54 protein-coding genes (2 of these 54 only partly in view) are annotated in these 57,671 nt (G+C 60.4%); 33 read left to right on the forward strand and 21 right to left on the reverse strand.

Features of this window, described 5'->3' with window-relative positions; translation table 11 throughout:
* Nucleotides 1-375 carry the 3' portion of a lytic murein transglycosylase gene (locus FHX03_RS29185; protein WP_183781740.1) on the forward strand. It extends 879 nt beyond the left edge of the window, so only the last 375 of its 1,254 coding nucleotides appear in the window; the start codon falls outside the window, past its left edge; its stop codon occupies nt 373-375.
* 4 nt (nt 376-379) lie between these two features.
* On the opposite strand, the gene FHX03_RS29190 is transcribed toward FHX03_RS29185, so the two are convergent.
* Nucleotides 380-835 (reverse strand): GNAT family N-acetyltransferase, encoded by a 456-nt coding sequence (locus FHX03_RS29190; RefSeq protein WP_097628402.1) that lies wholly within the window; start codon nt 833-835, stop codon nt 380-382.
* Between the two features lie 8 nt (nt 836-843).
* The gene (locus FHX03_RS29195; RefSeq protein ID WP_183856626.1) at nt 844-2,475 is read right to left on the reverse strand and encodes an MFS transporter; all 1,632 of its coding nucleotides are present in this window, start codon (nt 2,473-2,475) and stop codon (nt 844-846) included.
* Between the two features lie 243 nt (nt 2,476-2,718).
* On the opposite strand from FHX03_RS29195, the gene rimP reads away from it, so the two are divergent.
* The 10 genes from rimP to FHX03_RS29245 all read left to right on the forward strand — a co-directional run bounded on the left by rimP (nt 2,719) and on the right by FHX03_RS29245 (nt 15,053).
* Complete coding sequence (gene rimP / locus FHX03_RS29200; protein WP_097628404.1) at nt 2,719-3,324, forward strand: ribosome maturation factor RimP; 606 nt, start codon at nt 2,719-2,721, stop codon at nt 3,322-3,324.
* 59 nt (nt 3,325-3,383) lie between these two features.
* Nucleotides 3,384-4,985: a transcription termination factor NusA gene (gene nusA, locus FHX03_RS29205; RefSeq protein WP_097628405.1), complete on the forward strand. Its 1,602-nt coding sequence runs from the start codon at nt 3,384-3,386 to the stop codon at nt 4,983-4,985.
* The gene (locus tag FHX03_RS29210) at nt 4,982-5,677 is read left to right on the forward strand and encodes an RNA-binding protein (RefSeq protein ID WP_179867163.1); all 696 of its coding nucleotides are present in this window, start codon (nt 4,982-4,984) and stop codon (nt 5,675-5,677) included. Before nusA ends, FHX03_RS29210 begins: the two co-directional genes overlap by 4 nt.
* Nucleotides 5,678-5,779: 102 nt before the next feature.
* The gene (gene infB / locus FHX03_RS29215) at nt 5,780-8,524 is read left to right on the forward strand and encodes a translation initiation factor IF-2 (protein ID WP_183856627.1); all 2,745 of its coding nucleotides are present in this window, start codon (nt 5,780-5,782) and stop codon (nt 8,522-8,524) included.
* A 161-nt stretch (nt 8,525-8,685) separates the two neighbouring features.
* Nucleotides 8,686-9,090, forward strand: a complete 405-nt coding sequence (gene rbfA, locus FHX03_RS29220) for a 30S ribosome-binding factor RbfA (RefSeq protein WP_183856629.1) — start codon at nt 8,686-8,688, stop codon at nt 9,088-9,090.
* A gap of 13 nt (nt 9,091-9,103) precedes the next feature.
* Nucleotides 9,104-10,036 carry a tRNA pseudouridine(55) synthase TruB gene (gene truB, locus FHX03_RS29225; protein ID WP_183856631.1) on the forward strand — a complete coding sequence of 311 codons (933 nt, stop codon included), beginning with the start codon at nt 9,104-9,106 and terminating at the stop codon, nt 10,034-10,036.
* A 100-nt stretch (nt 10,037-10,136) separates the two neighbouring features.
* Nucleotides 10,137-10,988 carry an alpha/beta fold hydrolase gene (locus tag FHX03_RS29230; RefSeq protein WP_183856633.1) on the forward strand — a complete coding sequence of 284 codons (852 nt, stop codon included), beginning with the start codon at nt 10,137-10,139 and terminating at the stop codon, nt 10,986-10,988.
* Between the two features lie 153 nt (nt 10,989-11,141).
* A complete protein-coding gene (gene rpsO / locus FHX03_RS29235; protein ID WP_025417456.1) occupies nt 11,142-11,411 on the forward strand; it encodes a 30S ribosomal protein S15 in 270 nt (89 codons plus the stop codon).
* Between the two features lie 356 nt (nt 11,412-11,767).
* A complete protein-coding gene (gene pnp / locus FHX03_RS29240) occupies nt 11,768-13,906 on the forward strand; it encodes a polyribonucleotide nucleotidyltransferase (RefSeq protein ID WP_097628409.1) in 2,139 nt (712 codons plus the stop codon).
* Between the two features lie 130 nt (nt 13,907-14,036).
* On the forward strand, nt 14,037-15,053 hold the full coding sequence (locus FHX03_RS29245) for a class I SAM-dependent methyltransferase (RefSeq protein WP_183856635.1): 1,017 nt from the start codon (nt 14,037-14,039) through the stop codon (nt 15,051-15,053).
* A 95-nt stretch (nt 15,054-15,148) separates the two neighbouring features.
* On the opposite strand, the gene fabI is transcribed toward FHX03_RS29245, so the two are convergent.
* The 3 genes from fabI to fabA are packed head-to-tail and all read right to left on the reverse strand — an operon-like array spanning nt 15,149 to nt 17,751.
* Complete coding sequence (gene fabI / locus FHX03_RS29250) at nt 15,149-15,955, reverse strand: enoyl-ACP reductase FabI (RefSeq protein WP_097628411.1); 807 nt, start codon at nt 15,953-15,955, stop codon at nt 15,149-15,151.
* A gap of 4 nt (nt 15,956-15,959) precedes the next feature.
* Nucleotides 15,960-17,192, reverse strand: a complete 1,233-nt coding sequence (fabB, locus tag FHX03_RS29255) for a beta-ketoacyl-ACP synthase I (RefSeq protein ID WP_183856637.1) — start codon at nt 17,190-17,192, stop codon at nt 15,960-15,962.
* Nucleotides 17,193-17,235: 43 nt separating this feature from the next.
* Nucleotides 17,236-17,751: a 3-hydroxyacyl-[acyl-carrier-protein] dehydratase FabA gene (fabA, locus tag FHX03_RS29260; protein ID WP_003589358.1), complete on the reverse strand. Its 516-nt coding sequence runs from the start codon at nt 17,749-17,751 to the stop codon at nt 17,236-17,238.
* 300 nt (nt 17,752-18,051) lie between these two features.
* Between fabA and irrA the strand changes: the two genes are divergently transcribed.
* Nucleotides 18,052-18,471, forward strand: coding sequence for an iron response transcriptional regulator IrrA (irrA, locus tag FHX03_RS29265; RefSeq protein WP_003555773.1), 420 nt, complete (start codon nt 18,052-18,054; stop codon nt 18,469-18,471).
* 8 nt (nt 18,472-18,479) lie between these two features.
* Here the strand turns inward: irrA and FHX03_RS29270 are convergent, their stop codons facing one another.
* On the reverse strand, nt 18,480-19,115 hold the full coding sequence (locus FHX03_RS29270) for a trimeric intracellular cation channel family protein (protein WP_183856639.1): 636 nt from the start codon (nt 19,113-19,115) through the stop codon (nt 18,480-18,482).
* Nucleotides 19,116-19,290: 175 nt separating this feature from the next.
* On the opposite strand from FHX03_RS29270, the gene FHX03_RS29275 reads away from it, so the two are divergent.
* Nucleotides 19,291-19,764 (forward strand): hypothetical protein, encoded by a 474-nt coding sequence (locus FHX03_RS29275; RefSeq protein ID WP_097628482.1) that lies wholly within the window; start codon nt 19,291-19,293, stop codon nt 19,762-19,764.
* 1 nt (nt 19,765) lies between these two features.
* Here the strand turns inward: FHX03_RS29275 and FHX03_RS29280 are convergent, their stop codons facing one another.
* Entirely contained in the window at nt 19,766-20,554 is a 789-nt protein-coding gene (locus FHX03_RS29280; protein WP_183856641.1) for a YdcF family protein, read from the reverse strand.
* Nucleotides 20,555-20,621: 67 nt separating this feature from the next.
* Nucleotides 20,622-21,344, reverse strand: coding sequence for a YoaK family protein (locus FHX03_RS29285; protein WP_183856642.1), 723 nt, complete (start codon nt 21,342-21,344; stop codon nt 20,622-20,624).
* Between the two features lie 225 nt (nt 21,345-21,569).
* Between FHX03_RS29285 and FHX03_RS29290 the strand changes: the two genes are divergently transcribed.
* Nucleotides 21,570-22,781 carry an alpha/beta hydrolase gene (locus FHX03_RS29290; protein ID WP_183781752.1) on the forward strand — a complete coding sequence of 404 codons (1,212 nt, stop codon included), beginning with the start codon at nt 21,570-21,572 and terminating at the stop codon, nt 22,779-22,781.
* Nucleotides 22,782-22,792: 11 nt separating this feature from the next.
* Entirely contained in the window at nt 22,793-24,733 is a 1,941-nt protein-coding gene (locus FHX03_RS29295) for a mechanosensitive ion channel family protein (protein ID WP_183856644.1), read from the forward strand.
* A gap of 25 nt (nt 24,734-24,758) precedes the next feature.
* Here the strand turns inward: FHX03_RS29295 and FHX03_RS29300 are convergent, their stop codons facing one another.
* The gene (locus tag FHX03_RS29300) at nt 24,759-25,118 is read right to left on the reverse strand and encodes a hypothetical protein (RefSeq protein ID WP_097628417.1); all 360 of its coding nucleotides are present in this window, start codon (nt 25,116-25,118) and stop codon (nt 24,759-24,761) included.
* A 64-nt stretch (nt 25,119-25,182) separates the two neighbouring features.
* Nucleotides 25,183-25,827 (reverse strand): helix-turn-helix domain-containing protein, encoded by a 645-nt coding sequence (locus tag FHX03_RS29305; protein ID WP_183856646.1) that lies wholly within the window; start codon nt 25,825-25,827, stop codon nt 25,183-25,185.
* A 157-nt stretch (nt 25,828-25,984) separates the two neighbouring features.
* Here FHX03_RS29305 and FHX03_RS29310 point away from each other — a divergent pair, with 157 nt between their 5' ends.
* A complete protein-coding gene (locus tag FHX03_RS29310) occupies nt 25,985-26,968 on the forward strand; it encodes a hypothetical protein (RefSeq protein WP_183856698.1) in 984 nt (327 codons plus the stop codon).
* A 167-nt stretch (nt 26,969-27,135) separates the two neighbouring features.
* On the opposite strand, the gene FHX03_RS29315 is transcribed toward FHX03_RS29310, so the two are convergent.
* The 3 genes from FHX03_RS29315 to FHX03_RS29325 form a co-directional block, all read right to left on the reverse strand.
* Complete coding sequence (locus FHX03_RS29315; RefSeq protein WP_179867164.1) at nt 27,136-28,914, reverse strand: hypothetical protein; 1,779 nt, start codon at nt 28,912-28,914, stop codon at nt 27,136-27,138.
* A gap of 92 nt (nt 28,915-29,006) precedes the next feature.
* A complete protein-coding gene (locus FHX03_RS29320; protein WP_183856648.1) occupies nt 29,007-29,675 on the reverse strand; it encodes a response regulator transcription factor in 669 nt (222 codons plus the stop codon).
* Complete coding sequence (locus FHX03_RS29325) at nt 29,641-30,891, reverse strand: sensor histidine kinase (RefSeq protein WP_183781767.1); 1,251 nt, start codon at nt 30,889-30,891, stop codon at nt 29,641-29,643. The genes FHX03_RS29320 and FHX03_RS29325 overlap by 35 nt, the downstream gene beginning before the upstream one ends.
* A 333-nt stretch (nt 30,892-31,224) precedes the next feature.
* Here FHX03_RS29325 and FHX03_RS29330 point away from each other — a divergent pair, with 333 nt between their 5' ends.
* The 4 genes from FHX03_RS29330 (at nt 31,225) to arcC (ending at nt 34,789) form a co-directional block, all read left to right on the forward strand.
* Nucleotides 31,225-31,431, forward strand: coding sequence for a hypothetical protein (locus FHX03_RS29330; protein ID WP_097628423.1), 207 nt, complete (start codon nt 31,225-31,227; stop codon nt 31,429-31,431).
* 147 nt (nt 31,432-31,578) lie between these two features.
* Nucleotides 31,579-32,808 (forward strand): arginine deiminase, encoded by a 1,230-nt coding sequence (gene arcA / locus FHX03_RS29335; RefSeq protein WP_183781770.1) that lies wholly within the window; start codon nt 31,579-31,581, stop codon nt 32,806-32,808.
* 38 nt (nt 32,809-32,846) lie between these two features.
* Nucleotides 32,847-33,851 (forward strand): ornithine carbamoyltransferase, encoded by a 1,005-nt coding sequence (locus FHX03_RS29340; protein WP_097628425.1) that lies wholly within the window; start codon nt 32,847-32,849, stop codon nt 33,849-33,851.
* 2 nt (nt 33,852-33,853) lie between these two features.
* Nucleotides 33,854-34,789 (forward strand): carbamate kinase, encoded by a 936-nt coding sequence (gene arcC, locus FHX03_RS29345; RefSeq protein ID WP_097628426.1) that lies wholly within the window; start codon nt 33,854-33,856, stop codon nt 34,787-34,789.
* Between the two features lie 14 nt (nt 34,790-34,803).
* On the opposite strand, the gene FHX03_RS29350 is transcribed toward arcC, so the two are convergent.
* The gene (locus FHX03_RS29350; RefSeq protein ID WP_183781773.1) at nt 34,804-36,159 is read right to left on the reverse strand and encodes an amino acid permease; all 1,356 of its coding nucleotides are present in this window, start codon (nt 36,157-36,159) and stop codon (nt 34,804-34,806) included.
* A gap of 261 nt (nt 36,160-36,420) precedes the next feature.
* On the opposite strand from FHX03_RS29350, the gene FHX03_RS29355 reads away from it, so the two are divergent.
* The 9 genes from FHX03_RS29355 (at nt 36,421) to FHX03_RS29395 (ending at nt 46,960) form a co-directional block, all read left to right on the forward strand.
* Entirely contained in the window at nt 36,421-36,780 is a 360-nt protein-coding gene (locus FHX03_RS29355) for a hypothetical protein (RefSeq protein ID WP_239619949.1), read from the forward strand.
* Between the two features lie 195 nt (nt 36,781-36,975).
* A complete protein-coding gene (locus FHX03_RS29360; RefSeq protein WP_183856700.1) occupies nt 36,976-37,902 on the forward strand; it encodes a cation diffusion facilitator family transporter in 927 nt (308 codons plus the stop codon).
* Between the two features lie 157 nt (nt 37,903-38,059).
* Nucleotides 38,060-40,321 carry an Orn/Lys/Arg decarboxylase N-terminal domain-containing protein gene (locus tag FHX03_RS29365; protein WP_097628428.1) on the forward strand — a complete coding sequence of 754 codons (2,262 nt, stop codon included), beginning with the start codon at nt 38,060-38,062 and terminating at the stop codon, nt 40,319-40,321.
* Entirely contained in the window at nt 40,318-42,705 is a 2,388-nt protein-coding gene (gene speC / locus FHX03_RS29370; RefSeq protein WP_183856650.1) for an ornithine decarboxylase, read from the forward strand. The genes FHX03_RS29365 and speC overlap by 4 nt, the downstream gene beginning before the upstream one ends.
* Nucleotides 42,702-44,060, forward strand: a complete 1,359-nt coding sequence (gene potE / locus FHX03_RS29375; protein WP_097628430.1) for a putrescine-ornithine antiporter — start codon at nt 42,702-42,704, stop codon at nt 44,058-44,060. The genes speC and potE overlap by 4 nt, the downstream gene beginning before the upstream one ends.
* 16 nt (nt 44,061-44,076) lie before the next feature.
* On the forward strand, nt 44,077-45,000 hold the full coding sequence (locus FHX03_RS29380; protein WP_097628431.1) for an amino acid ABC transporter substrate-binding protein: 924 nt from the start codon (nt 44,077-44,079) through the stop codon (nt 44,998-45,000).
* Between the two features lie 23 nt (nt 45,001-45,023).
* Nucleotides 45,024-46,118 carry a calcium/proton exchanger gene (gene cax, locus FHX03_RS29385; protein ID WP_183781781.1) on the forward strand — a complete coding sequence of 365 codons (1,095 nt, stop codon included), beginning with the start codon at nt 45,024-45,026 and terminating at the stop codon, nt 46,116-46,118.
* Nucleotides 46,115-46,477, forward strand: a complete 363-nt coding sequence (locus FHX03_RS29390) for a potassium channel family protein (RefSeq protein WP_183781784.1) — start codon at nt 46,115-46,117, stop codon at nt 46,475-46,477. Before cax ends, FHX03_RS29390 begins: the two co-directional genes overlap by 4 nt.
* A 246-nt stretch (nt 46,478-46,723) precedes the next feature.
* Entirely contained in the window at nt 46,724-46,960 is a 237-nt protein-coding gene (locus FHX03_RS29395) for a hypothetical protein (RefSeq protein WP_183856652.1), read from the forward strand.
* Between the two features lie 62 nt (nt 46,961-47,022).
* Here FHX03_RS29395 and FHX03_RS29400 read toward each other — a convergent pair whose 3' ends face one another.
* From FHX03_RS29400 to FHX03_RS29415, 4 genes are all read right to left on the reverse strand, one after another.
* Entirely contained in the window at nt 47,023-48,180 is a 1,158-nt protein-coding gene (locus FHX03_RS29400) for an AI-2E family transporter (RefSeq protein WP_183781790.1), read from the reverse strand.
* A 17-nt stretch (nt 48,181-48,197) separates the two neighbouring features.
* Complete coding sequence (gene ppk2, locus FHX03_RS29405; protein ID WP_097628436.1) at nt 48,198-49,043, reverse strand: polyphosphate kinase 2; 846 nt, start codon at nt 49,041-49,043, stop codon at nt 48,198-48,200.
* An 87-nt stretch (nt 49,044-49,130) separates the two neighbouring features.
* The gene (locus FHX03_RS29410) at nt 49,131-50,822 is read right to left on the reverse strand and encodes a SulP family inorganic anion transporter (protein ID WP_210298768.1); all 1,692 of its coding nucleotides are present in this window, start codon (nt 50,820-50,822) and stop codon (nt 49,131-49,133) included.
* Between the two features lie 134 nt (nt 50,823-50,956).
* A complete protein-coding gene (locus tag FHX03_RS29415) occupies nt 50,957-51,226 on the reverse strand; it encodes a DUF3302 domain-containing protein (protein WP_312865349.1) in 270 nt (89 codons plus the stop codon).
* A gap of 320 nt (nt 51,227-51,546) precedes the next feature.
* On the opposite strand from FHX03_RS29415, the gene FHX03_RS29420 reads away from it, so the two are divergent.
* Genes FHX03_RS29420 through FHX03_RS29430 form a run of 3 tightly spaced genes read left to right on the forward strand, consistent with a single transcriptional unit; the run spans nt 51,547 to nt 54,266 of the window.
* Nucleotides 51,547-51,858, forward strand: coding sequence for a hypothetical protein (locus FHX03_RS29420; RefSeq protein WP_097628438.1), 312 nt, complete (start codon nt 51,547-51,549; stop codon nt 51,856-51,858).
* Between the two features lie 41 nt (nt 51,859-51,899).
* Entirely contained in the window at nt 51,900-53,294 is a 1,395-nt protein-coding gene (locus tag FHX03_RS29425; protein ID WP_183856656.1) for a DUF3300 domain-containing protein, read from the forward strand.
* A 33-nt stretch (nt 53,295-53,327) separates the two neighbouring features.
* Complete coding sequence (locus FHX03_RS29430) at nt 53,328-54,266, forward strand: DUF2950 family protein (protein ID WP_183856658.1); 939 nt, start codon at nt 53,328-53,330, stop codon at nt 54,264-54,266.
* Between the two features lie 40 nt (nt 54,267-54,306).
* Here the strand turns inward: FHX03_RS29430 and FHX03_RS29435 are convergent, their stop codons facing one another.
* A complete protein-coding gene (locus FHX03_RS29435; protein ID WP_183856660.1) occupies nt 54,307-54,795 on the reverse strand; it encodes a CYTH domain-containing protein in 489 nt (162 codons plus the stop codon).
* Nucleotides 54,796-54,822: 27 nt separating this feature from the next.
* Complete coding sequence (locus FHX03_RS29440; protein WP_097628441.1) at nt 54,823-55,290, reverse strand: hypothetical protein; 468 nt, start codon at nt 55,288-55,290, stop codon at nt 54,823-54,825.
* A 262-nt stretch (nt 55,291-55,552) separates the two neighbouring features.
* Here FHX03_RS29440 and FHX03_RS29445 point away from each other — a divergent pair, with 262 nt between their 5' ends.
* A complete protein-coding gene (locus FHX03_RS29445) occupies nt 55,553-57,313 on the forward strand; it encodes a hypothetical protein (RefSeq protein ID WP_097628442.1) in 1,761 nt (586 codons plus the stop codon).
* A 128-nt stretch (nt 57,314-57,441) separates the two neighbouring features.
* On the opposite strand, the gene FHX03_RS29450 is transcribed toward FHX03_RS29445, so the two are convergent.
* Nucleotides 57,442-57,671 carry the 3' portion of a GIY-YIG nuclease family protein gene (locus FHX03_RS29450; RefSeq protein WP_183856661.1) on the reverse strand. The gene runs 64 nt beyond the window's last position, so the window shows 230 of its 294 coding nt (coding positions 65-294); its start codon lies off the right edge, out of view — the gene reads right to left on this strand; its stop codon occupies nt 57,442-57,444.

The raw sequence follows: 57,671 nt of genomic DNA on the forward strand, positions 1-57,671 counted from the left end.
AGCGAGATGAAGGCCGAGGGCATGATGCTGGTTCCGGCGGGCCGCGATGGGCCTGAGTTCATCGTCACCCCGAATTTCTACATCATCAAGGAATATAACAATTCCGATCTCTACGCGCTCTATATCGGCAATCTCGCCGACCGGATCGGCTCTAATGCCGGTGCCTTTGAGGGTCGATGGGGCGATGTTGGCAAGATGCTGCGCTCCGATGTCGCCGCCATGCAGAAGGCGCTGGAGCGGCAGGGCTACGATGTCGGGGGCTCCGACGGTCTGCCTGGTTACAAGACCCGGCGTTCGATCGGCCAGTGGCAGGCGAAGAACGGCATGGCACCGACCTGCTTTCCCGAGGCGACGATGAAGAGCAAGCTGAAGTAGTTGTTCAGAGACTGCGCTTCAGCCCTTCGTGGCTCGCCACGAAACCGAGCCTCTCGTAGAAGCGGATCGAATCCGCTCGCGTCTTGTCCGACGTCAGCTGAACCAAGCTGCAGCCGCGCGCGGCGCATTGGCCGACCGCCCATTCGACGAACGCGGAGCCGAGGCCCGAGCCGCGAACATCCCTTGCGACACGCACGCTTTCGATCTGGCCGCGCCACATGCCCGTCCTCGACAGGCCGGGAATGAAGCTCAGCTGCAGGCAGCCGACGACCCGATCGGAAGGATCGATGGCGACGGCCAAGAGCTGATTGGCATCCGACTCGATCGCCGCGAAGGCCGAGAGGTAGCGCGCATCGACGGGATCAGAGGTGATTTCTCTGGCGCTGCCGAGATCGTCGTCGGCCAGAAGCCGGACGATGGCGACGAGATCGGACTGGCGGGCGAGCCTGAATTGATACATGGCTGTCCTCAATGATGCAGGTCGATCGGCGCCTTGTGGAAGACGTCGGTATCCGGTGGAATGGCCTGGCGTTCGATCATGCGGTGGACATGCAACGGACCTTCGCCGCGATGAAGCGCACGAAGCCTGTCGGTGTTTTCGGCATCGGCCTGCGTGCGCCGCTGGTTGTGTCTTATATATTCGACCCAGGTCGGCGTATGGTAGGTTTCCGTCCAGAGCCCGGGATTTTCGAGATCGCGCATCAGCGCCCAGTTGCGGGCGCCGTCGCGGATGCGGATACGGCGGCGCTCGCCCATCAGCTGCATGAATTCGGCAAGGTCGTCATCTCCGATCTCGTAATCGACCTGGATGACGATCGGGCCGCTGCGCGGGGTGATGTCGAGACTGAGAGCCGGCTCGGTGAAGCGATTCAACGGATCGAGATTGAGCGAGGCGAAGGCCGGCATGGAAAAACGCAGGCCGATGACGATGCCGAGCAGCATGACGACCGATGACATCAGCAGCGCATCGGCGACGCCATAGCGATCGGCGGCAACACCCCAGAGCCAGCTGCCGCCGGCGATGCCGCCGAAGGTGACGGTCTGGTAGAGCGACAGGGCGCGACCCACCACCCAGCGCGGCGTCGACAGCTGGACGATGGTGTTGAAGAGCGACAGGGCGGAGACCCAGCAGGCGCCGGAGACGAGCAGCCCGGCCGAGGTGAGCACCGCGCTTGGGCTGAAGGCGGCAATGACGGCGCTCAGCGCGAAGCCTGTAAAGGCCAGGCGGATGATCATCTCGCTCGACAGCATCTGGCGCAGCCGCGCATTCAGCACCGCGCCGCCGATCGCGCCGATGCCGAAGGCGCCGAGCATGAAACCATAGGTCAGCGGGCCGCCGCCGACGAGATCGAGTGCCACGACCGGCAGCAGCGCCAGGATCGAGCTGGCGCCGATGCCGAAGAGCAGGCCCCGGAGGAGAACCTTTTCGAGATTGGGCGACATCGAGACATAACGCAGGCCGGCGAAGATGGCGCTGCCGAGCGCCTCGCGCGGCAGGGTCGAGGCCGGCGTGCTCGGGCGCCAGCGCAGCAGGGCATAGATCAAAGCGAGGTAGCTCACGGTGTTCACCGCGAAGGCCGCCGCCGCGCCGGCTGCTGCGACGATAACGCCGCCGATGGCCGGGCCGACGCTGCGGGTAATGTTGAAACCCATGCTGTTCAGCGTGACGGCGCCCGGCAGATCGGCGCGCGGCACCATGTCTCCGACCGAGGCCTGCCAGGATGGGTTGTTGAGCGCGGTGCCGCAGCCGATCAGGAAGGTGAAGAACAGCAGCAGCCAGGGGGTGATCCAGCCGAGAAGCGCCGTGGCCGTCAACAGGGCCGAGACCGTCAGCATTATGCACTGCGCCGTCAGCATCACCCGGCGGCGATCGTAGTTGTCGGCGAGCGCGCCCGAGATCAGCGAAAACAGCATGATCGGCAGCGCCGTCGAGGTCTGCACCAGCGCGACCATGTCCTCGGAGGCGGTGATCGTCGTCATCATCCAGGCGGCACCGACCGCCTGGATCAGTCCGCCGAAATTCGAGGACAGGCTGGCGAACCAGATGGTGCGGTAGGTATCGTGCCGCAAAGGCGCCAATGTCGACGAAGTGTAGGCCACGATTTCTCCGCTTTTGTTGTTGCGCCCCACGGCAATATATGCGCAAGACCGGCGCTGGCCATAGGTCTCGTCACCCCACCGTAAGCGAATTGGCCGAATCGGTCGCAGACCTTGCAATTTCGGAAAAACCCGACTATATGGCTCTCAAATTCTTGATCGCTTGATGAAGAGTGGGCCGCAAGGACCCGCTCTTTTTTATTAGCGCGATCCCTAAACAGCATGAAATTGCGAGGAGCGCATCGCTTGTCGGACATGACAAACGCAGACAACGAACTTGAGCCGCGGCTGATTACCGAAACCGGGCTTGACCAGCGTCTTGCCGATATCATCGAACCCGTCCTCGTCGGCCTGGGCTTTCGGCTGATCCGCGTCCGCATGATGAACCAGAACGGCGCGACGATGCAGGTCATGGCCGAGCGCAACGACGGGACGATGACGGTCCAGGACTGCGAAGAAATCTCGATGGCGATTTCTCCAGTCCTCGATGTGGAAGATCCGATCGATAAAGAGTATCATCTCGAAGTGTCTTCGCCCGGCATCGACCGTCCGATGGTTCGGAAATCCGATTTCGTCCGCTGGCAGGGCCACCTTGTGAAATGCGAGACGTCGATCCTGATCGACAATCGCAAGCGCTTCCGCGGCAAGATCGTCGAAGCAGGCGTAGATGGTTTCACGCTCGAGCGTGACCAGGTCGCTTACGGGGAAGAGCAAAAGGTCACCATTCCCTTCACGGCGCTTAGCGATGCGAAGCTCATTCTGACCGACGACCTGATCCGCGATGCGTTGCGCGCCGACAAGCTGGCGAAAGCCCAGGCCGCCAACCAGAACGAAGCGGACGACCAGGAATAACCGATCAACAGACCGCTCCAGGGACGGGAACCCCGGGGTTAAGACGGAGAAACAAGACAATGGCAGTCAGTGCGAACCGGCTCGAACTTCTGCAGATCGCAGATGCAGTGGCGCGCGAAAAGGTCATCGACCGCGAGATCGTGCTGGCCGCAATGGCCGACGCCATCCAAAAGGCGGCACGCTCCCGTTACGGCACCGAGTCCAACATCCGGGCCGACATCAATCCGAAGACCGGCGAAATCCGTCTGCAGCGCCTGCTCGAAGTCGTCGACAAGGCCGAGGATTATTCGACGCAGATCCCGCTGGAGCTTGCCCGCGACCGCAACCCGGACGCCGCACTCGGCGATTTCATCGCCGATCCGCTGCCGCCGATGGATTTTGGCCGCATTGCCGCACAATCCGCCAAGCAGGTGATCGTGCAGAAGGTGCGTGAAGCCGAGCGCGACCGCCAGTTCGACGAATTCAAGGATCGCGTCGGCGAAATCGTCAACGGCACGGTCAAGCGCGTCGAATACGGCAACGTCATCGTCGATCTCGGCCGCGGCGAAGGCATCATCCGCCGCGACGAAATGATCCCGCGCGAAAACGTCCGTTATGGCGATCGCGTCCGCGCCTATGTCTACGATGTCCGTCGCGAACAGCGCGGCCCGCAGATCTTCCTGTCGCGCACGCATCCGCAGTTCATGGTGAAGCTGTTCACCATGGAAGTGCCTGAGATCTACGACGGCATCATCCAGGTGAAGTCGGTCGCCCGCGATCCGGGCTCGCGCGCCAAGATCGCCGTGATCTCGAACGACAGTTCGATCGATCCGGTCGGCGCCTGCGTCGGTATGCGCGGTTCGCGCGTTCAGGCCGTCGTCGGCGAGCTTCAGGGCGAGAAGATCGACATCATTCCGTGGAGCCAGGACCCAGCGACCTTCGTCGTCAACGCCCTGCAGCCGGCCGAAGTCGCCAAGGTTGTTCTCGATGAGGATGCCGAGCGCATCGAAGTCGTCGTTCCCGACGAGCAGCTGTCGCTTGCGATCGGCCGCCGCGGCCAGAACGTCCGCCTCGCTTCGCAGCTGACCGGCTGGGACATCGACATCATGACGGAGGCCGAGGAATCGGAACGCCGCCAGAAGGAATTCAACGAGCGCACCAACCTGTTCATGGATTCGCTCGACGTCGACGAAATGGTCGGCCAGGTTCTGGCCTCCGAGGGCTTTGCCGCGGTCGAAGAACTGGCTTATGTCGATCTGGACGAAATCTCCTCGATCGACGGTTTCGACGAAGAGACGGCGCAGGAAATCCAGCAGCGCGCCCGCGAGTTCCTCGAGCGCCTCGAAGCCGAGATGGACGAGAAGCGCAAGGCGCTCGGCGTTCAGGACGAGCTGCGCGAAATCGACGGCATGACCGCCCAGATGATGGTGGCGCTCGGCGAAGACGGCATCAAGACGATCGAGGATTTTGCCGGCTGTGCCGCCGACGATCTCGTCGGCTGGACGGAACGCAAGAACGGCGAAACGAAGAAGTTCGAAGGCCTGTTCTCGAAGTTCGACGTCTCGCGCGTCGAAGCCGAGCAGATGATCGTCCAGGCCCGCCTGTCGGCTGGCTGGATTACCGAAGAAGACCTGGCGAAGGGGACCGAAGAAGAGGTTGCCGAAGCCGAACAAGAAGCATGATGACCGCGCATGAGCCGGACGCTCTCCCTGACGAGGACGACGATCTTGCAGGTTATGACGTGAACGGACGCATGTGCATCGTGACGCGCGAAAGCGGATCGCCGGAAGAGCTGATCCGCTTCGTTGCCGCTCCCGATGGAACCGTTGTCGCCGATCTGAAGCGCGAGCTTCCGGGACGCGGATGCTGGGTGAAGATCGACCGGTCGCTGGTCGACAGGGCAGTGGCGAAGAAACTCTTCGCCCGCGCGCTGAAAATGGACGTGAAGGCGGCAGACGATCTCGGCGCAGGCGTCGACCGGCTGCTTGCGGCGCAATTGATGCAGATGATGAACATGGCGCGGAAAGCCGGCCAGTTCGTCAGCGGGTCCTCGAAAGTGGATGCCGCGGTCAGGAGCGGGGCTGCCCTTGCGGTGTTCCATGCGACTGATGCAGCGGATGACGGCGTCCGGAAAATCGACCAGGCCCGCAAGGCCTGGCACCTCGGAATGGAGACCGAGGAGGAGATACCTTCCTTCCGTCTCTTCTCGGAGAGCGAAATGGAAGGCCTGATGGGCCAGAATGCTTTTATCCATGCCGCAGTGCTTGCAGGGCAGGCGGGTGAGGGTGTAGTGAAGCGCGCAAAGATGCTCGAACAGTACCGTATTGGCGGTCAGTCCCGGGCAGCGGGCGGCGCTGGCCGGCAAAAACAATGAGGCGGTCACCGGCATGGGCCGGTCGCATTCTCATTGATCGACAAGTATTGAACGACAGGGTCTGATCTAGTCATCGCTCCCTGTCCGAAGGAACGGGAACGAATGACCGATAGTAACGACGACAAGACAATCAGCGTGACGGGCAAAAAGACGCTTACCCTGAAACCATCGGGGATGAGCCAGGGCACCGTTCGCCAGGATATGGGTCGAGGTCGCACCAAGGCGGTCGTCGTCGAGACCCGCAAGCGGCGCCCGATGCGCCCGGAAGACGAAAAGCCGATCACACCTGTCGCTCCGGTGGCTCCCGTGCGTGCAGCCGAACCGGCGCCCGCGCCGGTGCAGGCACGCCCGCAGCAGCCGACGCCGGCACCGCGGATCCAGCAGGGCAACAACAGCCAGACGAACCAGCGTCCGCAGCAGTCCCACCAGGCGCCGCGCCAGAACGACCGTCCGCGGCCGGTGGTGCTTAACCATCTGTCGCCTGAGGAAATGGACGCTCGCCGCCGGGCGCTTGCCGACGCCCAAGCGCGTGACGCCCAGGATGCGATCCGCCGCGCCGAGGAAGAAAAGCGCAGGGCCGCCGAAGAGGTGATCCGCAAGGCAGCCGAAGCCGAAGAAGCTGCCCGCAGGGCCGCCGAAGAAGCTATCCGGCAGGCTGAAGCGCCCGCTCCAGTTGCTGAACCGGCAGCCGCAGCAGCGGCTCCAGCCGACGCCCCGCAGCCACAGCAACCGGCATCCTCGGCACCTGCCGCGCGCCGGCCCGATGCGGCTGGAGCAGCAACTGCTGCCCGTCCGGCAACGGGTGCTGTCGCCCCCGGCGCCGTTCGCGGCCGCCGCGACGAAAAGGAAGACGACGATCGGGGTGCAGCGCGAGGCGGCCCGGTTCGTGGCCGCGTCGTTCGTCCGGAACCGGCAAAGCCGGTCACGACACGTCCGAAGACGGATGAAGAGCGCCGTCGCGGCAAGCTGACGATCTCCACTGCCAACGTCGACGGCGAGGATAATGCCCGCGGCCGTTCGCTCTCGGCCATGCGCCGCCGGCAGGAGAAATTCCGTCGCGGCCAGATGCAGGAAACCCGCGAGAAGATCTCCCGCGAGGTGGTTCTGCCAGAGACGATTACCATTCAGGAACTGTCGCAGCGTATGTCCGAACGCGCCGTCGACGTCATCAAGTACCTGATGAAGGAAGGCCAGATGATGAAGCCGGGCGACGTCATCGACGCCGACCTTGCCGAACTCATCGCCAGCGAATTCGGCCATACGGTCCGACGCGTGTCGGAATCCGACGTCGAACTCGGCATCTTCAACGTCTCCGACGAGGATGGCGAACTGGTTTCGCGCCCGCCCGTCGTCACCATCATGGGCCATGTCGACCACGGCAAGACCTCGCTGCTCGACGCCATCCGCCATGCCAACGTGGTCTCCGGCGAAGCCGGCGGCATCACGCAGCATATCGGCGCCTATCAGGTGGAGCAGAGCGGTCAGAAGATCACCTTCATCGACACTCCCGGCCACGCCGCCTTTACGGCCATGCGTGCCCGCGGCGCCCAGGCGACGGACATCGCGATCCTGGTCGTTGCAGCCGACGACAGCGTCATGCCGCAGACGATCGAATCGATCAACCACGCCAAGGCGGCCGGTGTTCCGATCATCGTTGCGATCAACAAGGTCGACAAGCACGAGGCCGATCCGCAGAAGGTCCGCAACCAGCTGCTGCAGCACGAAGTCTTCGTGGAATCTATGGGCGGTGAAGTGCTCGACGTCGAAGTTTCGGCCAAAACCGGCAAGAACCTCGACAAGCTGCTTGAGGCGATCTTGCTGCAGGCGGAAATTCTCGATCTCAAGGCCAACCCGAACCGGACTGCCGAAGGCACCGTCATCGAAGCCCAGCTCGATCGTGGCCGCGGTTCGGTCGCGACCGTGCTCGTCCAGAAGGGCACGCTGCGTCCGGGCCAGATCATCGTCGCCGGCGACGTCTGGGGCCGCGTGCGCGCCCTCGTCACCGACAAGGGTGACCATGTGAAGGAAGCGGGTCCCGCGACTCCGGTCGAGGTTCTCGGTCTTTCCGGCACGCCGCAGGCGGGCGACAAGTTCGCCGTCGTCGAAAGCGAAAGCCGCGCCCGCGAGATCTCCGAATATCGTCAGCGTCTGGCCCGCGACAAGGCTGCTGCCCGCCAGTCGGGACAGCGCGGTTCGCTGGAACAGATGATGATGCAGCGCCAAAGCGCCGGCATCAAGGAGTTCCCGCTGGTTATCAAGGGTGACGTGCAGGGCTCGATCGAAGCGATTGCCGGCGCACTGGAAAAGCTCGGCACCGATGAGGTCCGCGCCCGCATCGTCCATTCGGGCGCCGGCGGCATCACCGAGTCGGATATCTCGCTCGCCGAAGCGTCGAACGCGGCCATCATTGGCTTCAACGTTCGCGCCAATACGCAGGCACGCCAGTTCGCCGAGCGCGAAGGCATCGAAATCCGCTACTACAACATCATCTACGACCTGGTGGATGATGTGAAGGCAGCGATGTCGGGCCTGCTCTCTCCGGAACGGCGCGAAACCTTCATCGGCAATGCCGAAATCCTCGAGGTGTTCAACATCACCAAGGTCGGCAAGGTCGCAGGCTGCCGTGTTGTCGAAGGCAAGGTCGAACGCGGTGCGGGCGTCCGCCTCATCCGCAACGACGTCGTCGTTCACGAAGGCAAGCTCAAGACCCTCAAGCGCTTCAAGGACGAAGTCTCCGAAGTACCGATGGGCCAGGAATGCGGCATGGCCTTCGAAAATTACGAGGATATGCGCGCCGGCGACGTCATCGAGTGCTTCCGCGTCGAACATATCACGCGCACGCTCTAAACCGCCGCGCTTTAAGCGCAGCATCAGCTTTCCGAAAGCCATTCGCCAGCCGGCGGATGGCTTTCGGGCATCCGCCGGCTTGACCTTTTCGGCCAAAGGAGTCATTGACGCTCTCCTTTGACGGGTTCGATTCCCAGCCGCATCGGCAAATAGAGATAACAATGACCAGAGCAACTTCTTCCGCGCCTTCGCAGCGCATGCTGCGCGTTGGCGAACAGGTCCGCGCCGCGATTACCCAGGTACTGCAGCGCGGCGAAGTGCGCGACGATGTCATCGAAGCGACGGTGATCGCGATCTCGGAAGTGCGCATGTCGCCCGACCTGAAGATCGCCACCGCCTATGTGACGCCGCTCGGCGTTTCCGACCACCGCGTGGTCATCGAGGCGTTGAACCGTCATGCGAGGTATATCCGCGGCAGGCTCGGGCAGCAGCTTCGGCAGATGAAATACATGCCGGAGGTGCGCTTCCGCGACGATACCAGCTTCGACAACTACAAGAAAATCGACGAGCTGCTGCGTTCGCCCGAGGTGCGCCGCGACCTCGACGGCGATAACGACGAACAATAAACAGAAGAGACGCATGTCCAAACCACGCAAACCCAAAGGCCGGCCGATTTCCGGCTGGCTGATCCTCGACAAACCGGTGGATTTCGGCTCGACGGAAGCCGTTTCCAAGATCAAGTGGCTCTACAAGGCGCAGAAGGCCGGTCATGCCGGCACGCTCGATCCGCTCGCCTCCGGCATGCTGCCGATCGCGCTCGGCGATGCGACGAAGACCGTTCCCTATGTGATGGACGGCCGCAAGATCTATGAATTCACGGTCAGCTGGGGCGAAGAGCGGGCAACGGACGATCTCGAAGGCGAGGTGACCGCAAGCTCGGACAACCGTCCCAGCGAACAACAGATCCGCGATATCCTGCCCAGCTACATCGGCACCATCTGCCAGGTGCCGCCGCAGTTTTCCGCCATCAAGATATCGGGTGAACGCGCCTATGATCTGGCGCGTGAAGGCGAAACCGTCGAAATCCCTTCGCGCGAAGTCGATATCTTCCGGCTGACCCTGCTCGCCTGCCCGGATGCGAATAGCGCGCATTTCGAAGTGGAATGCGGCAAGGGCACTTATGTCAGGGCGCTTGCCCGCGATTTCGGCCGCGAGCTCGGCTGTTACGGCCATGTGTCCGGGCTGCGGCGCACTTTCGTCGCGCCCTTCGCGGAAGAAGCGATGGTGCCGCTCGCGGACCTCGTGGCGCTGGAGGCGATCGAGGACATGGACGAGCGGCTTGCCGCCCTCGACGCGCTGCTGATCGACACCTGCGAGGCGCTATCGGCCCTGCCCCACCTCGTCATCAACGACGACCAGGCGCACAGGCTGAAGATGGGCAACCCGATCCTCGTGCGCGGCCGCGATGCGCCGATTGCCGAAAGCGAAGCCTATGCGACGGCCCGCGGCAGGCTGATCGCGATCGGCGAGATCGGCCAGGGCGAGTTTCGCCCGAAGCGGGTTTTTGCCTGAACCTATGCAGCTGACGATTGTCAGGCGGTAGCGATGCGATATCTTCCTTTCGGGCCATAACGGCCCGAGGGGCCGTGGCGGCCCGGCAAGGGGGATGATAATGCGCGCAACCGCGATCGGCATGCTGACGTTCTTTTCGATGTTTCTCACCGTTACCGGCGCTCAATCCGGCGAGCGCTGGGCCGAGCTTCCGGCTTTTCCGGCGATGCCCGTGCCGACGACCAGCGGCATGGCTGAAGTGAACGACATCAAGATGTATTACGCCGAATATGGTGAAGGCGAGCCGATGCTCTTCATCCATGGCGGGCTTGGCAATGCCGATGTCTGGGGTCACCAGATCGCCGAATTCGCCAAAGACCACTTGGTCATCGTTGCCGACAGCCGCGGGCATGGGCGCTCGACGCGCAGCCAAAAGCCCTTCGGCTACGACCTGATGACATCGGATTATGCAGCCCTTCTCGACCATCTGAAGATCGGCAAGGTGACGCTGGTGGGATGGTCGGACGGCGGCATCATCGGCATCGACATGGCGATGAACCATCCGGAAAAGCTGACGCGCGTCATTGCCCAGGCCGCCAACGTCACGACCGACGGCGTCAAGCCCGACGTCATGAGCAACAAGACCTTCAACGACTATATCGCCGTCGCCGGCGACCAGTACCGGAAGCTGTCGCCGACGCCGAACGAGTACAAGGCCTTCGTCGACCAGATCTCCGAGATGTGGGCGACGCAGCCGACCTGGACGGCAGCGGATCTCGGAAAGATTACGGTACCGGTCACGCTCGCCATCGGCGATCACGATGAAGCCGTGAAGCTCGACCATACCGAGATGATGGCGAAAGAAATTCCGGGCGCAAAGCTCGTCATCCTGAAAGAGGCCAGCCATTTCGCCATGCTGCAGGATCCCGCAGGTTACAATGCGATGATCCGGGAGGCGATGGCGGGCCGCTGAAAACCGCTGCGGGCGCTCCCCTCTTTCCATCGCTGCTTAATTGGTTTATAGGCAGCGCCAGCGTCAGGTTCGCCTGCTCGCATTCACGGCCAAAGCTGGACGGCATCCCGGCTTTTGGCGACCTTTATCTCCTCTCTTAGAAAGGATCACCCGATGTCGATCACTGCTGAGCGCAAGTCTGCGCTGATCAAGGAATACGCAACCGCCGAAGGCGATACCGGTTCTCCGGAAGTCCAGGTCGCGATCCTGACCGAACGCATCAACAACCTGACCGAACACTTCAAGGACCACAAGAAGGATAACCACTCCCGCCGTGGCCTGTTGACGATGGTTTCGAGCCGCCGCTCGCTTCTTGATTATCTCAAGAAGAAGGATGAAGGCCGCTATTCCAAGCTGATCTCCAGCCTGGGTATCCGCCGCTAAGATTGTCCGGCGGGCGCTTTCCGAGCGCCCGCCGGATCCTGTTTGGGGACACTGTTCCCGATGAAATGTTCCAGCCGCGCCCAATCTGGAAGCGGTGGAAAGATCGGCGGACCCGGATGGGCCGGTTCTGCCAAACCAACCGTTGACCTGTCATGGGGCAGGATTGCCGGATGCTTTCGGCCAAGGCTTCTTCAAAGCTTTGGCCTGGTTTTCTAAGGGATCTCGGATTTGTCGAGGAACCGAGGATGAAAAGCCTCCCGTTGTCTTGCCCGTGATACGTCACATTATTTGCGGTCGACTGTGCGCTGCGCCCTGGTATCGGCGATGGCGCGTGCTCCCGCATTGAAGGACAAATCATGTTTGATACACACACAGTCGAAATCGAGTGGGCCGGCCGCCCGCTGAAGCTCGAAACCGGCAAGATCGCCCGTCAGGCCGACGGCGCCGTTCTTGCCACCTACGGCGAAACCGTCGTTCTCGCCACCGTCGTCTCGGCCAAGGCGCCGAAGCCCGGCCAGGACTTCTTTCCGCTCACCGTCAACTACCAGGAAAAGACCTACGCAGCCGGCAAGATCCCCGGCGGCTATTTCAAGCGCGAAGGGCGCCCGAGCGAGAACGAGACCCTCGTCTCCCGCCTGATCGACCGCCCGATCCGCCCGCTCTTCCCGGAAGGTTACAAGAACGACACGCAGGTCGTCGTTACCGTCATCCAGCATGACCTCGAGAACAACCCGGACATCCTGTCCATGGTCGCGACCTCGGCAGCGCTGACGCTCTCCGGCGTTCCCTTCATGGGCCCGGTGGGCGGTGCGCGTGTCGGCTACATCAACGGCGAATACGTTCTCAACCCGCATCTCGACGAGATGGACGAATCGAGCCTCGATCTCGTCGTCGCCGGCACCTACGACGCCGTGCTGATGGTTGAATCCGAAGCCAAGGAACTCAACGAAGAAGTCATGCTCGGCGCCGTCATGTTCGGCCATAAGGGCTTCCAGCCGGTTCTTGACGCGATCATCAAGCTCGCCGAAGTGGCCGCCAAGGAGCCGCGCGACTTCCAGCCGGAAGACTATTCCGCTCTCGAAACCGAGATGCTCGGCCTTGCCGAAGCTGAACTTCGCCAAGCCTACAAGATCACTCAGAAGGCTGACCGCTACGCCGCCGTCGACGCCGTCAAGGCCAAGGTGAAGGCACACTTCCTGCCCGAGGAAGGCGAAGCCAAGTACACGGCCGAAGAAGTCGGCGCGATCTTCAAGCACCTGCAGGCGAAAATCGTCCGCTGGAACATCCTCGACACCAAGAGCCGCATCGACGGCCGCGACCTCGAAACCGTTCGTCCGATCGTATCGGAAGTCGGCCTTCTGCCGCGCACCCATGGTTCGGCACTGTTCACCCGCGGTGAAACGCAGGCCATCGTGGTTGCCACGCTCGGCACCGGCGAAGACGAACAGTATGTCGACAGCCTGACGGGCATGTACAAGGAGCGCTTCCTGCTCCATTACAACTTCCCTCCCTACTCGGTTGGCGAAACCGGCCGCATGGGCTCCCCGGGCCGCCGCGAAATCGGCCACGGCAAGCTCGCATGGCGCGCCATCCGTCCGATGCTGCCGACGCCTGAGCAGTTCCCCTACACGCTGCGCGTCGTCTCCGAGATCACCGAGTCGAACGGCTCGTCCTCGATGGCGACCGTCTGCGGCACCTCGCTCGCCCTGATGGATGCAGGCGTTCCGCTGGCAAAGCCGGTTGCCGGTATCGCCATGGGCCTGATCCTGGAAGGCGATCGCTTCGCCGTCCTCTCCGACATTCTCGGTGACGAAGACCACCTCGGCGACATGGACTTCAAGGTTGCAGGTACTGCCGACGGCATCACCTCGCTGCAGATGGACATCAAGATCGCCGGCATCACCGAAGAGATCATGAAGGTCGCCCTTGGCCAGGCCCAGGGCGGTCGTGCCCACATTCTCGGCGAAATGGCGAAGGCCATTACCGAAAGCCGCGGCCAGCTCGGCGAATTCGCTCCGCGCATCGAAGTCATGAACATCCCGGTCGACAAGATCCGCGAAGTCATCGGCTCCGGCGGCAAGGTCATCCGCGAAATCGTCGAAAAGACCGGCGCCAAGATCAACATCGAGGACGACGGCACCGTCAAGATCGCCTCCTCCTCAGGCAAGGAGATCGAAGCGGCCCGCAAGTGGATCCACTCGATCGTCGCCGAGCCTGAAATCGGTCAGATCTACGAAGGCACTGTTGTCAAGACCGCCGACTTTGGCGCCTTCGTCAACTTCTTCGGCGCCCGTGACGGCCTCGTCCACATCTCGCAGCTGGCGTCCGAGCGCGTTGCCAAGACGCAGGACGTCGTCAAGGAAGGCGACAAGGTCTGGGTCAAGCTGCTCGGCTTCGACGAACGCGGCAAGGTTCGCCTGTCGATGAAGGTCGTCGACCAGGCCACCGGCCAGGAGATCGCGAACGAGAAGAAGAAGGAAGAAGCGGCCGAATAAGCCGCGTCTCCCAGATTTCACTCCGGGCGCGGGAATCTTCCGCGCCCTTTTTGCATCCTGGTTTTGCGCATGTCGTGGCCTTGAAACCGCTCGACACTTTTGCGCGACATGCTTTAACGAGACGAGACCCATGAGCCGCGAGACGCTGAAGACCCTGTTCCATCCCTTTGCCAGCGGCACGGTCGCGGCGCCCGGCGAGGCCGAGCGCGTGCTCTTCCTCGGTGCCGAGGCAGGCTTTGCGCTGCCGGAAGGTTTTGCCGCCACGCTCAGCGCCGTCCAGGGCTTCCGGCCGCTCTACCGGCAGCTTCAGGCGCAGCGGATCGAAGCAAAGCCTGAGATCGAGGGCGAGGACTACGATGCTGCCTTGGTGCTCTGCACGAAGCACAAGGGCGAGAACGAGGCCAATCTTGCCGCCGCCATCGCTCGCACGCGGGCCGGCGGCCTGATCGTCGTTGCCGGCGCCAAGGAAGACGGCATCCAGCCGCTGCGCAAGCGCCTCGAAGGTTTCGGCCTCGCCATCGACCATATGCCGAAATATCACGGTGTCGCCTTCTGGTTCGGCCGCCCTGCCGACGCCGACGAGATCGTCTCCAAGCTGGCAAAGGCGCCGGTACGCGTCGACGGCCGTTTCAATGCCACCGCCGGCATGTTCTCACATGACCGGGTCGATGCCGGGTCGGAACTGCTCGCCTCGCGCCTGCCGCAGGATTTTATCGGCGATGTGGCGGATTTCGGCGCCGGATGGGGTTATCTCTCCGTCGAGTTGGCACAGAGGTCGCGCGGACTGACCCGCCTCGACCTCTACGAGGCCGATCACGCGGCTCTGGAGGCTGCTAGGGACAATCTGGCGGAGAACTGCCCGAACGCGCCTGCGCGCTTCTTCTGGCACGATCTGGCGGGCGAGCCGGTCAAGGACAAATACGATCTCGTCATCATGAACCCGCCCTTCCATGAGGGCCACGCAGCCGAGCCGGCGCTCGGCCAGGCAATGATCAAAACCGCCGCATCTGCGCTACGCGGCGGCGGCCGTCTGATGCTGGTCGCCAATCGCGGCCTGCCCTACGAGCCGGTTCTGGCGGCGAATTTCAGGGAAAGCGGCGAAACCTGCCGCAACGCCCGCTTCAAGGTGCTGTGGGCGAAGAAATAGAGTTTAGCCTGCCTCGCTACCGGGCATTCCATCGATAGAAAAAGGCCGTGCGCATCATCTGCGCACGGCCTTTACGTTTCACATCAAGGGAGTGTCTACTCGACGTCGGCCCTGCGCAGCGTGTCTAGCGTCGGCATGGAGGTAACGTTGAAACCGGCGTCGACGAAGTGGATTTCCCCGGTGACGCCGGCGGAAAGGTCAGAAAGCAGGTAGAGAGCCGAATTGCCGACCTGGTCGATGGTGACGGTCTTGCGCAGCGGCGCGTTACGCTGGTTCCAGGAGAGGATCGCGCGCGCATCTGAGATGCCGGCACCGGCGAGCGTGCGGATCGGGCCGGCCGATATAGCGTTGACGCGGATGCCGCGGGGGCCGTAATCGGCGGCAAGATAACGCACCGAAGCTTCGAGCGCTGCCTTGGCGACCCCCATGACATTGTAATTCGGGATGACCCGCGTCGAGCCGTTATAGGTCAGCGTCAGCATCGCGCCGCCGTCTTCCATTAACGGCGCGCAGCGCTTGGCGATCTCGGTGAAAGAGAAACAGGAAATGACCATGGTGCGGCTGAAATTCTCGCGCGTCGTGTCGGCGTAGAGACCCTTCAGCTCGTTCTTGTCGGAAAAACCGATCGCGTGGACAATGAAATCCAGCTTGCCCCAGCGCTGTTCGATCGCGTCGACCAAAGCGTCGACCGAGGCGATGTCCTCGACGTCGCAGGGCACCACGAAATCGGAGCCGACTTCGGCGGCAAGCGGCTTGACGCGCTTGCCCAGCGCATCGCCCTGATAGGTGAAGGCGAGTTCCGCACCCTGTGCGGCAAGAGCTTTTGAAATTCCCCAGGCGATCGAGTGGTTGTTTGCGACGCCCATGATGAGGCCGCGTTTACCCTGCATGATTCCAGTCATTTTATTATCCGTTATAGCGCTGGAAGACGAGCGTGGCGTTCGTCCCGCCGAAGCCGAAGGAGTTGGAGAGGGCGATATCGATCTTAGCATCGTCGATACGCTTGCGCACGATCGGCACGCCTTCGAATTCGGGATCGAGCTCGGTGATGTGGGCGCTTTCGCCGATGAAGCCGTGCTGCATCATCAGCAGGGAATAGATCGATTCCTGCACGCCGGCCGCACCCAGCGAATGGCCGGTCAGCGACTTGGTCGACTGAATATGCGGGATCTTGGCGCCGAACACTTCACGGATGGCGCCGATTTCCTTGCTGTCGCCGACCGGCGTCGAGGTGCCGTGAGTGTTGACGTAGTCGACGTCGCCTTTGACTGATGCAAGCGCCTGGCGCATGCAGCGGATGGCGCCCTCGCCCGAGGGGGCGACCATGTCGTAACCGTCCGAGGTTGCGCCGTAGCCGACGATTTCGGCATAGATCTTCGCACCGCGGGCCTTGGCGCGCTCCAGCTCCTCGAGCACCAGCACGCCGGCGCCGCCGGCGATGACGAAACCGTCGCGGTTGACGTCATAGGCGCGCGAGGCGCTGTCCGGCGTATCGTTGTACTTGGAGGACATGGCGCCCATGGCATCGAAGAGGTTGGACATCGTCCAGTCGAGATCTTCGTGGCCGCCGGCAAACATCACGTCCTGCTTGCCCCACTGGATCATCTCGGCGGCGTTGCCGATGCAATGCGCTGATGTCGAGCAGGCTGACGAGATCGAGTAATTGACGCCGTGGATCTTGAACCAGGTGGCAAGTGTGGCAGATGCGGTCGAGGACATCGCCTTCGGCACGGCGAAGGGGCCGATGCGCTTCGGGCTGTTGTTCTTGACGGTGATGTCGGCCGCCTCGATCAGTGTGCGGGTGGATGGGCCGCCAGAGCCCATGATAATGCCGGTGCGCTCGTTCTGAGCGTAGTCCTTCTCTTCCAGCCCGGAATCGGCAAGTGCCTGTTTCATGGCGACATGGTTCCAGGCGCCGCCCTGCGACAGGAAGCGCATGGCGCGGCGATCGACCAGTTCGGCAAGCTCCGCAGCGCCGAGCGCGGGGCTGCCCCAAACCTGGCACTTGAAGCCGTGTTCTGCGAAATCGCTGGAGAAGGAGATACCCGACTTTGCCTGCCGCAAGGATTCGGTGACTTCGGCGGCGTCGTTTCCGATCGAGGACACGATACCCAGACCCGTGACAACTACCCGTCTCATCTGATCAAACCTTTTTTGTTTCGTGAGCCGCTTAAGATGCGGTTCAGGCCGTCTTGTCTTTTGAGAGACCGACACGAAGATCGGCCGCCTGATATATGGTTTCGCCGTCCGCCTTCAACCAGCCATCGGCCGTACCGAGGACCAGGCGGCCGCGCATGACGCGCTTGAAGTCGATGCCATATTCGATCAGCTTCGTGTGCGGACGGACCATGCCCTTGAACTTCACTTCGCCTGTCGACAGCGCCATGCCGCGGCCTTCCTCGCCGAGCCAGCCCAGGAAGAAGCCGGTCAGCTGCCACATGCCGTCAAGGCCGAGGCAGCCCGGCATGATCGGATTGCCTTCGAAATGGCAGGGAAAATACCAATCGTCGGGGCGTACGTCGTATTCGGCCCTGAGATACCCTTTGTCGAAGGTCCCGCCCGTTTCGGAAATGTCGGTGATGCGGTGAACCATCAGCATGGGCGGCAGCGGAAGCTGCGCATTGCCGGGTCCGAACAGCTCGCCATGTGCGCAGGCGATGAGTTCGTCGTACGAGAAGCTGGACTGTCTGGTCGTCATAAAGTTTCTTTTCCCTCCCGCGTGAGCCCATGGATGTGAACGTGTAGTCCAAGTTCTTCAGAAAATGAAGCACGAGCAAGGCGGCTTCATCCATGGTCCCGGACCAAGCTTGCGCTATTATTTGGTGGTCGCATACAGGAAGGCCAGGGCTGCGACCAGACCTATTTGCGTTAAAAGCCGGTTTTGGCGGCGTTTATCAGGCTCTTGTCCCCATTGAACTATTGAAAGGCTCCTGTGCAAAAGTTATACCGCTTGAAGAAACATGATTGAATTATGCAGGAATAATCGGAGTTGGTTTTGATGACGGGTGCACTCCCGATCGCCATTGAGGTCAGGCTGCGCGGCGCAGGCCTGCGGCCTACCCGCCAGCGCGTCGCGCTCGGCGACCTGCTCTTTGCCAAGGGCGACCGGCACTTGACGGTCGAGGAACTGCATGAGGAGGCCGTTGCCGCCGGCGTGCCGGTGTCACTGGCAACCGTCTACAACACGCTGCATCAGTTCACCGAAGCCGGCCTCATCCGCGTTCTCGCCGTCGAGAGCGCCAAGACCTATTTCGACACCAATGTTTCTGACCACCACCATTTCTTCGTCGAAGGCGAGAACGAGGTGCTCGACATTCCGGTCAGCAACCTGACGATCGCCAATCTGCCAGAGCCGCCTGAAGGCATGGAGATCGCCCATGTCGACGTGGTAATCCGGCTGCGGGCGAAGCAGGGCTGACGCCCGCGTTACATGACATCGTCAGGGTGCCGGCCGGGCTTGTGCCTGTAGGTCGGAAAAGTCCAGCCGAACCACAGAGCGCCGCCGCGCACCGCAAAGGCCGCCACGACACCGCAGGCAGACGCCAGATAGAGCGGCATTCCCAGCGCATTGGCGAGCGTGAACACGCCGGCGCCGATAAGGGCCGCGGTCACGTAAATCTCCGGCCTGAGCAGCACCGAAGGCTCGTTTGCCATCAGATCACGCAGAATGCCGCCGAAGGTTGCCGTCAGCGTGCCGGTGACGATCGCGATGGTCGGTGAGCCGGTGGCGGCGAGCCCCTTGGCGGCGCCGAGCACGCAATAGGCGGCAAGGCCGATCGCATCCAGCCAGATCAGCAGGCGATAGCGTGATTCCAAGAGGTGGGCGGTGAAGAAAACCACGACGCCCACGATGCAGCAGACCAGGATATAGGCCGGATTCAGCACCCAGAAGACCGGCACGCGGCCGAGCACGATATCGCGCACGGTGCCGCCGCCCGTTCCCGTCACCATGGCGAAAAACAGAAAACCGATCAGGTCCAGCTGCTTGCGCGAGGCGGCGAGCGCGCCCGTCGCGGCAAACAGCGCGATGCCGGCGTAATCGAGATAGACGAGCAAGGACATGCGAACCCCGGAACGGCGGAATATTTCACCAAAAACCACGGCGGCAAGGGCGGCGCAAGGCGGTGGGGCCATAAAGATAAAGTCTTTATTGATGCATGTCGTTGACCAAGAACCGCTGCACACTTTGTGGGCGACATGCGTCGGGCTGCAGAGCCTTATCCAAAAGAGGAAAGCCGTGAAAACGCTGGTGCTCGCCGTTCTGAATATTCTCCTGCTGGTCATCATGCCGGCTGTGGCCTTCGGTCAGCAATCGCTGATCTCCGATCCGGAGATCTACGAGAAGAAACATTTCCAGGAGCAATGCAAGGCGGCCGAATTCGCCGATGGCTTCGTCACTCGGCAGGACATCAACAATGACGGGCTGATCGATGCCGTAGTCAACGAGGGCCAGCTGACCTGCGACGGGCAGAAGGGGCCGCAATGCAACGACGACGGCTGCACCTATAATTTCTATCTGCAGGTGGCTGAAGGCGGCTATTTCATGATCGCGACGGCGCAGATCTACGGCTACGACTTCGTCCAGCGCTTCGGCAACATGGTGCTGGCAATGAAGATGCATCCGCGTTTCTGCGACCGCACCGAAGGTGACCCCTGCATTGTCACCGCGCGTGTGCGCGGCACGAAGTTCGTCACCATTTCAAAAAAGTAACTCAGCGCGGATACAGCTCCGACGTCCGGCCGGCGAGATAATAGCCGATCAGGCCGTACCATTCGCGGATCGCCGTCGCCATGTTCTGGGCATTGAGGTTCGGCTGGGTGAAATCCAGGCCCGGCCTGACCTGACCGTCGGTGCGATAATCGGTCGGCCAGGGCACGATATCGATACCGAGCTTGCGAAAGATGCCGACGGAGCGCGGCATATGGAAACCCGAGGTGATCAGCAGGCACTTGGAAAGCCCCTGGCTCGCCAGGAATTCCTTGGTATTGACGGCGTTTTCGAAAGTGGTGCGCGACTGCGTCTCCTCGATCAGCCGATCCCTGCCGACGCCGAAGAGCGGGAAGAAGCGCTCGGATGCTGCCGCATCACCTTCATAGACGCCCGAGATGGAGCCGTCGCCGCCCGAGACCAGGATGCGCGAGTCGGGAAATTTCTGCGCAAGCCGCAGGGCCTCGACGAAGCGGTCGGCGCCGCCGTTGAATTCGATGCCGTGGCGTACCGTATTCACCTCGTTTTCGAAGGCGCCGCCGAGCACAATCATGCATTGCAGGCTCTCCGGATCGCCGGCTGGCTTGGCGAAGCGCTGCTCAAGGCCCTGCATCATGAGGTTGCCGGCCGTGGTGTAGAGCGTGACGAAGAGGATGAGGGCCGAAGCCGCGGCACCGAGGATACTTAAGATACGCCAGCGCAGAAGGCCGGCCATGAGGGCCAGGAAGACGAGGAAGAATGCCAGCGACAGCGGCTGAGCGAAAATCCAGACAAGCTTCGAAATCAGGAACAAGACCTACTCCTTGAGACGGACAACGGTGCTTCCTATCCGATTCGAGGGTCACAGGAATGCGACGCTTCTATTTGCCGCGTGCAATGGCCGAGTGGTGCGGCGCGGGCTTCTGGTTGAAGCGCCGCTGAAGCGGCCGGGGAATGAACATGGCGGCAAGCGCCAGCGCCATCGCAAAGATGGCGACCAGCCACAGCGCATGCGCGCCGGTCTGCCGCGTCAGCACCGCGCCGGCGATCGCGCCGAGCACCATGCCGCCCCAGGGCACGATTTGGATCGTCCATTCGATATGGCGGTCTCCGATGATCCAGCGGCCGATGCCGCGGCCGAGGCGCGACAGCGCGCCTGTGACATAAGTCAGCCCGATCGGCAGTCCTTCGATGTGTTCGACGGCGGCATTCACCATGCCCATGGCAAGAACGATCATATAGAAGCGTGCAAGCAGCAGGCCCTGCACGGTCGTCACCGAGGCGAGCGCCAGGACGAGAGCGACGCAGCCGAGCACCACGAAAATGCGACGCTCGGAGACATGGGTGATGACGATCCCCGCCGCATTGCCGAGCACGAAAACGCCGATGGCGGAGATCAGCACCGCCGCGTGATAGAGATTGCCTTGGCTCAAGGCGAGTGCTGCCCGCGTCGTATTGCCGGTCATGAAGGAGACGAAATCGCCGGTCAGCAGCAGACCGGTCGCGTCGGTCATGCCGGCCAGAAATGAGATGGCGCCGACGAGGGCAAGCCCGGTTGCGGTGCGTCGGGTGCGGATGAGACGGCGGCGTCTTGCTCTGGTCATGGGTTGCGGATCCTGAAGCCGAATCGCTGCGATTCCGGCAGCAAAGATACATCCTCTTCGTTGAGGAATTGGCAAAGGGGATCGGAATGGCTGAAAATGTGCTGGCCGACGAGCCGGATCGGCTTGAAAGCCACAGATATTACGTGATGCTACAGGCGCCGCCATACCCCGCCTGCTAGTATCCAGGGCTCGGAAAGCCTCCTTGGGCGACTGCTGGATGTGTGAATGGCAAGACGTGGCGTGGCTCTTTTTCTTCTGCTGGCAAGTTGCGGGCATCCGGGCGGCGTGATGACGCCGGTTTCCAGTTCGTCGGCAATGCCGCCGACATCAAGGGTCGACATGCTGGTTGCGACCACGCGCGAGCCTTCCGGGAACCCGGCGACGCTGTTCAACGGCGAGCGCAGTTCGAAGCCGCATCTGACGCAGATTTCGATTTCCATCCCGGCAAAGCGCGAAGCCGGCACCGTGCAATGGCCGAAGCGCCTTCCGCCCGATCCTGCCACCGACTTTGCCGTGACCAACGTCCAGCAGATCGACACGGTGGCGCAGGGCCGTGTCTGGTTCCGGCAGCATGTGCACAGCGGGCATGCGCTCGTCTTCATTCACGGCTTCAACAACACCTATGAAGATTCCGTCTTCCGGCTGGCGCAGATCGTGCACGACAGCAAGATGCAGGCGACGCCTGTCTTGTTCACCTGGCCGTCGAGAGCGGAGATCACCGCCTACGAATACGACAAGGAAAGCACCAACTACTCGCGCACGGCACTGGAGCAGGCGCTGCGTACGCTGGCAGCCGACCCCGACGTCAAGGACATCACCCTCATGGCCCACTCGATGGGGACCTGGCTTGCCATGGAATCGCTGCGGCAGATGGGGATACGCGACGGCCACGTCAATTCGAAGATCCACAATGTCATCCTGGCCTCACCCGACATCGACATCCAGGTCTTCGCCAAACAATATGTAGAGATGGGCGAGCCGCGTCCAAAATTCACGATCTTCGTTTCCCAGGACGACAAGGCTCTCGCCGTCTCCAGCTTCATCACCGGACGCGTTTCCCGTCTCGGCGCGATCAATCCGGCGGAAGAGCCCTACCGTTCGAAGCTTGAGAAAGCCGGCATCACGGCCATCGACCTGACGAAGGTGAAGACCAACGACAGGCTCAACCACGGCAAATTCGCCGAAAGTCCCGAGATCGTCCAGCTCATCGGCCAGCGCCTGATGACCGGCCAGACGCTGACCGATTCCAAGGTCACGCTGGGCCAGGGTATTACGGCCGTCGTCGGCGGAACGGTGACGAATATCGGCACTGTTGCCGCGACCGCGGTGGCGGCGCCGGTTGCGATCATCGAGCAGCCGGTTACGCGCCAGAGACCGCCACGACCCGCCGACGAGACGCTCGACGGCGACCTGAAAAAACAGCCGCTGACGCAGTGAGGAGTTCCAGCTTGAAATGGCTTCTTTCCTTCACCGCCGCCTTTTTCTTCGCGCTGAGTGCTTTGGCGCAGGCTCAGCCAGCGGCCCCGCAACAGAAGATCGACGAACTCGTGCGCCTGTTGCAAGATCCCGAGGTGAAAGCCTGGCTCGATAGCCGCAAGCAGGAAAGCGGGGCCGCGACACCCGCCACGCCAGCGGGCAATTCGACCTTGGCCAACTGGGAGGCGGGCGCGCGGGCGCGTGTGCATGCGATTTTGTCAGCAATCCCAGCAATCCCGGCTGAGGTGACGGCGGCGGCGACGAGAGCCCGGAGCGAAGCCGCCAGCAGAGGCTATGCGCCCGTTTTCCTCATATTCGGCGGCCTGGTCGCTTTCGGTCTTGCCGCCGAGGCGATCTATCGCAGATTTTCCGCGCGCCGCGATGCATTGCTCGGCCGGCTGATCCCGGTCGGCATATTCGCGGGCGCGATGGGCATCGTCTTTTTCGCGGTGGAATGGCCGCCGCTCGCGCGCGTGACGCTGCTTGCCTATCTCTCGGCCTTCATCCTGTTTCGATTGGTGGCCGCACTGCTGTCTGCGGCGGCGATGGGAGCATCCCTGCGGCGGAGGCTATTGATCCTGTTCGGCCTCGTTTGTTTTGCGGGCGCGACCGCGGCCGTAAGCGAGCCGCTTGGCGTTTCCCCTGACGTCATCAAGGCCATCACCTACTGCTTCTCGGTGCTCGGACTGCTGCTTGCGATCGAGGCGGTGTGGTCGGTGTGGGAGGGAAGCCGCGCCAGGAAAGCGGCGATAGCGGCCTTCCTGGTCGTGCTGTGGCTCGTCTGGTGCCTCAATATGAGAGGCCTGTTCTGGATCGGCATCTACGCGCTGGTACTGCCCGGCATCCTGAATGCGGTCGGTCGGTTCGCGCTATCCTTCACCAGCGATCCCGGCAGCTTGCGCGGTATCCTCATCGCCCGAGGCGCACGCGCCGCTGTTATCGCGCTTGCGGTGGGATGGCTGGCGCTCGTCTGGCAGCTCAATCCCGATACGCTCGGTCAGCGCGACCCGATGATCGTCGCCTTGTTCTATGGCGGCCTGAAGAGCGTTCTCATTCTCGTGGTTGCCGACCTACTCTGGCAGGCAGCTCGCGGCTGGATCGACCGAACCTTGCGCATATCGACCAGCACGACATCGCTTGCGCCGGCCGACGCCGCCCGGCGCGCACGGTTCCGCACGCTTCTGCCGATCTTTCGCAATGCGCTCGCGGTCGCAGTTGCGGTCATGGCGGGGCTGATTGTGCTGGCGCAACTCGGCGTGCAGATCGGCCCGCTGATCGCCGGGGCGGGCATCTTCGGCGTCGCTATCGGTTTCGGCTCGCAGACCCTCGTCAAGGACGTCATCAACGGTGTGTTCTACATGCTCGACGATGCCTTCCGGGTGGGCGAATACATCCAGGCCAAGGACTACAAGGGAACGGTGGAGAGTTTTAGCCTGCGCTCGGTGCGTCTGCGCCATCATCGCGGCCCGGTGTTCACGGTCCCGTTCAGCGAATTGGGCGCTGTCGAGAATATGAGCCGGGACTGGGTGATCGATAAGTTCAGGATCACCGTCGGCTTCGACACCGACATCGACAAGGCGCGCAAGCTAACCAAGAAAATCGGGGCTGAGCTGATCGAAGATCCGGAACTCGGCCAGCACTTCATCGAACCGCTGAAGATGAAGGGTGTCGAGCAGTTCGGCGACTACGGCATCGTCCTGAGCTTCGCCATGACCACGGTTCCGGGCATGCAGACCTATATTCGCCGCAAGGCCTATGCCAGGATTCGCGAGGTGTTCCTGGCTAACGGCATCGCATTCGCGCAGCCGACGGTGCAGGTCGGCGGCGACGACAAGGGTGGCGGCGCCGCGGCGGCGGCCGCGCAAGCGATCCGCGCGCAACAGGCGGCAAACACGGCGGCGCCGGCAAAGTGACCTCGCCGGCAAGACGGATGAAGCGCTAAGGCTTCAAATCATAGGCCTGATGCGATGCACGAAGCTCCACCAGCGTTTTGCCGACACAGCTCCCACCGCCGGCACCACCGATCGCTTTTGCCTGTCCGCCGAGCGTGATCGTGCCGGCGATCCGGTCGGATGCGACATAGGTCGCCACGCCGTCACGCGAGACCCGCGATATGTAAAAGGCATGATAGGTTTCGTTGTACTTGCAATGGATAACCAACGGAAATTGAGAGAAAGGATCGTCCTCGGCATGGATGGTGGGCAGTTGAAAAACCGCCGCCAAAACCGGGGCGACGACGAGGCCGGCAAGTCCTCTTTTGGTGATTCCGATTAACTTGCGGCGGGGCGCATGTGTCATGTTTCAAACCCTCTGTTGTGACCTGGGGCGCCGCGTTCTGAGGCGCGCAAAGGACGCCGACCGGCTAAGTCGTCAAGGCGACGAGCGCATCCCGGTCGAGAAGCCGAACGATCCGCTGCGACTTGCCGGCAAGACGAATGATGCGTTTTTCCCGAAGCTTCGTGAAAGAGCGGGCAACCGTTTCGACCGTCAGCCCGAGATAGTCGGCGATATCGCTACGAGACATCATCATATCGAATTCCGAATCCTCCGGATGGCTGTCAGCCATCTCCTGAACGAAAGCCGCCAGGCGCTTCAAGGCGCTTTGTTCGCTGATGATGAGTTGTTTGCACTGCGCCTTTGCCAGATTGGTCAGGGCAATGTGCAAAAGATCGATGGGGACGACCGCGACCTGATTGGTGGGAAACGGCCGCACCCGCGTTTCGCAGATGGCCTCCGCAAAATCGGTTCGGACCTTGCCGTTTTCGAGCCCGAACCATTCACCCTTGCCGCAGAAGGATAAGATGTGCCGGTGGCCATTCGCTGTCAGGCGGTAAATTCGCACGGCACCCGTTTCGACCTGATAGATCGCGAGGGCGTATTCCCCTTCGCTATAGATCGTTTCATCGGCGCTGAGTTTGATCGACTGATCTTTGGCTGTCGCGGAAACGGATCCATTGCGGTGGCCAGACACCGTTGTGTATTTTCCGATCGCGTTATCCTGAAACATGTGCGTCGTCCCCCATCCGCGTCCAGCATAAGCAGTCTTCGCGCGCCCCGGTATTCGAGATACCCCTTACGTATTGCTACGGAAGCACGCGGACGCAGAAGAGTGTATAAAGCTATCGCCCCTTAAGAGTGATACGGCGGTATCGCGGGAGGTCTATATGGCACCGGAAGAAGGAGGGGGCAGCAAGGCGCGTCAAGACTCGGAAAGCATTCGCGCGCAGCTCGATCGTATACTCGCAAGCCCGGAATTTCTTGCACCTGAACGCGGGCGCCGCTTCCTGCAATATATCGTCGAAGAGACGCTTGAAGAGCACGGCGAACAGCTCAAGGCCTTTGCGATCGCACAGGCGGTATTCGGTCGCGATGCCTCCTTCGATGCCCAGAACGATCCGGTTGTCCGTATCGAAGCCGGGCGAATCCGTCGCGCCCTCGAACGATACTATCTCGTCTGCGGACGCAACGACCCGATACAAATCACCATTCCCAAAGGGGGTTATGCTCCGCATTTTTCGAGCAATGAAGACACCTCGAACCTGGGGGCCGCCGATACACCAAATCGTACGAACGAGCACCGTCAGCCGGGTCATGAACATGGTCAGCCCAGGCATGAGCGACCAATCAGCTATCGCGATCTTCTCTTACCGATCGGTATTCCCGCCCTCTTCGGCGCAATCGCGGTACTCGCCCTCATCCGCCCGCTCGAATCCTACCTCTCACCACCCAAGACACCGCCGACACCTGCCGCCTCGACATCGAAGAGCAAGACCAGGATCGTCGTCGAACCCCTCGTGGCCCTCGGCGGCAGCGCGCGCGGGGCGGATTTTGCCAAGGGGCTGGTCGATCAGCTGATCGCCAAGCTCATGAAGGTGGACAGTCTTGTCGTGCTTGCTCCTGGTCGATCCGGCATGGAGACGACCGGCATGTTGTTCACTCTTCAGGGCAGCACCCTTGTCGAAGGCGCGATCCTGCATCTGCATGTCCGCCTGGTCGACGGCGCCGACGGCGCGGTCATCTGGGCAAATCAATATGAACGCGAGCTGCGGGATCAAACCATTCTCGATGTCGAGGATGAACTTGCCGCTCAAGTCATTGTAGAAATTTCAAATAGCCGCAAACTGAGCGGCGCAGCGCCGCTTCCGTAGCCGCATTGCCAGCGAACGTGTTTCCGATCGCCGGCGACCGTCCAATCGGCATGGTTGCTGGCACCAAAACGCGTCGCATTAAACTTGATTCATGCGACATGCTTTGGCTCTTCGTTTTGATCCATGTCGTTATCCCGGAACTACTGCACACTTCCGGGCGAAATGCATTATCCTCCCGACGGCAGCTCAACGGGGATGCCTGCGGCGCGCAGTCCGGCAAAAACCCTTTCCTGATCCTCCGGGCGCTGCAAGCGTAGGGAAATCTCCTGACGGATATTCGTCATCAATGCCGGCGCGTTGGCAAGGATCCAATCCTGTTCCAGCTTGGCCTCGGCCATCTTGCCGGCAGCCCCGAGAATGGACAGCAGGGCAAGGTGGCGTATGGGATTGCAGTCGAGATCGGATATTCGCGACCATTGTTCTGCCGCTTCGAAATCGCCCCGCATAAAGGCGCACATCGCCATGCCACCCGCATAATAGCCTCTCGGGCCGGCATTTTTGTCGATCGCGATCGATACCAACTCGCAGCCTGATTGCCATTTTCCGGACATCGCCAAACGCAAGCCGTACTCGCCTGCAACTTCTACATCGTCAGGATTTGCAGCATAGGCCGCCGTTCCAGCTGCCAGTGCTTTGTCGATATCTCCCCGGAAGAAATTCACCAGCATAACGGCGCGGAGCACGCGGGTATTGTCCGGCGCGAGCGATGCCGCCCTTTGTGCCGAAGCATTTGCCAATTCGAGAGGTTCGGCCGAAGGTGGGGTGCCGAGCCTGTAGCGAAATCGCACTTCGTCAAGATAGACGAGGGACAAGAGCGCCCAGGACGTAGCATTATCAGGGTTACGCTGAGTTGCTTGTCGCAGGCACTCGCGCACAACACTATGGTTTTGCGCAGTCATCGTCTGCAGATAGCTATCATAGGCTGGGGTACAGGCTTCAGCATCCTGGTCTGCTTTTAGCGCCGACCGGGCGATTATCGCCGGTTCGGCCTGAAAGATCGCGCCATGAGGCTGCGCTATCGCACCGGCGATTTGCCGGGCGACATTTGCTTGAATTCCAAGCTTGTTTTGCGCGCGAAAATCGGCATCGAAATTATCGGCCCAGATGACGACCCCGTCTGTTTGGCGCACCAGCCTGGCGACCGAACGCAACCTGCTGCCGTCCATCTGGATGTTGCCTTGAAGCGCGTAGTCGGCGGCAGCGGCACGATCGCCCGTTGACGGATGGGAGACGACGATGACCTCATCGAGCTGAGCAAGCTGGCCGATAATATCGTCCCGCAGGCCGCGGGCGATATCCGCCCTGGAATCAACGGAGCTGCTTTCGGCGAAAACCTCGACGGCAACGGTCGGCACGGGGGCTGCTGGCGGCGGCGTGCGCACCGGGACACCTCCGACAATAAAAAGTGCAGACACCAGCGCGAGGAGAAGAAGAACGAAGATGGCCGGCAGACCGATCCCGCGGCCGCGACCCGCCGGCAGCGTCGGTGCGAGCACCTCCGGAAGCGGATGAGCTTGCTGCGCAAGGTATGCGATTCGAGCATTTTCCGGCTCGTTCTGCGGCGGCGGCGGCGCATCGCGGAGATATTCGAAATGCGGCACATAGCCGCCTTTCGGCACAGTGACAATGACGTCGTCCGTCTGGCCGGCGACAAGATAATATCGTTCCAGGGCCTTTCGTATTCGGCCTGCCTCGATCCGCACGACCGGATCATTCTGCGGGTCGAATGACGCTTCCCGACCGAAAACCACATTTGCGATAGTAAAGGCCTTCAGGAAGCCCGATCGACCAGCGAGCGTCTCGCTGACGACAAACTCCAAAAAATTGCGCGCACGCTTCGGCGCGTGAAATTCTTCACTTGCAAGAATTCGCTCGACTTGTCGGCAGATTTCCTCAGCCGTCGGTCCAAGACTGCTGAATACATCGATCTTTGTTGCGTTTCTCATGATCGCCCCTACGATTAGATCACGCAATTATTTAAGCACTTTCTAAATCATCATATCGCAGGAGCTTCCACTTGCAAGCATCGTTTTCGAAATTATCGGGCGCAGGCTGGCCACGCGTTGATCGCCGGGATCCGGGCGGTGTCGGTTGGCTGCTCAACTGCATCTATGGCGATGGTCATGCGCATGAGTTCTGCAAGATTGCGAGCCCCCATCTTGGCCATCACGTTGGCGCGGTGGACCTCAACCGTGCGCGAGCTGATGCCGAGATGATAGGCGATCATTTTGTTCTGCAAGCCATCGAGCACGCCGGTCAGAACCTGATGTTCGCGGTCCGTGAGCTGACGAACGCGTGCTGCGACACTTTCGCAATCGGCAACCGCGCGACCCGGCCTCCTTTGCCCGATTGCCAGATTGATCGCTGCGATTAGTGCCCCCTCCCCGACAGGTTTTTCTAGGAAATCCGCCGCCCCCGCCTTCATCGCCCGGACGGCTGCGGCGACGTCGCCCTGGCCGGTAATGACGATCGCCGGAACCTCCATGTTGAACCGGCGCAGGTGCTGGAGCAGTTCGATACCGTCGACATCGGGCATGCGCAGATCCGTCACAAGGCAGCCTCTGCCCGAAAAAGGGAGAAGATCCAGAAATTGTTTTGCGCAGCTATGCGCCCGCACGGCAAAACCTGCCGACACCAGCAGGAACGTCAAAGATCGTCGCAACGCTTCCTCGTCATCGACGAGATGAATCGTAAGGTCGTTCGCCATCGGTTTCGGTCTCCACCAGCGGAAGCGAGAAGGAGAAGATTGAACCGCTCTCCGTTCTTCGACGCGCGCTTATGCGGCCTCCATGCGCTTCGATAATGCGCTTGGACAATGCCAAGCCCATCCCAAGGCCATGCGGTTTGCCGGTCACGAAGGGTCGAAACAACGACTCTTCCATCTCGGCCGCAATCCCGCAGCCATTGTCGGACACCTCAACAACGAGATGCGAGGAATTGTCTATTATTGTCCTGATCACGATCGAGGGGTGCTTGACACACTCCGTCGCCTCCAGGGCGTTGCGAACCAGGTTCGTGAGCACCTGCACGATCTGAACGCGGCTTCCAAGAACTGTGTCCTGAACCGCTTCGAGCCGAAGGTCGGTATGAAGATCCTTACGCCGCGACCCAATGAGCGCCAGCCTTGTCGCCCTATGGATCAGCTCGTGCATCGCCTCCAGTTTCGTCTCGGACGCACCACGTTCCGCGAATTCCCTGACGTTCTGGACGATACTTCCTGCCCAGAGCGCGTGCTCCGTAATTTCCGACAGCGCTTGGCGAAGCTCTTTATCGCTCTGGCGACGTTTGCTCATGACAAGGCGCCCGCACCCCTCGGAATAAGCTGCGATAGACGATAGCGGCTGGGAAAGTTCATGGACGAGAGTGGATGCCATCTCTCCCAATTCAGTCATTCGTGCAAGACGGGCAATCTGATGCTGCAGCTCCTGAACTTGCTCCAGGGTTTCGCGCTCGGTTCGAAAGTCCTCGAAAATCGCCGCCGTGAAGGCGCCTGTTTCGTCATGCTTGCGAATAATTGTAAGGGCGGCCGGAAATTGGATTCCGCTCTTGGTGGTCACCAGACCGGAGCGTACCGCCCCGTGGTCTGCCCAGCGTCCATTCAGTCTTACATTCGGTGTCGAACGCCAGACAAACCCGATCTTCTGGCCGATCATCTCGCGCTCTTCATAACCGAACATCGCGACCGCAGCCTTGTTGCAGGCTGAAATTGCATGAGAACCACCGATAAAAAACACCGCGTCCGGCATGTGTTCGTGGAGTTGCCGGATCCAGTCCATTCGCAGCCCGCTGTTTTTATCACGCAAGGCACCCATCGTTTTGCGTGGCTGCGCTTGCGATATGCCGGGTGGGACTTTTCCTGGCTCGACTACGACGGTGGAACCGACTTCGGCGACGACGCGCGGCGCCTCCATCTTGATCGGCATGATGGTCTCCTCCGCCCCTTGAGAATTTGGCCCCATGGACCGTCTTTTATCCCCCAGAATGGGCTCACGATACCATCATTGGGTGGGTAAGCCGTGTAGTATCGCGTAGTCTCTATTGTTCTTCTCTCGCGAACACTCGCGCAACTTCATAGCCGACGTCCTTGGTCGCCATTGATCCGGCTCAATGCTTCCGCGTCGTTGTTCCACTATCGTGAAAAATCCATAGGAGTGGCGCCCGCGGCACGCGGGAAGTCTTGGTGGGCCGGATTCACAGCCTCGTATCCGGCTGACGCAGTGGATCATCGGCTGGCGGACACTTAGGAGGGTCCGGTGATGTGGCGATTGCCCGTCGAAGCTCCGTTCGAACAGGATGTAGAGCTCGCCGTCATCGACGACGAAGGCGTCCACGCCCTGGTTTTTCCCTGCCAGCGTCGCCCCGATGGCTGGATCAACGCCGTAACCGGCGAAGCGCTCGACATTCATCCTACCCACTGGCGCCTATGGCAAATCCATCGATGCGATGTTTCGGGTCTCCAATGAACCCAGAGCCTCCGCCGGTGAAGGGGCTGCAACATAATGTGCCACGGATTGTCTGCGATCAATGACACGAGTGAGGGGGCCGAAATAATCTGGTTTTCGAAGAACGGGCGGCGCGGCCGCGGTCCGGAAGACCGGAAGGAGGACCAGATGCGTGGTTTCGGGGTTCACTCGGAGGTCGGGAAATTAAGAACCGTCATGGTGTGCGGACCGTCTCTGGCTCATCAGCGCCTGACGCCTGCCAACTGCCATGATCTGCTTTTCGACGATGTCCTGTGGGTGCATGAGGCTCAGAAAGATCACTTTGATTTCGTGCTGAAGATGCAGGAACGGGGCGTTGAAGTTCTTGAGCTCCACGACCTGCTTGGCCAGACGCTTACCAACAAGCAGGCGCGCGATTTCGTATTGGACCGCCGCATCACCCCGAATGTGCTCGGCTCGCAGATCGCCGAAGCGATGCGGCCATGGCTTGACGAAATGCCGCCAGCGCAGCTCGCCGCATTCATGATCGGCGGCATCGCCATCTCCGATCTGCCCGAGGTCAAGGCGAAGTCGCTGATGCTCAGCGCCCTGCCGGAGACGGATTTCGTCATCCCGCCGATCCCGAATACGCTGTTTCAGCGCGATCCGTCCTGCTGGATCTACGGCGGCGTGACCTGCAACCCGATGTTCTGGCCGGCACGACGCGCCGAAACGCTGATCCAGCGTGCGATCTACAAGTTTCATCCGATCTTCCTCGGCGGCGGATTCCAGATCTGGTGGGGCGATTCGGACCAGCCGTTCGCCAATGCCTCGATGGAGGGTGGCGACGTCATGCCGATCGGCAACGGCACCGTGCTGATCGGCATGGGCGAGCGTACGACCTACCAAGCCGTCGGCCAGGTGGCGCAGGCCCTGTTCCGCAACAAAGCGGCAAAGAGGGTGATCGGCTGCCTAATGCCGAAAAGCCGGGCGGCAATGCACCTCGACACGGTTTTCAGCTTTTGCGATCGCGATGTCGTCACGCTGTTTGCCGAGGTCGTCGATCAGGTCCGCTGCTACAGCATGCACCCGAAGGACGACGACGGCACATTCGAGATTCACCCTGAAAATCGGCCGATGCTCGATGTCGTCGCCGAGGCGCTCGACCTGCCGCGATTGCGCACCGTCGAAACCGGCGGCAACTCCTACCAGGCCGAGCGCGAACAATGGGACGACGGCAACAACGTCGTCGCGCTCGAGCCTGGTGTCGTCGTCGCCTACGACCGCAACACTTACACGAATACGCTTCTGCGCAAGGCGGGGATCGAGGTCATCACCATTCGCGGCTCCGAACTCGGCCGCGGCCGTGGTGGTGGGCACTGTATGACGTGTCCCATCTGGCGCGACCCCGCTTACTGACGTTTCACACCCACGAACCAGACCGACGGAGCAAGACAATGAGCTTTAATCTGCGCAATCGCTCGCTTCTGACCGTGCAGGACTATACGCCGCGCGAATTCCGGTACCTCCTAGATCTCGCCCGAGATCTCAAGCGTGCCAAATATGCGCGCACCGAACAACAGCACCTCAAGGGCAAGGAGATCTGCCTCATCTTCGAGAAGACCTCGACGCGCACAAGATGCGCCTTCGAGGTCGCGTGCTCGGATCAAGGCGCCAACGTGACCTATCTCGATCCGTCCGGCTCGCAAATCGGCCACAAAGAATCTTTCAAGGACACGGCGCGCGTCCTTGGCCGCATGTATGACGCAATTGAATATCGCGGCTCTGCCCAGCAGGGCGTCGAGACGCTTGCGCGCTATGCCGGCGTGCCGGTCTATAACGGCCTGACTGACGAATATCATCCGACGCAGATGATCGCCGACGTGATGACGATGCGCGAGCACAGCGACAAGCCGATCGCCGACATCAAATATGCCTATGTGGGCGACACACGTTCGAACATGGGCCACTCGCTTCTTATCATTGGGTGCTTGCTCGGCATGGATGTGCGCATTTGCGGACCCAAGTCGCTTTGGCCTTCCGATGAGTACATGATCATCGCCAAGGAGCTGCAGCAGAGGTCCGGGGCGCGCCTGCTGGTCACGGATGATCCCAACGAGGCAGTGCGGGGCGTCGACTTCGTTCACACCGACGTCTGGGTCTCCATGGGTGAACCGAAGGAGGTCTGGCGCGAACGCATCAAGCTGCTCACGCCCTATCAGGTCAACGAAGCCTTGATGAAGGCAACCGGAAATCGTCAAGCCAAATTCATGCATTGCCTGCCGGCCTTTCACGACACCGAGACCGTATTGGGCAAGCAGATCGCCGAAGATTACGGCATGAGCAACGGCCTTGAGGTCACCGACGACGTCTTCGAATCCGAGGCCAATGTCGCCTTCGAGCAGGCGGAAAATCGCCTGCATACGATCAAGGCCCTTCTTGTCGCTACATTGGGAGACTAGGGATGCGTATCGTTATAGCGTTAGGTGGCAATGCGCTTCTTCGGCGTGGGGAACCGATGACAGCCGACGCCCAGAGGCGGAATGCCCGCATCGCCGCTCAGGCGATTGCGCCGTTGGCGGCAGAGCACCAGATCGTCATAACACATGGCAACGGACCGCAGGTCGGGTTGCTTGCACTTCAGGGGGCGGCCTACAAGCCCGAGGAAGCCTATCCGCTCGATGTTCTCGGCGCCGAGACCGAAGGCATGATAGGTTACATGCTGGAGCAGGAGCTCGGCAATCTCCTGCCGTTCGAACAACCTCTGGCAACGCTTCTCACCATGGTGGAGGTCGATGCCGCCGATCCCGGTTTTGAGAATCCCACCAAATTCGTGGGTCCGGTCTACGAACAGGTCGAGGCGGACCGGATCCGTACCGAAAAGGGCTGGGTCTTCAAACAGGATGGCGAGAAGTGGCGGCGTGTGGTTGCCTCCCCGGCGCCGAAGCGCATCTTTGAGATTCGTCCGGTCCGCTGGCTTTTGGAGCAGAGTACGATCGTGATCTGCGCAGGCGGCGGCGGCATTCCGACGATGTACGAAAAGGGCGCCGAGCGAAAGCTGACCGGTGTCGAGGCGGTCATCGACAAGGACCTCTGCTCCGAACTCCTGGCCCGCGAGCTTTATGCCGATCTGCTGGTGATGGCAACCGACGCCGACGCAGTCTGCATCGACTGGGGCAAGCCGTCCCAGAAGGCGATCCATTTGGCTCGTCCTGATGACCTCAACCAGTTCTCCTTTCCTGCCGGCTCGATGGGCCCGAAGGTGGAAGCGGCCTGCCATTTCGCGCGTTCAAGCGGGAAGACGGCCGCTATCGGTTCGCTCGCCGATATTGCCGGGATGGTGCGCGCTGAGCGCGGGACAATTATTCATGACGGCTTTGCCCGCCTAACTTGGCACTGACCTTTCGATGCGGTTTATCCAGAGACGGCAGGGTGCGTGACAGCACCCGATGCCGTCCCTTTGTCTGTCGCTTCACTGGCATTGCGCCTCTGCCAGACATAGACGGGGATGCCGAGCATCAGGAGCACGAGGCCATAAAGTACCGGTTCGGCGCCGGATCCATACAGGGTGAAGATCGCAAAGACAAAGGCGATAAGTTCGATCGTGCTTACCTTTGGCATTCGCCCTCGCGTCGCGCCAGCAACCAGAGTTCCAGCAAGCGCACAAAAAGCGTAGGGTACGACGGCGGCCATCGTGCTCAGCCCGACCATCAATCGATAGACTGCGGCAAAACCATCTGAACCAAGCGCCTGGACGAGCACCAGGATTGTTGCGAACGCGGCTGAGATGATCATGCCCCATGCCGGAACGCCGCGCTTCGAGAGTCGGGCAAAAAGCGGTGGGAACAGTCCGTCGCGGGCGGCTGCCATCGGCACCTGCCCCATCAGCAAGGTCCAACCATTGAGCGCACCGATCGAGGAGACTAGGACCGCGATCGAGATCACCAATTCGCCGGGACGCCCCCACATGATGCCCGCGGCTTGAGAGAAGGGCGCGACCGAATGGATAAGCTGCTCGCGCGGCACGAGGCCCATCACAACGACTGTGCCAAGCACGTAAAGGGCCGCAGCGATCGAGATGCCGATTACGGTTGACCGCGGAATGGTTCGTTCGGCGTTCTCGACATCGCCTGCCGGTACCGTCGCCGATTCAAGCCCCAGATAGGCAAACATGGTCAGCGGCGCCAGCGTCGCAAACGACTGCAACAGAGGCTGGCCGCTCGGGTTGAAATCGGAAAAATTCGAAGTGTCGATGAAGAGCAGGCCGATGATGGCGACGGCTCCGAAGGGGATGAGCTTGGCATAGGTCGTCACCTGCGCGAACAGACCTGCCGCATGGACGCCGCGAAGATTGACGAGCACGATCGCCCAGATAACGCCGAGCGTCAGCACGGTCGCCGTGAAGCGGTTGCCGAGGGCCGGGAAGAGGTCGATCATCACGCCGGTAAAGGCGATCGCGATCACGGGAAGCGACGTCCAGATGGAAATCCAATATCCCCAGGCAATCAGAAAGCCGGCGAAATCGCCATAGGCGATCTTCGTATAGGCATAGGGTCCGCCGACGGCGGGCACCAGGCTTGCCAGCCGCGCGAAGGTCAGGCCGAGGCAGATTGCCCCCGCACCCATGAGAATCCAGACAATGATCGCGAGATTGCCATAGGGCGCGACCGCAGCCGGCGAAAGATAAAAGCCCGACCCCACCATATTTCCGACCACGATGGCGGTGCAGGCACCAAGTCCAAGACTCTTGCCGTTTGGCGACGTTGTCATGGTCCACTCCCTAGAGACGCCCTTTGTGAAGCCTAATTCAAATTGGACACCCGTTCCCAGACGCAATCTTCCTCCCAAAGAACGGACGCCGCAATCCGGTTCAATGCGTAGTCGGTGGGGGTCGTTCGAGCATCACGGTCAGGCCCGCGCGAGCAGGGGGATGCCGTTCTTTGAACAGCGTTGATCGTACGCAATGCCTGGCGCGGGTACATGCGCTATCCTGGGCAAGCAAACAACATTTCGATCTCGGGAGTTAGTGCGATGAAGATGGCCATGATCATTGGACTTGCCGTAGTGACTGCCGCCGCCGGAATTGCGCCGGTCGAGGCCCAGCAAACTAGGCGCGAATATCGCAGAATGAACTGGAGCGAGAATCTGCCTGAGGCGGTGCGAACCTATCACGACAGAAGATTCACGATCGTCAGCTATAGGACGGCCGATTTTTCCGAGACCGGCTCACACCCGACGCAGGGAAGCGAAGAGCATGTCAAAGCCATTCGAGATGCAATTCGCGCGAACAAATGGCTTACGGCCCAGCTCAAGACAAAGAAGCTCACCGCGAGCGATATCGAATGGGTTTCGCGAGCACGCAACGGCAATATGACATTCTATACAAAATGACCGCTATCTGAGCCGACCAGATCTATAAGCTGAGGCAGGCCGCGAGGCCGCCTCCACTGATAGGACAGTCGCCAGGCTGCCGTGGGCGACTGCGACTGGCAAGAGATGAAGGCAGACCCACCTGTTCACATCTCGTTTCACCTTCACGATCAGCATAAAACAGTTGCAATGAAGGCTGTCGAAGGCACGGCAATGATGTTAGGCGAGCGGGGATTTCTCAGGATCTCAATCGCAGCGACGGTGGTGGTCGCTACGCTGGGCGTGGTTTTCGGCATTCTTTCCGGATCGTTCTCCATCGCCTTCGACGGCGTTTATGCGCTGGCCGATGCGGCGATGACCGGGTTGGCGCTCTGGGTTTCCTCTCTGATCATACAATCAACGCAGAGCGACGCCCAATCGGGCAGAATCCGAAACCGTTTTACCATGGGCTTCTGGCACCTGGAGCCGATCGTGCTGATGCTCAACGGCTGCCTGCTGATGACAGTCGCCGTCTATGCGCTCATCAGCGCGATCATTAGCATCCTGAACGGCGGCCATGAATTGCAATTCGGCATGGCGATCGCTTATTCAGCGGCCACCCTGTTAGTCTGCGCCGTCATGGCTTTCCTCGGCATCAAGCTGAATGCCCGGGTCAAATCCGATTTCATCTCGCTCGACATCACGGCCTGGATCATGTCCGGCGGCATCGCGCTTGCCCTGCTAATTGCATTTCTGATGGGCATGGCCGTGCAGCCGACGCCGATCGCGTGGGTTGCCAGCTATGTGGACCCCGCCGTTCTGGCGCTGGTCTGCCTGGTCATGATCCCACTTCCGATCGGTACCGTCTGGAAGGCAATGACCGAAATCCTGCTGATAGCGCCCGTCGATCTCCAGGAGCATGTCGATCACGTCGCCACGGAAACCGTTCGTCGCCTCGGTTTTCTCTCTCATCGCGCCTATGTCGCCCGGATAGGCAGGGCGACGCAGATCGAGCTCTATTTCATCGTGCCCGAAGGACTACCTCCGAAGACCGTGGAGGAATGGGACGCACTCAGGGATGAGATAGGCGATGCAATCGGAGATGAGAGCGCCAATCGCTGGCTGACGATCGCCTTTACGGCCGATTCGGAATGGGCCGACTAATTCCGCGTCGGCCTTCACACAAAAATCGAAATGCTTTTGCCTCGCGTTGATTGCAATCAACGACGGAGCATTTTCCGTCCTGTACGATCCCGTCACCTGAGATGCGCGTCGCTGTAGAGCGATCGCGGCTTCTGACCCTCGGTTTCTGGAGGAACGCATGGAATTCCAGATGTCATTTCCGATAGCGGTTATCGACGAGGATTTTGATAGCAAAAGCGCTGCCGGCCGCGGCATGCGCGATCTCGCGGCTGCGATCGAGAAGGAGGGCTTCCGGATCGTTTCCGGCGTTTCCTACGAGGATGCGCGGCGCCTCGTGCATATCTTCAACACCGAATCCTGCTGGCTGGTGTCCGTCGACGGAAGCGAAGACAAGACCACGCGCTGGCAGGTTCTGGGAGAGGTCCTGGCCGCAAAGCGGCAGAGGAACGACCGCCTGCCAATTTTCCTGTTCGGCGACGAAACCACCGCCGAAGACGTTCCCGCCACGGTACTGCGCCACGCCAACGCTTTCTTCCGGCTGTTCGAGGATACGGCGGAATTCATGGCGCGCGCCATTGCGCAGGCCGCTCGCAACTATCTCGACCGGCTACCGCCGCCGATGTTCAAGGCGCTCATGGACTACACGCTTGAGGGCGCCTATTCCTGGCACACTCCCGGCCACGGCGGCGGTGTCGCTTTCCGCAAGAGCCCGGTCGGCCAGCTTTTCTATACGTTCTTCGGCGAAAACACGCTGCGGTCCGATATCTCCGTATCGGTCGCCAGCGTCGGTTCGCTGTTGGATCATGTCGGACCGATCGCCGAGGGCGAACGCAACGCGGCCCGCATCTTCGGCACCGACGAGACGCTGTTTGTCGTCGGCGGCACGTCGACGGCCAACAAGATCGTTTGGCACGGCATGGTCGGACGCGGCGATCTCGTGCTTTGTGACCGCAACTGCCACAAGTCCATCCTGCACTCGCTGATCATGACGGGCGCCACCCCGATCTATCTCATCCCCTCTCGCAATGGGCTCGGCATCATCGGTCCGATCTCGAAGGATCAGTTCACGCAAGAGGCGATCACCCGCAAGATTGCCGCAAGCCCCTTTGCGGGGCAGACCAGTGGCAAGGTCCGGCTGATGGTCATCACGAATTCGACCTACGACGGGCTTTGCTACAATGTCGATGCGATCAAGGCGTCGCTCGGCGACGCGGTCGAGGTGCTGCATTTCGACGAGGCCTGGTATGCCTACGCCAACTTTCACGAATTTTATGATGGCTTCCACGGCATCTCGTCGAACCAGCCGACCCGATCGCAAAACGCCATCACCTTTGCCACGCACTCGACGCACAAGCTGCTTGCCGCGCTTTCACAGGCATCGATGATTCACATCCAGCATGCCGAGACCAAGCGGCTCGACATCACACGCTTCAACGAAGCCTTCATGATGCACACTTCGACCTCGCCGCAATACGGCATCATCGCCTCCTGCGACGTCGCGGCTGCGATGATGGAACAACCCGCCGGGCGAGCGTTGGTGCAGGAGACGATAGATGAGGCGATCAGCTTCCGCCGGGCGATGAACAGCGTGAAAAAACAAATCGAGGGCAGCTGGTGGTTCGACGTCTGGGAGCCGACGGTTGCCGAGCAGACGCCGAGCGACACCCATGCCGACTGGGTGCTGAAGCCGGGCGATGCCTGGCATGGTTTCGCCGGCCTTGCCGAAAATCATGTCATGGTCGATCCCATCAAGGTCACCATCCTATCGCCGGGCCTCTCTGCAAGCGGAGCGATGGACGAGCACGGGATACCGGCGGCCGTTATCACGAAGTTCCTCTCTTCCCGGCGCATCGAAATCGAGAAGACCGGCCTCTATTCCTTCCTTGTTCTCTTCTCAATGGGCATTACCCGCGGCAAGTGGAGCACGCTCGTCACCGAGCTCATCAATTTCAAGGACCTCTATGACGCCAATGCGCCGCTGACGCGGGCGCTGCCGGCGCTCGCCGCAGCCCATCCGGAAGCCTATGCCGGCGTGGGATTGAGAGATCTCTGCGAAAAGATCCATGCGATCTACCGCAAGGACGACGTGCCGAAAGCCCAGCGCGAGATGTACACGGTGCTGCCCGAGATGGCGCTGCGTCCCGCCGATGCCTATGACCGGCTGGTCAAGGGCAAGATCGAGAGCATCGAGATCGACGATCTGATGAACCGCATCCTCGCCGTGATGATCGTTCCCTATCCGCCGGGCATCCCGCTGATCATGCCTGGCGAGAGGATCACGCAATCGACGAAGTCCATCCAGGACTACCTGCTTTACGCCCGAGACTTCGACCGCAAATTCCCCGGTTTCGAAACGGATATTCACGGCCTTCGCTTCGCGTCCGGTGACGGCGGACGCCGCTACCTTGTCGATTGCATTGCAGGGGAGGAGCAGGAATGATCCCGCGTGATGTGAAGTCTCCGACGGTCGCCATACCCTTCCACAAGTTGCTGAAGATCGTGGCGATCATCGATCGCGGCAATTCTCAGGCTCAGGAACTGGTCTCACAGATCGTCGACCAGGGCTTCGAGGTGGAACTGCGTGGCGATTATTCAGCCGATGTCTCAGAGGATGCCGATGTTGGCGCCTATATCGGCTCGGTGGAAGGCGGCCAGCTGTCGGCGGCTCGCAGCTTCCTTCGCGCGGTGAGGGATATCGGCTTCCGTACACCGATCTGGGCAATGGCCGATACGTTGACCATCAAGGATATGGACGTCGTCGAAATGGCCGGCGAGGTCGACGGCTTCGTTTACCTCGGCCAGCAGACGCCGACCTTCTACGCCAAGCAGATCGTCTCCAGCGCGGTCAATTACGGCAAGTCGCTGCTGCCGCCGTTCTTCGGCGGCATGATGGCGTATGACGGCGAGGCGAATATCGCCTTCGACTGCCCCGGGCATCAGGGCGGCCAGTTCTATCGGAAGTCGCCAGCCGGACAGCTGTTCTTCAAATATTTCGGCGAGAGCATTTTCCGTAACGACCTTTGCAACGCGGATGTCGATCTCGGTGACCTCCTGATCCATGAAGGTCCAGCCGTCGAAGCCCAGAAACAGGCAGCTCGCATCTTCGGTGCGGACCGCACCTATTTCATTCTCAACGGAACAAGTACCTCCAACAAGGTGGTTGCCAATGCGGTGCTGCGCAGCGGCGATCTCGTGCTCTTCGATCGCAACAACCATAAATCCCTGCATCAGGGCGCTCTTGTTCAAGCCGGCGCCATTCCGATCTATCTGCCAACGGCCCGCAATTCTTTCGGCATGATCGGCGCGGTGGACTGGGCGGCATGGGAGGAAAGCTGGCTGCGGCGAAAGATCGAGGAACATCCGCTCGTTTCCGACAAGAACCGTGCGAAGGCAGACCGGCCCTTCCGCCTCGCCTGCATCCAGCTCGCAACCTATGACGGAACGATTTATAATGTCAGCCAAGTCATGGAGAAGATCGGCCATCTCTGCGACTACGTGCTCTGGGACGAGGCCTGGATCGGCTATAATGCCTTCCACCCGCTCTTCGAGGGCCACAGCCCGATGCGTCTCAAGGACCTTGGGGCCGACATGCCGGGATTGTTTTCAACCCAGTCGGTGCACAAGCAGGGTGCCGGCTTTTCACAGGCGTCGCAGATCCATAAGCGCGACGAACATATCAGCGGCCAACGCCGGTTCGTCGAACACAAGCGCTTTAATGAATCGCTGCTGATGCATGTGTCGACCTCTCCATTCTATCCGCTCTTCGCCTCGCTTGACGTCAATGCCAAGGTCCATGAAGGCAAGGCGGGCGAAATGCTTTGGGATCGTTGTATCGAACTCGGGATCGAGGTTCGCAAGAAGCTGCGCGGCTTCGTGAAGCATTACGAAACAAAGGGTGCAAATCCCGAAGAGCAGTGGTTCTTTGATCCCTTCGTGCCGGACAAGATCTCGGTGTCCGGTTCAAAGCATTCGAGTGACCGCGCTGAGACACGCTGGGAAGATATCCCCACCGATGTGCTCAAGCGCGAGCAGCAGTGCTGGAGGTTCGGCCCGGAGGCAAAATGGCATGGCTACGCCGGCTATGCGCCCGGCTACACCATGGTCGATCCGAACAAGCTCACGCTGCTGACGCCGGGCATCGACCGGGAGACCGGCGAATATCGCGAGTTCGGAATTCCGGCGACCGTGGTCGCCAACTATCTGCGCGAGCAGCGGGTCGTGCCGGAGAAGTGCGATCTCAACAGCCTGCTTTTCCTGCTTACGCCGGCAGAGGATGAGAGCAAGCTGAATACGCTGGTGGCCAAGCTGGTGAAGTTCAAGAACCTCTGGGATCGCGACGCGCCTCTGCAGGAGGTTCTGCCGACGGTGTTTGCGGCCAATCGCGAGCGTTATGCGGGCTACACGGTTCGGCAGGTCTGCAGGGAGATGCATTCGTTCTATCGCGATGCCGGCGTCAAGGACCTGCAGCGCCTGTGTTTCCGTTCAGAAAGTTTTCCGGAACCGGCAATTGCGCCGAAACAGGCCTATGAAGCGCTGGTGGCCAACAATGTCGACTACGTGCCGCTCGTTGAAGCCGCTAGCCGGATCTCGGCGACGCTGGCATTGATCTATCCCCCCGGCATCGGAGTGATCGTGCCGGGAGAGCGGTGGGATGAAAGGGCGCGGCCGATGCGCGATTATTTCCTGGCTTTCGAAGAATCTTTCAATCGCTTCCCGGGCTTCAACTACGAAGTCCAGGGTGTGTTCCAGGAACGGATCGATGGGCGGATCAAGTTCTATACGTACGTCGTGCGCGAGCAAGGGGACGGGAGGATCTCATCATGACCGACAACACAATGCATCTTGCGGGCGAGGCCACGGCCAAGAAAAAGATGAACCTGGTGCAACTCACCTTCATCGTCGCGGTCAATATGATGGGTTCAGGCATCATCATGCTGCCTGCCAACATGGCGCAAGTGGGTGCGATCTCGCTTCTCTCCTGGCTTGTGACCGCCATCGGCTCGATGGCGATTGCCTACGGGTTCGCTCAGGCAGGGATCTTCAACCAGCGGCCGGGGGGCATGTCGGCCTATGCGGAGGATGCCTATGGCAAGGACGGCTTTTTCCTGGTGTTCTTTCTGTATTTTCTGTCGCTCGCCATCGGCAATGTCGCGATCGGCATCTCTGCGGTGGGCTACCTCGCGGGCTTCTTTCCCGTTTTGACCTCGACGCCGATCATGACATGTCTGGCGCTCATCGTTCTTCTCTGGCTGACGACTGCGGCAAATTTCGGCGGGCCCCGAATCACCGGGCGTATCGGCTCGATCACGGTTTGGGGTGTAATCATTCCAGTGGGTTTGCTCTCGATCATCGGGTGGCTGTGGTTCAGTTCAAGCACTTTCGCCGCCGCCTGGAATCCGAAGGGACTGACGCTCGGCCAAGGAATGGGATCGAGTATTTCCCTGACGCTCTGGGCCTTTCTCGGGATGGAGTCGGCGGCGCAGAATTCGGATGCCGTTGAGAACCCGAAGCGCGACGTGCCGCTTGCCTGCATGTTCGGCACACTTGGCGCTGCGGTCATCTATATCCTGTCGACGACGGTCATTCAGGGCATCGTACCGAATGCAGAACTTGCAGCTTCGACCGGACCCTTCGCGCTGGCCTATGCCACTATGTTCAATCCGACGATCGGCTCGATCATCATGGCGCTTGCAGTGCTTGCCTGCCTTGGTTCGCTCCTGGGCTGGCAGTTCACGATCGCGCAGACTGCGCGCACCGCCGCGGAGGGCCGAATGTTCCCTGTCATATTCTCCCACGTTAACGAGATGGGTGCGCCGGTAAAGGGGATGATCATTCTCGGTGTCGTGCAAACATGTCTTGCTCTCATGACAATTTCTCCGACACTCAGCGAGCAGTTTTCCGCTCTGGTCAATCTCGCGGTGGTAACCAACGTCCTGCCTTACATCATCGCACTCTCGGCGCTGTTCGTCATCATGAAGGCGGCGCGTGTGCCGCCTGCGAAATACCGGCTTAATGCCGTCATCTGCATGATCGGCATGCTTTACAGCGTCTTTGCAATTTATGCTTCCGGCAAGGATGCCGTGTTGGGCGGAATGCTCGTGACCGGCATCAGCTTCATCATCTACGGCCTGATCGCACCGCGCTTCGCCGTCGGCGTGAACCGTGTGCCGGCCGAGTAGCGGGGGAGGAGAAACCATGTCTATCAAAGGTCGCTGGATCGCAACGGGCACCGTCATTGCCATCGCGGCGCTTTCGTCAATAGGTTTAGCCCCAGCCGACGCACAGACGCTGGATCGTGTCCGCGCCAGCAGTTCGTTAAAACTGGGCTACGAGCCCGACGCCCGACCGTTTTCGTTCAAGACCGACAGTGGAGCGCCCGACGGGTATGCGGTCGCGCTTTGCAACAAGGTTGCAGACAACGTGAAAGCCGAACTGAACCTGTCGAGGCTCAATGTGGAGTGGGTATCCCTGAGCGCCGACGCGCGGGAGACTGCTGTTGCAGATGGCGTCGTGGATCTCGTCTGCGGTGCGGAGCCGGTCACACTCAGCCGCAGGCAAAAGGTCTCGTTCTCCATCCCGATCTTTCCGAGCGGCACCGGGGCCGTTGTCAGCGCCAGCGCGCCTTTGGCTCTACGGGAGGTGTTGGAGTATGGCGAACCGACGAACAGGCCTGTATGGCGAGGCTCGCCTGCGCGCACAATACTCGAGCACAAGACATTCTCGTCTGTAACGGGCACGACAAGCGAGCGGTGGCTGTCGGACAGGATCAAGACCTTCCAGCTCGCCGCGACGGCGGCATCCGTCGACAACTTCCAGCAGGGCATCGAGCGCGTTCTGGACCGTCGATCAGCTGTCCTTTTTGGAGACATGCCGCTTCTGATGGACGCTGCGGCGCGCAGCGATAATTCTGGCGATCTGGTTATTTTAAAACGTCATTTCACCTACGAGCCGCTTGGTCTTGAACTCGCGCGAACGGACGAGGACTTCCGGCTGACAGTTGATCGAGCGTTGAGCCAAGCCTATGCGGCCAAGGATTTCCGCACGTTGTTTACAACCTGGTTTGGTCCGCCGGATGAGTCGACAGTCAACTTCTTCCAGCAGACTGCTTTGCCCGAATAACACCACCCAAAGGGAGCAAACCGTTGAGCCTCCTTTTGCAAGAGATCCGCGACAGCCCTATGCTGTGGTTGCTGATCGCGGTGCCGGTGGTGTTCGTAGCTGCGGCGGTAATGCCCGAAGCCCACACTGCGCTGTTTGTCCTTTCGGTGCTTGCTATCGTGCCGCTGGCGGGGTTGCTCAGTCACGCAACCGAATCGGTAGCCGCCAAGACGGGTGATGCCGCAGGCGGTCTGCTGAATGCGACCCTCGGCAATCTGACCGAACTGGTCATCGCGCTGGCTGCTCTGCAGGCCGGCCAATATACGCTGGTCAAGGCGTCCATCGCCGGAGCGATCGTCACCAATACGCTGTTCATGCTCGGCGCTTCGTTTCTGCTCGGCGGACTCAAATACCACATTCAGGAATTCAACCGTGCCAGCGCGCGTATTCAAGCCGGCTTGCTGTTTCTGGCCACGGTCGCCCTGCTGATGCCTTCGGCACTTGGCGGATTGGACACAGCATCGGTCGCACCCGTCACTCAAACCCTCAGCCTCAGCCTGGCCGTCCTGTTGATCATCGGATACGGGCTAGGGCTGTTGTTCACGCTTGGAACACATCGGGAATTTTTCTCTTCGGCGGATCATGCCGAGGCCGGTGAAGCGCCCTGGCCGATCGGTCTTGCTCTCGGCACGCTTGGCGGGGTCACCGTCCTTGTCGCCTTGGTGAGCGAGATTTTCGTCGAGTCCGTGCAGGAAGCGGCCGAAGCCTTCGGAATGACCCCCGCCTTTGTCGGTTTTATCGTCGTTGCATTGGTCGGTGGCGCCGCCGAAATGGCCTCAGCGTTTTCCGGCGCGCGTAAGAACCGGCTCGATCTGAGCGTCGGCATCGCGCTCGGGAGCGCGTCCCAGATCGCCTTGTTCGTCGCACCCGTTCTGGTCTTGATGAGCTACGTTATCGGCCCGTCGCAAATGGATCTGCAATTCTGGCCGGGCGCCGTGACGATGATGTTCCTTGCGACGGTGACTGCGATGTTCGTCACCAACAGCGGACGATCGGCATGGTTTGTCGGCGTCCTGGTGCTAATGGTGTACATGATTTTCGCGATAACGCTGTATGTCCTGCCGCCGGCAGTGCGATGATGTCCCGCGTTCCCAGGCAATCAGCCGGCGGGCCGCACACCCGGCAGATGAGGCGGCTGTTCTTCATCGCACTGGCAAAGCAGCTTCGCGTCATCTGGCCGATCCTCTCCGGCATCGTATCGATCATGGTCGCGTCTGGGCTTGCCATTTGGCAGATCGAGAATTGGCGGATCGACGAAGCGCTTTATTTTACCTTCGTGACGGGACTTACCATCGGCTACGGCGATTTCACGCCCAAACATCTTTCGGCACGAATCCTGGCCTTGCTCATCGGTTTTGCAGGGATCGTTCTGACCGGCGTCATCGCAGCCATCACAGTAAAGGCTTTAAACGCAACGGACCGTGACGGCAGCAGCTAAAGCATGTCGCGCAAAAGTGTGCAGCGGTTTTGCGATAACGACATGCGTAAATACAAAGGACCTAAATCGCGGGGAGCGAACCTGAAAGATCGCGACGCGCTTTACATGTAGAGCCATTCCGGGTCGGATGCGGCTTCCCGTGGCTATTGTTCTCAAATCCATACATTTGTTCGTGATCTCGGGAACGATCCGTCACCTTCGCAGCTTCGTATCCATTGCAAGAGTGTTTGAATGCGGAGCTGACCCATGAGCAAAGAGCGCGGCCGCAGAAAATTGATGTTGCGACTTCCCGATATTCGGCATCTTCTCGCGAACAAGACCAGTGAAGCGCTCGCGGAAATGTTTGAATCCTACGATCTTGCAGCCGACGCGCTGGAGCGGTTCCGAAGCAAGAACCCGAGGGAAGACAAGCTGATCAGCGAGTATGAACAACTATGCCGCGAAATTGAGCAGGAAGTTGTCGTCTACTGCAAGAACCGGTGACCCCGCCCAACACTGACCGCGACCAATCCGAGGGGCATCTCGCCTGCCGCCACAGAAGACCGTCATTGCCTATTTTCTATGGGTTCCGGTAGGGCGTCGACGCTGGCGGCTCGGCTATTTTCCGCTCCGGCCTGAACCGACGGCCAGGCCCAGGCTCTCAGCAGCTCGTAGAAGACGCTGAGCACGACCGGCCCCAAAAATAAGCCCAGCAGCCCGTGGGAAAGAGTGCCGCCGATGACACCGATCAGGATGACCGGCATCGGGGTCGAGAGACCTCGCGCCATCAGCATGGGCTTCAATATATTGTCGATGAGCGTGATAGGCACGGTGATGGCAGTAAACGCAAAAGCAGCGGCGGGCGACCACGAAACCCACGACCAGATGATAACCGGAAGAAGCACGAGCCCAGGCCCCAGTTGCATCAGGCAAAACATGAAGATCACGAATGTCAGTGCCCCACGCGCCGGGACGCCAAAGAAAGCAAAGCACAATCCGCAGAGCAAGGTCTGCAGAAAGGCAACGCCAATGACCCCTCGCGATACATTGCGCACCGTGGCTCCGGCCAGCCGGGCAAAGCCGACACCCTTTTCGCCGGCGATGCGGTTTGCCAGCACTTGTATGGCGGCAGCCAGGCGTGCTGACCGCGTGAGGAATATTCCTGAAAGCATGATCGAAACGACAAAGCTCAACACGCCGCCGCCGATTGAGGCAAGCTTTGTGACGATAACGGCCGTCACCTCACGAATCGGCGCCTGAAACTTGATGATCGTCGCCGCCAGATCGCTTGCAATCTGATTCCAGGCGTCATGGATACGCTCGCCGACGACGGGCCACTCCCGAATGGCCGCCGGCGCCGAGGGGAGCGTGAAATCCCCCACCCGCAACTTGTTGATCAACGCCTGCGCTGTGTCGGCAAAATTGACCGCAACGAGAGCCAGGGGCGCAATGATCAGGACGAGGCAAAAGACGACGATGATACTGGCTGCGATGACGGGCCGGTTTCCAAGCAACCTGCAGAGCGCTTGGAATATCGGGAAAAGCGCCACCGCCAGAATTGCCGACCAAATAACGATCAGCGCGAAGGGAGCAATCAGGACGATCGTCCAATAGGCGAAAAGCCCGATGATGCCCAACCGGACAAGATCGCTTATTCTCGCCTCTACCGAAATCTGCCCTGACCCGGCTCCCTGCGCCGCCGTATCGCCTGTGTTCTCAGCCATGTTCGGCTAAAGCCGTGTTATGACGTCGCGTCGGGCACAACATGGCGGACGCTGAGGTCCTCCATGAAATCCGCCGGCCGCTTCTGACGTTTGCCGAGGTCGGGTGCTTCAAACTTCACCCGTTCATAGGGAATGGATTGCAGGATGTGCGAAATGCAGTTGACCCGGGCACGTTTCTTGTCATCCGAGGGCACCACCCACCACGGCGCATGATTACTGTCGGTCATCCGCAGCATCTCGTCATAAACGCGCGTGTAGTCCCACCAGCGCTGATAGGATTCGACATCCATAGGGCTGAGTTTCCACTGTCGCAGCGGGTCGTCGATCCGGCGTCTGAAACGGCGTTCCTGTTCCTCCTCGCTGACCGTCAGGAAGTATTTCAGCAGAACGACGCCGCTTTCGACGATCGCCGCCTCGAAGCGAGGCGCCAACTCAAGAAAGCGCTGCGCTTTCTTGTCGCTGCAGAATCCCATGACGCGATCGACGCCGGCGCGGTTGTACCAGCTGCGGTCGAATATGACGACCTCGCCGGCCGCCGGCATATGCGCGATATAGCGCTGCATGTAGATCTGGGACTTCTCACGATCGGTCGGCGCCGGCAATGCGACGATGCGAAAGACCCGCGGACTGACCCTTTCCGTTATACGCTTGATCATGCCGCCTTTGCCGGCGGCATCCCGACCCTCGAAGACGATGACGACCCTCGTGCCGGATTTCTTGATCCAGGCTTGCAAATGGGCCAGTTCCACCTGGAGCCGTGCGATTTCCTTGTCGTAATCCCATGATTTCTTTTTCTTCTTCTTATCCTTTCCGACGCGGCCTGCCTCTCCATCCGTCCGGCTGGGTTCGTAATTCTCGTCCATTTTCTCTCCCTCCCTTTCGCGAACATGCTATCTTTGTTTTCACACAATTCTGGACGCAAACCGCTGTGCAGTTTTGCCGGAATTGCTCTACCCTGCCGACGCGGCACTGCCGGACTCGCCGACAATTCCGATCAGCGCTCTCAGTGCTTCTTCCCTGCCATTGAAGAGATTGTCGGCGCCGATCGCCTCGATGACCCCGGCGCGCTCGAGGATGCCGCGGCTTTCTTCGCTGAGATCGGCCATGGCGAAGACGATATTCCGCTTTGCCAGGATCTCTGCCACGGCGTCGAGTGCGGCTGCGCCGGTGCTGTCGATATGGGTGACGGCGCCGGCATCGAGCACGAGACATCTGGTTTCAGCAGGAAGTGCCTTCGCGACCGAGGTCAGCCGCATGCGCACGTAATCGGCGTTGTAAAACAGAATGCTGCCTTGGATGGCGAAGACGGCGGCACCTTCCACAGGGCGCGCTTCCGGAAAACGGGCAAGATCGAAAAAGCCATGCCGTCCCTCGATGCGACCAAGAAGACCGTCGCGGGGAAACATCGTCTGCCGCAAGAGATAGACGAGCGTTGCCGCAACCGCGACGATGACGCCATTGAGAACACCGAAGCTGATTGCGCCCCACATGGCGATCAGCGCGAAAATGAATTCCATGCGGCTGATGCGCCAGATCTTTTTCAATTCGTGAATATCGATGAGGCTGATCGCCGCCGTCGCGAGGATTGCCGCGAGCGCGGGAATGGGGAGTATGCGCAGCGCACTGTGAAGGAACACAAGTGCGGCAACCAGCGTCGCGGCCGATACCAGTCCTGCGGCCTGGGAGACACCGCCAGTCGACAGATTTATCGCGGTTCGGGAATCCGAGACGCTGACCGGAAAAGAGCCGAACAGGGCGGGCGCGATATTGGCGGCGCCAAGTCCGACCAATTCCTGATTGGCATCGACCTCCTCGCCGGTTCGCGAGCCGAAACTTCTTGCCGCGACGATGCCGGCGCCGAAACTGACCAGAAAGATCGCGGCCGAGCCGAGCACGATCTTATCGAGAGGCATCTGATGCAATGGAGGCAGGGACAGACTCGGCAGTCCGCTTGGGATATCGCCGACGACTGCTATGCCTCGGCCTTGGAAATCGAAGATCGCCGAAAGGACGACCGAGAGGACAACCACCAGAACGGGACCCGGAACTCTGAATCGGAAGGCTCGGACGATCCATAACAAGGCGAACATCACGAGTCCGAGGACGAGCGAAGGCCAGTGGATCAGACTGCTCTTGGCGAGCATTTCGACAAGCGGCGGGATCAGTCCATCCGATTGGATCTTTACCCCCGTGAAGCGACCGATTTGCCCAACAAGGATCGAGAGCGACACGCCGGCGAAGAAGCCGACCAGGATGGGACGGGAGAGGAAGCTCGCGAGAACGCCGAGCCTCAGCAATTTCGCCGCGATACAGAAGACGCCGACGCCAAGCGCAAGGGCCGAGGCAATGGCAACCCTGTCGACGCTTGCCGTCGCGGGTTCGGCGGCGATGATGGCGCCCATGGCGGCCGCCAGCACGGTCATGGTCGCAGCGTCTGGGCCGACGACCAAGAGCCGGGAAGGACCAAAGATCGCGTAGGCGATCGGTGCGACGATGCTGGCATAGATGCCGGTCTCCGGTGGCAGGCCGGCGATGGCGGGATAAGCGATGGCGCTCGGCAAACCGACTGCGGCGATCGACAGGCCGGCCGGAATGTCACTGCGAAGCCAGGCTCTGTTGAAGCCGGCTAGGCCCCGCAACATGGGAAGACTTCCTATCACCCCTGGCTCCCTATCTGATGCCGTTGGCCCTGGTGTCCGCTCGATCTTTGTTTTTGCGGTGCAAACCTAGGCAAGGTGTTTGCGGACATGTCTTTAGTGTTCGAGGAACACGAAGTTCATCCAGCAACTTCCGCCGACAGCTTTCCGTCTTGCCGGATGCCCCAGCCGCGGTCGTCGTGGTAAAGCGTTGCCCAAATGAACAGGAAGGGCCAGATCGCATGCAGCGTGAAGAGGCTGACCCATCCCGCAACATGGATGGCATCCTGATGAGGACGGTTCCGCGCCTTGGCCATCAGGTGGAGAATGTCGTGAATGGCAATCACGGCATAGAAAAGCGTGATCACGACGAAGACCAAGACGCCCAAGGCAAAATAGTCGAGAAACACGGATCCCCCTCTGGCTTGGTCTGTCCGAGCCATTTTGATCGCAAGCGACGATCGGATAATAGGCCCGTTGCGGCGCAAAGACCCGTAGCATCGCGTAATCTCTATCGGGGCCTTCGCGGCCGATCCGGCTGGGGAGATTGCCTGTCCAGCAAGGAACGACGCGAGATCGGCCGCCGAATCCCAATCGTCGCCTCGTATGGCGACCGGGATGCGGCTGTCAGAAGCCGGCGACCGTAGGTTCGCGTATTTTACGTCTCCTGACGGTGCGGCTGTTATATAGTTTTCGCACTGCTTAGCGCAGTTCGTCGGCGGGGGCGGAGATGGCGTCGGGAGAAAGTGGTTCGACATATTTGTCCGCCCTTGAAGCGGCAGAAGCTCATTTTCCCGACCAGGCAAGGCTGGTGCAGCGACTTTTTTACGTCAACGACACGTTTCGAAGCATGTGTGAGGATCTGGCGGCGGCGGCGCAGGCATTGGCGCATGTCGAACAGCTGTCCGACTCTGTGAGGGAGGCGCGACGGCTGGAATATGCAGGCTTGGTCGATGCGTTGCTGAAAGAAATGAGGGAAGCGATAGCACAATCGAAAATTGTGATGCTCAGGCGGACTCCCGTGAGTCCGAAACTACGGTGAACGCTTCTGTCATTCAATAATTAGAGGGAGGTCCTTGTGCGATGAATAGAGTTTCACGCAAGCTGCTGGTTGGGTTGTCGACCTTGGCGATCATCACGCTGCAGCTGGCACTCCCAGTGCGAGCGCAGGCTCCTGCCCCGGCTGCTGCGCCCAACCAGGCGGAGGCAGAACCGTCCACGGCTACACTCCTTTCAGACGATGAACTTGAAGTGCTCGTGGCGCGGATCGCGCTTTATCCGGACGAACTGGTCGCGGCGATTTCGGCCGCATCGCTCTTCCCCTTGCAGATCATCGAAGCCCAGCGCTTTCTGGATGCGAAAAACAAGAACGCCGACAAGCCCAAGAGCGACTGGGACGGCAGCGTCGTCTCGTTGCTGAACTACCCCGATATCGTCAAGATGATGAGTGAGGATCTCGATTGGACCCAGTCGCTTGCCGATGCGCTCGCCAACCAGCAGAAGGATGTGCTGATTGCCATTCAGCAACTTCGCGATGAAGCAGTGGCAAAAAACATTATCAAGACGGATGACAAGGTGACGGTCGTTACGGAAAACGACAATGTCATCATCCGTCCCACCGATCCGGAAAAAATCTATATCCCGCAATATGCGCCGGAGATGCTTTACGACCCAGGCTATGCATCCGAGCCGATCTCCTACTATCCGGAGCCGTACGACAATTATTACTATCCCGGAGCCGCTTTTTTTGCCGGCGCGGTCACCGGGCTCGCCTGGGCGGCCGTCGTTAATTGGGACGACTGGGGGGTGTGGGGCGGTCGCTGGGGCGGTGGTGACATCGATATCGACTGCAACAATTGCCTGAACGGTCGAGACTTCAATGGCAAGATGAAGTGGAACGATGTCGATTGGTCGAAGGTCGATCGCAGCAAAATGAGCATTGGCAAAGACCAGCTTGCCAAGCTTGACCGTTCGACGATCAAGTCCGGCCTGCAAGCCGACAACCGTAACCAGCTGCGGAACCAAGCCAAGGATTTCCAGGCTGGTGAGAGGCCAGGCAATCGTGGAACGGCGGCGCGCGCCGACGATATTCGAAAAGGCACGGTGCAAGGGCTGAAGTCCAAACCGCAGGGAAACAAGCCGACGGCCGCCACTCGTCAGAATGCAACCCGGCCCGAAGCCCGTCCTCAATCGGCTAATCGCGCAGCCAAGCCAGCACAGAAATCGGTCAAGAAGCCCAACAAACCGCAGATGGCCGCCAGACCCGATAATCGCAACCGGCAGCCGAATGCGCTTGGGAATGTCCAATCCGGCCGCCGGGAGGCGGTCTCTTCGAAGCGGGGGGCGCAGAGCATGGGCAGCCAACCTCGCTCTGCACCGCGTGCGGCGCCACAGCGCTCCCGTCCTCCTGTATCGCGTGGTGGTGGCGGCGGCCGTGGTGGTGGCGGCGGTGGCCGTGGCGGCGGCGGCCGGCGATAGATATCTTCCTTCCAAGACTGCCGGAGGTATATGATGAGAACTCAATCAACCTTGATCCCGCTTATGATTTCTACCGTGCTCTGCGTGGTCTCCGCGACCCCATCAGCATCGCAGATGCGGACCGATCTCACGGAGTTTGCGACGGCAGGTCCGACGCCGTCGTTTGGCACGCCGGGGGCGGTTCTCGATCGCCTCAAGGCAGTTCTGGCTTCCAACGATGTCGACGGGTTTGCAGGCCTTCTCGGCCTGAAAGCGGACAAGCTGCGGTCCAGCAACGAGGCGATGATCACATATGGGTTGATCCGCGAAGGCGCCGCGCGGCAGATGATTCTGGAGGATCTCGGGGGACGGAAGTTCATTGCGATCGGCGACCGTCTCTGGCCCCTGCCGTTTCCGCTCACCGAGGGCAAGGACGGGAAATGGTCCTTCGACACGCAGCGCGGCCTGGCGGAGATCGTCAATCGGCGCGTCGGCGAAAACGAGCTCGCGACGATCGATACCATGCACGAATATGTGGTCGCGCAATATCAATATGCATCCGACGATCGCGACGGTGACGGTATTTACGAGTTCGCCAAAAAATTGATCAGCAGTCCCGGCAAGCTGGACGGCCTTTACTGGGATCCAAGCGTCTATCCGGAGGAAAGCCCGGCAAGCGCGCTGGTCGAGACAGCTGCCTTCGGTGCCGCCAAACGCGGGGAAGGTTATTTCGGATATCGCTATCGCATCCTGACAGCCCAGAGTGACAATGTGCTCGGCGGCAAACAAAGCTACCTCGTCAATGGTTACTTGACCGGCGGCTTTGCGCTCATCGCCTGGCCGGTCTCATATCGGGTGACCGGCGTGCAGACTTTTATCGTCAACGGGATGAACGTCATCTATCAACGCGATCTCGGGCCGCAAACGGAACAGCGCGCCGCGGCGATCATGGAATTCAATCCAGACGCCGATTGGACCGTTGTCAGCGAATAGGGTTTTACGCTACCTGCGCGTCTCCAGAGGGGGGCCATCATCAGTCGCCGCATTCCGCACCCAAGGGAGGCTTACTTGAGGCAGCGGCCATAGCGCGGTTGGAATAGCTATCGTTGCCCGTGACTTCTCGCCCAAGCCATTGCGGCAGGACCGGCAGATCATCTTCACTCGCCATTTCGATCTCGGCAAGCGTCAATCCCTCATAGGCTCCAGCAAAGACGTCCACATCCCAGTTTCTGCCCTCGTACAGGACCCGATAGCGCGTCTTCTCAATGACGTGGCCGGTCGCATGGTGAAGCAGGTCCCGCGCCTCCTCGACCGGAATCTCATATTCATATTCGTCTTTGGCGAGTCCTGTCGTGCGGAATTTGATCGTCAGGCAAGCAGAACGACCGTCGATCAAGCGAACACGAACCGAGTTCTCATCGCGAGATAAATAGGCTTGCTGCAGGACATGCGAAATGCCGGCACAATCGCGCCAGCTATTGTTACGCACGAGGAACTTGCGCTCGATCTCGATCGCTTTCAAGTTGATCACCCCCTACTTTACTGCCGGTCAGTCGACCGGCGGCTCCCAAGTGAGGAAGAAGCCGACGTCTCCGGGCATGCCATCCGGGAAGTTGATGATCATGGCCTTCAGCCCATAACCCTGCGGCTTGGCCACCTGCTCGAAGAGCTCCAGGAGTTCCTTTGCCTTTCCCTGCAGCGTCTTCTGCCATCCCGGCAGGTTGTTGTTGATGGCACGGCCGCTGTCGGTGCAAAACGTCGAGGGAAAACTGTAGATCAATGCCTCGTATTTGCCGTCTGCCGCCGCTTTCATCACAAGGCGCTTGATGACGGCGCGTTCCGTTTCGCCGATCTGCTTGCGGAAAAAATCCTCGACGAATTCCGCGTGTTTTTTTGCTTCACGCGCCATGATCCTTTCGTTGCGCTCCATCTCGACAAGCTGAAGCTCCAGAGCACGTTTGCGCAGCTCCTCTGCGCTTGTCATGGAATGGGGTGTAGAGCTCTCAGGTGATGTCATCGCAGCCTCCTCCAGAATAGACGGCGATGATAGGGCGAGCTTGGAGACTAAGGCAGTAAGATACATGACGGCGTCGGTAGAATACGGTATCCTACGCTGGCATTTCGTAAGCCGTGACTGCGTCCATCTTCGGGCTAATCATCGGATTGGCTTAGAGTTGGTTAGGGTATTCGGCCGGGCGGCATTGCTGTTATGCCGCGGTGAGACTATCGTTTGAGACAGCGTGCTGCAGGTTGTTCGCAATCGGCGTCTGGGGGAACCGATGACGAGTGCAGGCATAAATAGGGTCGCCGCCTCGCAGGAGGAGGTACAGCAGCAACTTGAGCGCATTCTGTCCAGCCGCGAATTCCGCCTTCCCGAACGGACGAGGAAGTTCCTCGAATTTGTGGTCACGGAAACGTTGGCGGGCCGCCGTGACTATCTGAAGGCCTTTACCATCGCACAGGCGGTTTTTGGCCGGGACGCGAACTTCGATGCCCAGCAGGATCCCTGCGTTCGCATCGAAGCCGGCCGGCTGAGACGGGAACTCGAACACTATTACCTCACAGCCGGCGGCGCCGACCGGATCATCATCACCATCCCGAAGGGCGGCTACGCGCCGGTCTTCGATGTCATCGGCGGCGCCGAACCCGCCGATATCTTGCCGCCCGAACAGGCGAACGCGTCAGGCGCGGATAACGGACAGATACATGCAGCAACGGATGCCATCGGCCGGAACCCCGCGGACCGGCGCCTTTCGCCTCGATATTGGCTGCTTGCAGCAGGCACGGTGATTATCCTAGCCTCGACAGCGGCTATCCTTCGGCAGGTCGGGTCGCCGGGTGTAGAGCGCGAAACGGGACTGGGCGCCAATAACCGCCCCACCATCATCGTCGAGCGTTTTGACAATGTCTCTGGCGGGAACCTTGCCTCCGATATCTCTCGCGGCATGACCGACGACATCATCGAGAAGCTGGTGCGCTTCAATGATATCGTTGTCGTCACTGCCATGCCGCGGAGTAAATCCGGCGAAGCTTCGTTGGAGCCTCTCTATGCCCTGCAGGGAAGCGTGCGGCTCGAAGGCAGCATGCTGCGCTCGACGGCAAGGCTCGTGCGGCGGGCGGATGCGGCTGTCATCTGGGCAAACAATTACGATGCCGACATGACGGTGCAAGGCATCCCGAAAACGCAAGCAAGCCTTGCCGGGGATATCGCGACTGCGGTCGCGCGCCCTTTCGGCGTCATGTTTCAAACTGATACCGCGACCATCGCCGGACGCACAGACGCCTTTTCATGCATTCTCTCCTACTACAGCTACCGCAGCGAAATGACTGTGCAGGCGCATGAGGTGGCAAAATCCTGCCTGCAACGGGCCGTGGAGCAAATGCCGGCCGAATCCAATGTCGTGGCCCTTCTTTCGCTGATCCATCTCGACGAGTTCCGCTTTTCATACCAACTTCATACAAAAGCGACGGCCGCGACGCTCGGCCTGGCAAAGCAACTTGCCGAGCACGCGGTGCAGCTCGACCCGAAGAATGCACGCGCACTTCAGGCGCTGATGCTCGCCAATTTTTTCGACAATGATCCGGTTGCGGCCCTCAGCGCCGGCGCCAGCGCCTATGCCAGCAATCCGAACGATACCGAAGTGGCCGGTGAATACGGCCTGCGGCTGTCAATGTCGGGGGAATGGGAAAGAGGCTGCACGCTGATTTCAGAAGCGGTCGGCAAAAATGCCGGGCCACGCGGATATTATGAGGTCGGGATGGCGCTCTGCGCCTTCATGCGAGGCGATACACGGGCTGCGGAACTCTGGTCACGCATGTCGGATCTCAACTATAATCCGATGCATCGCCTGGTATTGCTCTCCATTCTCGGCGCGCTCGGAAAAAAGCAGGAGGCGGAGGAACAGCTTGATTGGATCCGACGCGAGTCACCCGCCTTGATCCCGAACATCAGGCAGGAGGTCACCAGCCGGCTGGCGCGGACCGAGGATCAGCGGCGGTTTCTTGCGGGAATAGAGGCTGCCGGTTTGTCGGTGCAATAGCCGAGAGATTGAGGTCGTGGGAGCGGGGTGCCGGCGTCGCCCGACGGCCTCTATTCCTGGAGTTTTTTCGTTGAATGCGCCAGACACGTCGCGTGATCCAACTACACCGCTTTCGCATGCACCTGCGATTATTCGGAATCGGTCTTCCCGTTAGCCAAGCGAGTTGAAGTCAGATTCGGCTGAACCAGTCTCTTGCTGGCAAAAGCCCTGCCGGAATGCGATTTCAGGTATGTTTCGTATTCAAGCGCCTTGTGCTTGTCAGGAAAGACGCAATACCAGAGCAAATTCCATGGTGCAAATTTGGCAGTGTGGGTGGATTTTCCGGCGTTGTGAGCCGCGAAACGCTGTTTCAGATCTG

It is taken from the genome of Rhizobium sp. BK456 (assembly GCF_014194045.1).
In the GTDB taxonomy this organism is placed as follows: Bacteria; Pseudomonadota; Alphaproteobacteria; order Rhizobiales; family Rhizobiaceae; genus Rhizobium; species Rhizobium redzepovicii.

Bases quoted from the DNA above. Each gene is read 5' to 3' on its own strand.
- FHX03_RS29190 (WP_097628402.1), bottom strand. From the start codon at position 835: ATGTATCAATTCAGGCTCGCCCGCCAGTCCGATCTCGTCGCCATCGTC.
- nusA (WP_097628405.1), top strand. From the start codon at position 3,384: ATGGCAGTCAGTGCGAACCGGCTCGAACTTCTGCAGATCGCAGATGCA.
- FHX03_RS29210 (WP_179867163.1), top strand. From the start codon at position 4,982: ATGATGACCGCGCATGAGCCGGACGCTCTCCCTGACGAGGACGACGAT.
- infB (WP_183856627.1), top strand. From the start codon at position 5,780: ATGACCGATAGTAACGACGACAAGACAATCAGCGTGACGGGCAAAAAG.
- rbfA (WP_183856629.1), top strand. From the start codon at position 8,686: ATGACCAGAGCAACTTCTTCCGCGCCTTCGCAGCGCATGCTGCGCGTT.
- truB (WP_183856631.1), top strand. From the start codon at position 9,104: ATGTCCAAACCACGCAAACCCAAAGGCCGGCCGATTTCCGGCTGGCTG.
- FHX03_RS29230 (WP_183856633.1), top strand. From the start codon at position 10,137: ATGCGCGCAACCGCGATCGGCATGCTGACGTTCTTTTCGATGTTTCTC.
- rpsO (WP_025417456.1), top strand. From the start codon at position 11,142: ATGTCGATCACTGCTGAGCGCAAGTCTGCGCTGATCAAGGAATACGCA.
- pnp (WP_097628409.1), top strand. From the start codon at position 11,768: ATGTTTGATACACACACAGTCGAAATCGAGTGGGCCGGCCGCCCGCTG.
- FHX03_RS29245 (WP_183856635.1), top strand. From the start codon at position 14,037: ATGAGCCGCGAGACGCTGAAGACCCTGTTCCATCCCTTTGCCAGCGGC.
- fabI (WP_097628411.1), bottom strand. From the start codon at position 15,955: ATGACTGGAATCATGCAGGGTAAACGCGGCCTCATCATGGGCGTCGCA.
- fabB (WP_183856637.1), bottom strand. From the start codon at position 17,192: ATGAGACGGGTAGTTGTCACGGGTCTGGGTATCGTGTCCTCGATCGGA.
- fabA (WP_003589358.1), bottom strand. From the start codon at position 17,751: ATGACGACCAGACAGTCCAGCTTCTCGTACGACGAACTCATCGCCTGC.
- irrA (WP_003555773.1), top strand. From the start codon at position 18,052: ATGACGGGTGCACTCCCGATCGCCATTGAGGTCAGGCTGCGCGGCGCA.
- FHX03_RS29270 (WP_183856639.1), bottom strand. From the start codon at position 19,115: ATGTCCTTGCTCGTCTATCTCGATTACGCCGGCATCGCGCTGTTTGCC.
- FHX03_RS29285 (WP_183856642.1), bottom strand. From the start codon at position 21,344: ATGACCAGAGCAAGACGCCGCCGTCTCATCCGCACCCGACGCACCGCA.
- FHX03_RS29290 (WP_183781752.1), top strand. From the start codon at position 21,570: ATGGCAAGACGTGGCGTGGCTCTTTTTCTTCTGCTGGCAAGTTGCGGG.
- FHX03_RS29300 (WP_097628417.1), bottom strand. From the start codon at position 25,118: ATGACACATGCGCCCCGCCGCAAGTTAATCGGAATCACCAAAAGAGGA.
- FHX03_RS29305 (WP_183856646.1), bottom strand. From the start codon at position 25,827: ATGTTTCAGGATAACGCGATCGGAAAATACACAACGGTGTCTGGCCAC.
- FHX03_RS29310 (WP_183856698.1), top strand. From the start codon at position 25,985: ATGGCACCGGAAGAAGGAGGGGGCAGCAAGGCGCGTCAAGACTCGGAA.
- FHX03_RS29315 (WP_179867164.1), bottom strand. From the start codon at position 28,914: ATGAGAAACGCAACAAAGATCGATGTATTCAGCAGTCTTGGACCGACG.
- FHX03_RS29320 (WP_183856648.1), bottom strand. From the start codon at position 29,675: ATGGCGAACGACCTTACGATTCATCTCGTCGATGACGAGGAAGCGTTG.
- FHX03_RS29325 (WP_183781767.1), bottom strand. From the start codon at position 30,891: ATGCCGATCAAGATGGAGGCGCCGCGCGTCGTCGCCGAAGTCGGTTCC.
- FHX03_RS29330 (WP_097628423.1), top strand. From the start codon at position 31,225: ATGTGGCGATTGCCCGTCGAAGCTCCGTTCGAACAGGATGTAGAGCTC.
- arcA (WP_183781770.1), top strand. From the start codon at position 31,579: ATGCGTGGTTTCGGGGTTCACTCGGAGGTCGGGAAATTAAGAACCGTC.
- FHX03_RS29340 (WP_097628425.1), top strand. From the start codon at position 32,847: ATGAGCTTTAATCTGCGCAATCGCTCGCTTCTGACCGTGCAGGACTAT.
- arcC (WP_097628426.1), top strand. From the start codon at position 33,854: ATGCGTATCGTTATAGCGTTAGGTGGCAATGCGCTTCTTCGGCGTGGG.
- FHX03_RS29350 (WP_183781773.1), bottom strand. From the start codon at position 36,159: ATGACAACGTCGCCAAACGGCAAGAGTCTTGGACTTGGTGCCTGCACC.
- FHX03_RS29355 (WP_239619949.1), top strand. From the start codon at position 36,421: ATGAAGATGGCCATGATCATTGGACTTGCCGTAGTGACTGCCGCCGCC.
- FHX03_RS29360 (WP_183856700.1), top strand. From the start codon at position 36,976: ATGTTAGGCGAGCGGGGATTTCTCAGGATCTCAATCGCAGCGACGGTG.
- FHX03_RS29365 (WP_097628428.1), top strand. From the start codon at position 38,060: ATGGAATTCCAGATGTCATTTCCGATAGCGGTTATCGACGAGGATTTT.
- speC (WP_183856650.1), top strand. From the start codon at position 40,318: ATGATCCCGCGTGATGTGAAGTCTCCGACGGTCGCCATACCCTTCCAC.
- potE (WP_097628430.1), top strand. From the start codon at position 42,702: ATGACCGACAACACAATGCATCTTGCGGGCGAGGCCACGGCCAAGAAA.
- FHX03_RS29380 (WP_097628431.1), top strand. From the start codon at position 44,077: ATGTCTATCAAAGGTCGCTGGATCGCAACGGGCACCGTCATTGCCATC.
- FHX03_RS29390 (WP_183781784.1), top strand. From the start codon at position 46,115: ATGATGTCCCGCGTTCCCAGGCAATCAGCCGGCGGGCCGCACACCCGG.
- FHX03_RS29395 (WP_183856652.1), top strand. From the start codon at position 46,724: ATGAGCAAAGAGCGCGGCCGCAGAAAATTGATGTTGCGACTTCCCGAT.
- FHX03_RS29400 (WP_183781790.1), bottom strand. From the start codon at position 48,180: ATGGCTGAGAACACAGGCGATACGGCGGCGCAGGGAGCCGGGTCAGGG.
- ppk2 (WP_097628436.1), bottom strand. From the start codon at position 49,043: ATGGACGAGAATTACGAACCCAGCCGGACGGATGGAGAGGCAGGCCGC.
- FHX03_RS29410 (WP_210298768.1), bottom strand. From the start codon at position 50,822: ATGTTGCGGGGCCTAGCCGGCTTCAACAGAGCCTGGCTTCGCAGTGAC.
- FHX03_RS29420 (WP_097628438.1), top strand. From the start codon at position 51,547: ATGGCGTCGGGAGAAAGTGGTTCGACATATTTGTCCGCCCTTGAAGCG.
- FHX03_RS29425 (WP_183856656.1), top strand. From the start codon at position 51,900: ATGAATAGAGTTTCACGCAAGCTGCTGGTTGGGTTGTCGACCTTGGCG.
- FHX03_RS29430 (WP_183856658.1), top strand. From the start codon at position 53,328: ATGAGAACTCAATCAACCTTGATCCCGCTTATGATTTCTACCGTGCTC.
- FHX03_RS29440 (WP_097628441.1), bottom strand. From the start codon at position 55,290: ATGACATCACCTGAGAGCTCTACACCCCATTCCATGACAAGCGCAGAG.
- FHX03_RS29445 (WP_097628442.1), top strand. From the start codon at position 55,553: ATGACGAGTGCAGGCATAAATAGGGTCGCCGCCTCGCAGGAGGAGGTA.